The organism is Streptomyces showdoensis, from assembly GCF_039535475.1.
In the GTDB taxonomy this organism is placed as follows: Bacteria; Actinomycetota; Actinomycetes; order Streptomycetales; family Streptomycetaceae; genus Streptomyces; species Streptomyces showdoensis.
In genome coordinates this window covers 4,008,001-4,064,055 of sequence record NZ_BAAAXG010000026.1, presented here as the reverse complement: position 1 = coordinate 4,064,055, position 56,055 = coordinate 4,008,001, and the positions used below count along the sequence as shown (strand labels likewise).

Sequence of the window (56,055 nt, the reverse complement as noted above, 5' to 3'; positions counted from 1 at the left end):
CTCAGGGGGAAACGATGACCAGTGAACTCGAACCGTACGTCGACCCGTTGACCGTCCCGCCGGTGCTGCGGCCCGAACCGGGCGGCGACACGGCGGAGATCGAGATCTCCTTGCGCCCGGCCTGGGTGCGGATGCACCGTCAGCTGCCGCCCACGCCGATGTGGGGGTACGAGGGGAGCGTCCCGGGTCCGACGATCGAGGTGCGGCGGGGGCAGCGGCTGCGGGTGGCGTGGACCAACCGGATCCCGAAGGGCAGCGAGTATCCGGTGACCGTGGTCGAGGTGCCGCGCACCGAGGGGCGGCCCGATCCGCACAACCGGCCGGGCCGGGAGGGCGTGGAGCCGGTCCGCGAGGCGGCGGCGCTGCCGGCCTGGTCGGTGACGCACCTGCACGGGGCGCAGACCGGCGGCGGCAACGACGGGTGGACGGACAACGCGGTCGGCTTCGGGGGCGCGCAGCTGTCGGAGTACCCGAACGAGCACCAGGCGGTGCACTGGTGGTACCACGACCACGCCATGAACATCACCCGGTGGAACGTGTACGCGGGTCTGATGGGCACCTATCTGGTGCGGGACGACGAGGAGGACGCGCTGGGTCTGCCGTCCGGGGAGCGGGAGCTGCCGCTGGTCCTGGCGGACCGGAACCTGGACACCGACGCGGACGGGGAGCTGAACGGGCGGCTGCTGCACAAGACGACGCGGCTGGTGGCCAGCCACCCGGAGACGGGGAAGCCGGTCGGGCTGCCGTTCGTCGGCCCGTACACGACGGTCAACGGCACGATCTGGCCGTATCTGGACGTGCTGGACGGCTGGTACCGCTTCCGGCTGGTGAACGCGTCGAACGCGCGGACCTACGACCTGGTCCTCGTCGACGAGGACGACCGGCCGGTGCCGGGCGCGGTGCACCAGATCGGGAGCGACGGCGGGCTGCTGCCGCGCCCGGTGGCCTTCGACTTCGAGGAGGGCGACGGGGGCGCGGAGAGCGTGGCGCCGCTGACGATCGCCCCGGCCGAGCGCTTCGACCTGCTGGTCGACTTCCGGGGCCGGGCAGGGCAGCGCCTGCGGCTGGTGAACAAGGCCGTGGGGCGGGGGCCCGGGGTGCCGGACGCGACGCTGAACGTGCCGTATCCGCAGGTGATGGAGTTCCGCGTCGGTGAAGGAGCCGAGGACGGCGGCTGCGACGGTTTCGCGTTGCCGTCGGTGCTCTCGGGGTCCTTCCGGCGCTACGACCACGCGCACGTCGAGCACGGGCACCGGCTCGTGGTGCTCACGCCGCCGGGGACGGTCGGGGGCGGCGGGCATCCGGAGATGTGGGAGATGGAGGAGGTTCCGGAGAAGGAGGGCGCCCGGCTGCGGCTGCCGGCGAACGGGGTGATCCAGATCCAGTCGGCGGACGGCAAGGTGCGCACGTACCGCCGTACGGCCCGGACGTTCAACGACGGGCTCGGCTTCACGATCGGCGAGGGCTCGTACGAGCAGTGGTCGTTCCTGAACCTGGCCCCGGGGCCGCTGATGCACCCGATGCACATCCACCTGGCGGACTTCCAGGTGATGGGCCGGGAGGCGTACGCGACGGGCGGCTTCGACGGGGCGGTGGGCGGTTCGCGCTCGCCGGTGCGGTTCGACCCGGCGCGGCCGGTGCCGGTGCCGCCGAACGAGGCGGGCTGGAAGGACGTCTTCCGGGTGCCGGGCGGGGAGCTGGTGCGGGTGATGGGCCGCTTCGACGGGGCGTACGGCCGCTTCATGTACCACTGCCATCTGCTGGAGCACGAGGACATGGGGATGATGCGGCCGTTCGTGGTGGTGCCCCCCGAGGTGCTGCCCTTCGACCACGGTGCCGGGCACGGGCACGGGGGCCACTGAGGCGCCGGGTCGGCGAGGCACCCGGTCACCGGGGCGTCCGGCCGGTGACGGCGTACGAGGCCCCCGCGCGCGGTGTGCGCGCGGGGGCCTCCTCCCGTGGGGGGTCTCAGTCCCGGTTGCGGCCCTCGGTGGCGCGGACCCGGCCGCGGACCAGGAACCAGCCGCCGACCAGCGCGGCCGCGATGAGCGGCAGGCAGGCGACGGTGGTGCGGCCGACGCCGCCGTCCATCCACATGAGGACGAGGACGGAGGCCAGGAAGGCGAGGGTCACGATCTGGGTGTACGGGGCCCAGGGCAGGTTGTAGCCGGGGCGGGCGACCCTGCCCTGGCGGGCGGCGCGCCAGAACAGCAGCGAGCAGACCATGATCATCGCCCAGGTGCCGACGATGCCGATCGAGGCGAAGTTGAGGACCAGCTCGAAGGCCTCGCCGGGCATCACGTAGTTGAGGGCGACGCCGAGGACGCCGAAGCCCGCGGTGAGCAGGATGCCGCCGTAGGGCACGCCGCCCTTGTTCATGACGCCGGTGAACTTGGGCGCGGAGCCGGCCAGCGACATGGAGCGCAGGATGCGGCCGGTGGAGTAGAGGCCCGAGTTGAGGCTGGAGAGGGCGGCGGTGAGGACCACCAGGTTCATCACGCCGGCGGCGCCGGGGATGCCCAGCTTGTCGAAGACGGTGACGAAGGGGCTCTGGTCGCCGGTGTAGGCGGTGTACGGGAGGATCAGCGCGAGCAGGACGACGGAGCCGACGTAGAAGAGGCCCACCCGCCACATGATCGAGTTGATCGCCTTCGGCATGATCTTCTCGGGGTTCTCGGTCTCGCCGGCGGCGACGCCGCACAGTTCGACGGAGGCGTAGGCGAAGACGACGCCCTGGATGAGCAGCAGCATCGGCATCACGCCGTTGGGGAAGATGCCGCCGTTGTCGGTGATGTTGGCGAGGCCCGGGGTGTGGCCGCCGACCTCGTGCTGGGTGACGACGAGGAAGATGCCGACGAGCATGAAGGCGACCAGGGCGGCCACCTTGATGATCGCGAACCAGAACTCCATCTCGCCGAAGTACTTCACCGAGATGAGGTTGGCGGCGAGGACGACCGCGAGGGCGATCAGGGCGAGGATCCACTGCGGGACGTCGCTGAACATCGCCCAGAAGTGGGCGTAGGTGGCCGCGGCGGTGATGTCGGCGACGGCGGTGGTCGACCAGTTGAGGAAGTAGAGCCAGCCGGCCGTGTAGGCGCCCTTCTCGCCCATGAACTCCCGCGCGTAGGAGACGAAGGCGCCGGAGGAGGGGCGGTAGAGCACGAGCTCGCCGAGGGCCCGGACGACGAAGAAGGCGAAGACGCCGCAGACCGCGTACGCGATGAAGAGCGAGGGTCCGGCGTTGGCCATCCGGCCGCCGGCGCCGAGGAAGAGGCCCGTGCCGATGGCGCCGCCGATGGCGATCATGTTGATGTGCCGGGACTTGAGGTCCTTGCGGTATCCGGCGTCGCCGGCGTCGATGTGGGGGGGACGCCGTGGAGCCTGCGGCCGCCGGGGCGGCGGTCTGCGGCTCGGCCGCGGTGACGCGGTCGCTCATGGAGTTGTTCGCCTTCGTGAGGGGGTGGGTCGTGCGGTACCCGGCCGTGCCTCCCGGGGGTTCACCCCGGCACGGCCCGCGCACATCCTCACGGCAATGCGCGGCCCTGACTGTGGCGGATGTCACTGAACGCCCGGATTTGAGCTAGTTCAGAGGTTGGAGAGCGCCCGGCCCGGGGGCGCGAGGGGCCGCCTCAGGGCGCCAGGACGTCCAGCTCCTTGAGCGCGCCGACGGCGATCTCCCGGGTCAGCGCCTCGGCGCGGGCGGCGTCCCGCTCGCGTACGGCCTCGGCGACCTGGACGTGGAGGGTGACGGCGGCCGGGTCGGGGTCCTCGAACATCACCTGGTGGCGGGTGCGGCCGCTGAGGACCTCGGCGACCACGTCCCCGAGCCGGGCGAACATCTCGTTGCCGGAGGCGTTGAGGACGACCCGGTGGAAGGCGATGTCGTGCACCAGGTACTCCTCCAGCCGGCGCCCGCGCGAGGTGGCGACCATGCCGAGGGCCTGCTCGGTGAGCTCGCGGCACTGCTCGGGGGTGGCGTGCAGGGCGGCGAGTCCGGCGGCGACCGGTTCGACCGCGGAGCGCAGCACGGTGAGCGAGCGGAGCTGGCGGGGGCGGTCGGCGCCGGCCAGGCGCCAGCGGATGACCTGGGGGTCGTACACGTTCCACCGCTCGGTGGGCAGCACGATCACGCCGACCCGGCGCCGGGACTCGACCAGGTGCATGGACTCCAGGACGCGCACGACCTCGCGCACGACGGTCCGGGAGACCTCGAAGCGCTCGGCGAGCTCGTCGCTGCGCAGCACGGCACCGGGCGGGTACTCGCCGGCGGTGATCGCGAGGCCCAGGGCGTTGAGGACGTGCGGGTGGAGCCCCTGGGCCGTGGTCGTCATGGTGGCCAGCCTATGTCGGATCACACAGGTGATCACGCCGGGAAGAATAAGTACGACTTATTTGTCACAGCCTCTTGAATACGTCGTACCCAACGGGTTTCATGAGCGCGACGGATCGATGTCGAAGAAGACAGCGAGGCACCCCCCATGAGCTCCACCCCCCAGCCCGTCCCGGCCGGCCCTCCGCAGGTCGTCGTCGTGATGGGCGTCGCCGGAACCGGCAAGACCACGATCGGGCCCCTGGTGGCCGAGGCGCTCGGCCTGCCGTACGCGGAGGGCGACGACTTCCACCCGGCGGCCAACGTGGCCAAGATGTCGGCCGGGATCCCCCTGGACGACACGGACCGGGAGCCCTGGCTCGACGCCATCGGGCGCTGGGCGCACGGGCGGGCCGGGCTCGGCGGTGTGGTGAGCAGCTCCGCGCTGAAGCGGATCTACCGGGACCGGCTGCGTGCCGCCGCCCCCGGCGTGGTCTTCCTCCATCTGACCGGCGACCGGGAGCTCATCGAGCAGCGGATGGCCGCGCGCAAGGGCCACTTCATGCCGACCGCGCTCCTCGACTCGCAGTTCGCCACCCTGCAGCCGCTGCGGGAGGACGAGGCGGGCGTCGCCGTCGACGTCTCCGGCACCCCCGAGGACATCGCCACCCGGGCCGTCGCCGCGCTGCGCCGACTGGCGGCCTGACCCCGTCCCGCAGCCGCCCGGGCCCGCGCGCCCGCGCAGCCCCGTAGCCCCGTAGCCCTTCAAGGCCCCCCGTCCCCCTCTCCCCTACCCTCCCCTTCCAAGGACCCACCGTGACCAGTCTCAGCGTCGAGATCCTGGCAGCGGACGCCGCCGAACCGATCACCTCGGCAGGCAACGCCCAGCTCGGCATCGCCGTCCTCGCCGGCATCGCCGTCATCGTCCTGCTCATCACCAAGTTCAAAGTGCACGCGTTCCTCGCCCTGACCATCGGGTCGCTGGCGCTGGGCGCGTTCGCGGGCGCCCCGCTCGCGGACACCATCAAGTCCTTCACCACCGGGCTCGGCAGCACCGTGGCCGGCGTGGGCGTGCTCATCGCCCTCGGCGCGATCCTCGGCAAGCTGCTGGCCGACTCCGGCGGCGCCGACCAGATCGTCGACACGATCCTGGCGAAGACCGGCAAGAAGGCCATGCCCTGGGCGATGGTGCTCATCGCCTCCGTGATCGGACTGCCCCTCTTCTTCGAGGTCGGCATCGTGCTGCTGATCCCGGTGGTGCTGCTGGTCGCCAAGCGCGGCAACTACTCGCTGATGCGGATCGGCATCCCGGCCCTCGCCGGCCTCTCCGTCATGCACGGCCTCATCCCGCCGCACCCCGGCCCGCTCGTCGCGATCGACGCGGTCGGCGCCAACCTGGGCGTCACCCTCGCCCTCGGCCTGGTCGTCGCGATCCCGACCGTGATCATCGCCGGTCCGGTCTTCTCCCGCTACGCCGCCCGTTGGGTGGACATCCCGGCGCCGGAGAAGATGATCCCGGTCCGCCCCTCCGAGGACCTGGAGAAGCGTCCCGGCTTCGGTGCCACCGTGGCCACCGTGCTGCTGCCCGTCGTCCTCATGCTGGTGAAGGCGCTCGTCGACATCGTCGTCGACGACCCGGCCAACGGCGTGCAGAAGGTCACCGACGTCATCGGCTCCCCGCTGATCGCCCTGCTCGCCGCCGTCATAGTGGGCATGTTCACCCTGGGCCGGGCGGCCGGCTTCACCAAGGAGCGCCTCTCCTCCACCGTCGAGAAGTCACTCGCCCCCATCGCGGGCGTGCTGCTCATCGTCGGCGCCGGCGGCGGCTTCAAGCAGACCCTCATCGACATCGGCGTCGGCCAGATGATCCTGGACTTCTCCGAGAACTGGTCGATCCCCGCCCTGCTGCTCGCCTGGCTGATCGCGGTCGCGATCCGGCTGGCGACCGGCTCGGCCACGGTGGCGACGATCTCGGCGGCCGGCCTGGTGGCCCCGCTCGCCGAGGGCATGTCGACGGGCGAGGTCTCCCTCCTCGTCCTCGCGATCGGCGCCGGTTCGCTCTTCTTCAGCCACGTCAACGACGCGGGTTTCTGGCTGGTGAAGGAGTACTTCGGGATGAGCGTCGGCCAGACGGTCAGGACCTGGTCGGTGATGGAGACGATCATCTCGGTGGTCGGGATCGTGTGCGTGCTGCTGCTGTCGCTGCTGATGTAGCCGACGTGGCCGATGTGGCCGCTGCGGCCCCTGTGGCGCGGTCCCCGTGACGAGGCCCCGGTGTGCGGAGACCCGCACTCCGGGGCTTTGCCGTGGGCCCGGTCCGCCGACGGACCGTCCCGGCGTTCCGTCAGCCCACCGCCTCCGCCGCCGCCCGGCCCGCCGCACGGCCGGAGAAGAGGCAGCCGCCGAGGAAGGTGCCTTCGAGGGAGCGGTAGCCGTGCACCCCGCCGCCGCCGAAGCCGGCCGCCTCGCCCGCCGCGTACAGGCCGGGGAGCGGCTCGCCGGTGTCGGTCAGGACGCGGGAGGAGAGGTCGGTCTGCAGGCCGCCGAGGGACTTGCGGGTGAGGATGTTCAGGCGTACGGCGATCAGCGGGCCGGCCTTCGGGTCGAGCAGGCGGTGCGGGGCGGCCGTGCGGATCAGCCGGTCGCCCAGGTAGCGGCGGGCGCCCCGGATCGCCGTGACCTGGAGGTCCTTGGTGAAGGGGTTGGCGATCTCGCGGTCGCGGGCGGTGATCTCGCGGCGCAGGCCGTCCTCGTCGATCAGGTCCTTGCCGGTGATCCGGTTCATGCCGCGGACCAGGGCGGCGAGGTCGCGCTCGACGACGAAGTCGGCGCCCTTGTCCATGAAGGCCTTCACGGGGCCGGGCACGTCGGCGCGGGCGCGGCCGATGACGTCGCGGACCGACTTGCCGGTGAGGTCGGGGTTCTGCTCGGAGCCGGAGAGGGCGAACTCCTTGCCGATGATCCTCTGGTCGAGCACGAACCAGGTGTGGTCGTGGCCGGTCCGCATGATGTGTTCGAGGGTGCCGAGGGTGTCGAAGCCGGGGAAGAGCGGGACCGGCAGCCGCCTGCCGGTCGCGTCGAGCCAGAGCGAGGACGGGCCGGGCAGAATGCGGATGCCGTGCCGGGCCCAGATCGGGTCCCAGTTCTCGATGCCCTCGGTGTAGTGCCACATCCGGTCGCGGTTGACGTGGTGTGCGCCGGCCTTCTCCGCGATGCCGAGCATCAGGCCGTCGACGTGGGCCGGGACGCCGGACAGCAGCTTGGCGGGCGGGGTGCCGAGCCGTTCGGGCCACTGCGCGCGGACGAGGTCGTGGTTGCCGCCGATGCCGCCGGAGGTGACGATCACGGCCTGGGCGCGCAGGGTGAAGGAGCCGGTGGCCTCGCGGCCGCTGGCGGTGCCGCGCGGGGCGTCGGACGGGGCCAGGACCTCACCGGTGACGGTGTCGACGGCGCCCGCGGTGCGGGAGAGGCCGGTCACCCGGTGGCGGAAGCGGAAGCGGACCAGGCCGCGGGCCACGCCCTCGCGGACCCGGGCCTCGAAGGGGGCGACGAGGCCCGGCCCGGTGCCCCAGGTGATGTGGAAGCGCGGGACGGAGTTGCCGTGGCCGTTGGCGTCGTAGCCGCCGCGCTCGGCCCAGCCGACCACGGGGAAGAAGCGCACGCCGAGGGCGTGCAGCCAGGCGCGCTTCTCACCGGCCGCGAAGTCGACGTACGCCTCGGCCCAGCGGCGCGGCCATGCGTCCTCGGGGCGGTCGAAGCCGGCCGTGCCGAGCCAGTCCTGGAGGGCGAGGGCGTGGCTGTCGCGGATCCGCATCCGGCGCTGCTCGGGCGAGTCGACGAGGAAGAGGCCGCCGAAGGACCAGTGGGCCTGGCCGCCGATCGACTGCTCGGGTTCCTGGTCGAGCAGGATCACGGACCGGCCGGCGTCGACCAGCTCGGCGGTGGCGACGAGTCCGGCGAGGCCGGCTCCGATGACGATGACGTCGGCGTCGTAGGCGTGGGGCATGGACCGCATCTTGGATACACCGATGTATCGAGTCAACGGTTCGAGGCACTTTGCCCGCGACTTTCGCCGGACGACTGCCCCTCCCGCTTTCTAATGTCGAGCATTAATATGGACCCATGGCAAGGACGTCAGGGCCCGAGACCAGGGAGAAACTGATCCGTGCGGCGGAGGAGGTCTTCGCCGCCCAGGGCGTGGACGGCGCGCAGCTGCGGGACATCGTGGCGCGCGCCGGGCAGGGCAATCCGTCCGCCGTCCAGTACCACTTCGGCTCCCGCGCCGGGCTGCTCGACTCCGTGATGGCCGGCCGCCAGCTGCGGACCGAGCAGGTGCTCGACCCGCTCCTCGCCGCCGCCCCCGACGAGCCGCACGCGCTCGTCGCCGCGCTGGTCGCCGCCGAGTCGAGCGAACTGCGCACCGACCGGGGCCGGCGCTGCCTGCGGATCTCCGCGCAGCTCAGCCACGAGAGCGGGGTCCGCACCCGCACGCCCCACCCCACGCTCGCCGGCACCGGCTACTGGCGCCTGATCGAGCGCCTGGAGTCCTGCCTGGCCGCCGCCGGCCTGCCCGAGCCGCTGCGCCTGGAGCGCCTCGACCTGGCGCTCACCGTCGTGGGCGCGGCGATGGCCGACCGGGCCCGGCAGTACCTCGACGGCACCGAACCGCTCACCGGAGAGGCGCTCTTCCTCGCCGATCTGGTCGAGACCACCACGGCGCTCCTCCTGGCCGCACGGCCCCGGAGCGGCGCCCACCCCCCTAGGGCCCCGAAAGGACCTCACATGAGCGAGCTGACGACCGCGCACCACCCGCACGACCTGACCGGCCGGACCGTCCTCGTCACCGGCGGCGCCCGCGGCCTCGGCGCCGAGGCCGCCCGGCAGGCCGTGGCCGCCGGTGCGAACGTCGTGATCACCGACGTGCTCGACGAGGAGGGCAAGGCGACCGCCGCCGAGCTCGGCGAGCGGGCCCGGTTCCTCCACCACGACGTGACCTCGGAGGAGGAGTGGGCCGCGGCCGTCGCGTACGCCGTCGAGGAGTTCGGCGGGCTGCACGGCCTGGTGAACAACGCCGGCATATCGACCGGCGCCTTCCTGGAGACCGAGTCGGTCGAGCACTTCCGCAAGGTCCTCGACATCAATCTGACCGGCGTCTTCATCGGCATGAAGGCCGCGATCCCCGCGATGAGGGCGGCGGGCGGCGGCTCGATCGTCAACATCTCCTCGGCCGCCGGCCTGATGGGCCTCGCGCTGACCGCCGGGTACGGCGCCTCCAAGTGGGGCGTGCGCGGGCTGACCAAGATCGGCGCCGTGGAGCTCGGCACCTCGCGGATCCGCGTCAACTCGGTCCACCCGGGCATGACGTACACCCCGATGACCGCCTCGGTCGGCATCGAGAAGGGCGAGGGCAACTACCCCAACACCCCGATGGGCCGGGTCGGCGAGGCCCCCGAGATCGCGGGCGCGGTCGTCTTCCTGCTCTCGGACGCCGCCTCGTACGTGACCGGCGCGGAGCTGGCGGTGGACGGCGGCTGGACGACCGGTCCGACGGTGAAGTACGTCATGGGTCAGTGACCGCGGGGCGGCGGGCTCCGACGGCGGTGATTTCATGGGCCCATGAGCGCTGCCGATGAGGTACTCGACGTCGTCGACGAGAACGACCGGGTGATCGGGCGGGCCCCGCGCGGCGAGGTGTACGCGCGGGGCCTGATCCACCGCTGCACCTTCATCCGGGTGCGGGATGCCGAGGGACGGGTCTTCGTCCACCGCAGGACCCCGACGAAGCTGGTCTTCCCCTCGCTGTACGACATGTTCGTCGGCGGGGTGGTGGGCGCGGGCGAGTCCTACGACGACGCCGCCCTGCGGGAGGCCGAGGAGGAGCTGGGGGTGTCCGGGCTGCCCCGGCCCACGCCGCTGTTCCGCTTCCTGTACGACTCCGGGGGCATGGCCGGGAAGTGGTGGTCGGCCGTGTACGAGGTGCGCTGCGAGCTGCCGGTGCGCCCGCAGGCGGAGGAGGTGGCCTGGCACGCCTTCCTCCCGGAGGAGGAGCTGGCGGCGCGGCTCGCCGAGTGGGAGTGGGTGCCGGACGGCCTCGCCGCGTACGAGCGACTGCGGACGCTGCGGGCACCCTGAGCGGCTGCGGGCACGCTGAGCCGGTGCGGGCGTCGCGGGCGCGCTGAGCGGTGCGGGCCGCCCTCAGCGGCCGCGGGCGCCGTGGGCGATCTGAGCCGGTGCGGGCGTCGCGGGCGCCTTCGCCCGCCGGGCGGTGTGATCATCAGACGGATAGGGTGCCCGCGTGAGCGACTTCATACAGAGCCTGCGGCTGTGGTTCGCGCCGCGGCGCCTCCGGGAGGAGGGCGAGACCCCCGACTACCGCTTCTCCCTGGCGAACGAGCGGACCTTCCTCGCCTGGATCCGGACCGCGCTCGCACTGATCGGCGGCGGCTTCGCCGTGGACCAGTTCCTGCCGGACCTGCGCTGGGGCGTCCGGGTCGGGCTCGCGCTCGCGCTGCTCGCGGCGGGCGTGCTGTGCGCGCTGCGCGCGGTGAACCACTGGGTGCGCTGCGAGCGGGCCATGCGGCGCGGCGAGGACCTGCCGGTCTCCCGCTTCCCGGCCGTGCTCAGCCTGGCGGTGGCGGTGGTCGCCGTCGCGATGGTGGTGGTCGTCGTCTTCGGCTGGGCCGGGCGGTGACCCGGGCGGGCGACGGGGGCGGGCCGGCCCTCCGGGACCCGGGGCTCCAGCCCGAGCGCACGCGGCTGGCCTGGCGGCGCACCACGCTGTCCTGCACCGTGGTCGCGGTGCTCGCGGGCAAGCAGGCGATCCACGACGGGGTGACGGCGACCGGGCTGCTCGCGGCGGGGCTCTCGGCGCTGGTGTGGATCGGCTTCCTCGCGGTGGCGCACCGCCGGATCCAGTCGCTGGGCGCGGCGCGGCCGCGCCCGCTGTCGCTGCGGAGCGCCTGGCTCGCGGCGCTGTGCACGGTCGCGTTCGCCGGTTTCGCGGTGGCGATCGTGCTGTGAGGCGCGGCGTACGCCCCCGCGGCGGGCGGAGTGCGCGGATCTGAAGAAACGGGCATTCCGGACTAGCCTGAGGTGGTCAGCCGACCCCTCGCAGAGGCGGAGTCATGACCGTCACCCACCACGAGCACGCCACCCACGCGCACAGCCACGGCCCGGCCTGCGGGCACACCGCCGTCCCCCACCGGGACCACGTGGACTACGCGCACGACGGGCACCTGCACCGCGAGCACGCCGGACACTGGGACGAGTGCGAGTCCTCCGCGCACGTGGCGCACACCCACCCGGACCACACCCACGGACCGGACTGCGGACACACCGCCGTCCCGCACGGCGACCACGTCGACTACGCCCACGACGGGCACCGGCACGCCGAGCACGGCAACCACTGGGACGACCACTGACGTTCCCGTCCGCCGATCTCGGCCCCGGTTTCCCCCGGACCCCGCGCGCCTGGCACCCTTCCCCTGTCCAGTCGGGCTCTCATCCGGGGGAACTCCTGTGCCTGCCACCGATCCGTACGTGGTCACGCTCGCGCCGCACGTCCACGCCTTCGTCCAGCCCGACGGGGGCTGGTGCCTGAACAACGCCGGGTTCCTCGGCGACGGGGACGAGACGCTGCTCGTCGACACGGCCGCCACCGAGCGGCGGGCCCTGCTGCTGCGCGACGCGGTCCGCGAGGCGGGGCTTCCGGCGCCGCGCACGATCGTCTCCACGCACCACCACGGCGACCACACCTATGGCAACGGGGTGTTCCTGCCCGGGGCGCGGATCGTCGGCCACGAGAACTGCCGGGCCGAACAGCTCGCCGCCGGGCACCAGCTCCACCTGCTGTGGCCGCAGACCGACTTCGGCCGGATCGAGATCCGGCCGCCGCACCTCACGTACCGGGACTCCCTCACGCTGTACGTCGGCGAGGTCGAGGTGCGGGTGATCCACCCCGGTCCGGCGCACACCACCGGCGACTCGATCGTCCATCTCCCCGATCAGGGCGTCGTCTTCACCGGCGACCTGGTCTTCCACGGCGGCACGCCCTTCCTGCCGATGGGCTCGCTCGCCGGTTCGCTGCGCGCGCTCGCGCTGCTGCGCTCGCTCGACGCGCCGACGGTGGTGCCCGGGCACGGCCGGGTCACCGACCCCTCGGCGTACGACGCGACCGAGCGCTACCTGCTCTGGGTGCGGGAGCTGGCGCGCGAGGGCCACGCGAAGGGGGATCCGCCGCTGGAGACGGCCCGGGCCGCGGAGCTCGGCGAGTTCGCCGCGTGGCGGGAGAGCGAGCGGCTGGTGGCGAACCTGCACCGGGCGTACGCCGAACTGGACGGCCTGCCGGACGGTCACCCGCTGGACCCGGTGGCGGTCTTCGGGGACATGGCGGCGATGAACGGCGGGGTGCCGGTGGCCTGCCACGCCTGACGGGCCTCGCGGGCGCTCACTCCGGCCGTGCCCTGCGCAGGGCCGCCGCGTCGTCGCGGTCCCGCAGCGTCCCGTCGTCGTCGAGCCACCGGCGGTGGAGGTCCGCCAGCCGGTCGCGGTCGAGGTCGACGCCGAGGCCGGGCGCGTCGGAGACGGCGAGGCGTCCGGCCCGGAAGCGGGGCGGGACGGTGACGACGTCGTCGGTCTGCCACGGGTAGTGGGTGTCGCAGGCGTGGGCGAGCTGCGGCAGGGTCGCGGCGACCTGGGTCATGGCGGCGAGGCTGATGCCCAGGTGCGTGTTGGAGTGCATGGAGAGCCCGACGCCGTACGTGCGGCAGAGCGCGGCGAGTTCGCGCGTGCGGTGCAGCCCGCCCCAGTAGTGGTGGTCGCAGAGCACGATCCGCACCGCCCCGCGCGCGAAGGCCTCGGGCGCCTCCGCGAAGGTGGTCACGCACATGTTGGTGGCCAGCGGCACGTCCGTGCGGGCGGCGACCTCGGCCATCGCCGGGGTGCCGGTGACCGGGTCCTCCAGGTATTCGAGGAGGTCGCCGAGTTCGGCGGCGACGGCGAGGGCGGTCGCCACGGACCAGGCCCCGTTGGGGTCGAGGCGCAGCGGCCGGCCGGGGAACTCCCCGGCCAGGGCGCGGATCGCCGCGGCCTCGCGCTCCGGCGCCAGGACGCCGCCCTTGAGCTTGAACGAGCCGAAGCCGTGGGCCGCCTCGAAGCGGCGGGCCTGCTCGACGACGCCGGCCGGGTCGAGGGCCTCGCCCCAGGCGTCGGGGGCCGCGCCCGGGTGGGCGGCCCATTTGAAGAAGAGGTAGGCGCTGTACTCGACCTCCTCGCGGACCCGCCCGCCGAGCAGCGCGTGGACCGGGACGCCGAGGCTCCGGCCGAGGGCGTCCAGGCAGGCGGTCTCGAAGGCGGAGACGACCGAGAGGCGCAGCTTCTCGGCGGTCCGGACGCCGCGCAGCCCGCCCGCGTCGACCCGCCCGTCCACGACTCCGGCGGGCGCCGCGCCGCACACGTCCGCCGCCAGCCGGAACAGGCCGTTCACGTCCGTGACCGACCGGCCGGGCAGCGCCGCGGCCAGCGGGCGCGCCAGGGCGAGGTAGGCGGTGTCGCCGTAGGTCTCGCCGAGGCCGGTGATCCCGCCCCGGGTCTCCACCTCCACCACCAGGCGGGGGGTAAGGGGCTGGTGGACGCCCTGGGTGTTGAGGAGGGGCGGGTCCTTGATCAGGATCGGGGTCAGCCGGACGTCCTCGATGCGCAGCGCTGAATCCATATGTGAACCCTATTCAGATTCAGGTACGCACGACCAGAGGCGTGCAGGACTCTCCTCCCGACCCCGCCGCCCGCCCCCGCCGTCCCCCTGGACGACATACCGACTGGTCGGTCATCATGAACGCCGACGCCGATCCCGGAGGTACGCCCCCATGAGCTCCACCCCGCCGCCCGGTTCCCCGCCCCCCGGCCTCGACCCCGAGCGGCTGCGCGGCTTCCTCGACCGCGAGCGGCCCGGCCTCGTCGCCGGCCCGCTCACCGCCCGGCTGATCGAGGGCGGCCGGTCGAACCTCACCTACGGCGTGACCGACGGCACCGGCCGCTGGGTCGTGCGCCGCCCGCCGCTCGGCCACGTCCTCGCCACCGCGCACGACATGAGGCGCGAGCACCGGGTCATCAGCGCCCTGCGCGGCACCGCCGTGCCCGTGCCGGAGACCGTCGCGCTCTGCGAGGACGAGTCGGTGCTCGGGGCGCCGTTCTACGTCATGGAGTTCGTGCCCGGCACCCCGTACCGCTCGGCCGCCGAGCTCGCCCCGCTCGGGCCCGCCCGCACCCGCGAGGCCGTACTCGGGCTCGTCGACACCCTCGTCGACCTGCACGCCGTGGACCCCGCCGCCGTCGGGCTCGACGACTTCGGGCGCCCCGAGGGCTTCCTCGACCGGCAGCTGCGCCGCTGGGGCAAGCAGCTCGCCGCCTCCCGGGGCCGGGACCTGCCGGGGATCGACGAGCTGCACGCCGCGCTCGGCCGCGGTCTGCCGGCCTCGCCCGCGCCGGCCGTCGTGCACGGCGACTACCGGCTCGACAACGTCCTCGTCGGCGAGGACGACCGCATCAAGGCGGTCCTCGACTGGGAGATGTCGACCCTCGGCGACCCGCTCACCGACCTCGGGCTGCTCGTCATGTACAGCGCGCCGCTGGAGCTGCCGGACTCCCCCGTCTCCACCACCGCCTCGGCCGCCGGCCACCCCACGCCCGGCGAGCTGATCGAGCGCTACGCCGCCCGCTCCGGCCGGGACACCGGCGCCGTCTCCTGGTACACCGCCTTCGCCTGGTTCAAGCTGGCCGTGATCCTGGAGGGCATCCACTACCGCTACACCCTCGGGCAGACCGTCGGAGCCGGCTTCGACCGCATCGGCGAGCTCGTCCCCGTCTTCATCGAGCACGGCCTCACCACCCTCCAGGAAGGCTGATCCGTCATGGACTTCGCGTACGACGCCCGCACCGAGGAACTGCGGGCGAGGCTCCTCGCCTTCATGGACGAGCACGTGTACCCCGCCGAGGCCGTCGCCCACGAGCAGCGCGCCGGGCTCGCCTCCCCGTGGGACACCCCGGCGGTCGTCGAGGAGCTGAAGGCCGAGGCCAGGCGGCAGGGGCTGTGGAACCTCTTCCTGCCGGACCGGGAGTACGGGGCCGGGCTCACCAACCTCCAGTACGCGCCGCTCGCCGAGATCACCGGCCGCAGCCCCCAGCTCGCCCCCACCGCCCTCAACTGCGCCGCCCCCGACACCGGGAACATGGAGGTGCTCGCCCAGTTCGGCGACGAGGCGCAGAAGAAGCAGTGGCTGGAGCCGCTGCTCGCGGGCGAGATCCGCTCGGCGTTCGCCATGACCGAGCCCGAGGTGGCCTCCTCCGACGCGACCAACATCGAGACCCGGATCCGGCGGGACGGCGACTCGTACGTGATCGACGGGCGCAAGTGGTACATCTCCGGGGCGATGAACCCCGACTGCCGCATCCTCATCGTCATGGGCAAGACCGACCCCGACGGCGCCGACCCGCGCCGCCAGCAGTCCATGATCCTGGTCCCCCGCGACACCCCCGGGGTCGAGGTGCGCCGCGCGATGCAGGTGTACGGCTACGAGGACCACTCCCACGGCGGCCACGCCGAGGTGGTCTTCCACGGCGCCCGGGTCCCGGCCGCCCACCTGATCGGCGAGGAGGGCGGCGGCTTCGCCATCGCCCAGGCCCGGCTCGGCCCCGGCCGCATCCACCACTGCATGCGGCTGATCGGCATGGCCGAGCGGGCCATCGAGCTGATGTGCCGCCGCGCGGTCTCCCGTACCGCCTTCGGCAAGGCGATCGCCGGGCAGGGGGTCGTGCAGAACTGGATCGCGGACGCCCGGGTGACGGTCGAACAGCTGCGGCTGCTCGTCCTGAAGACGGCCTGGCTGATGGACACCGTCGGCAACCGGGGCGCCCACACCGAGATCCAGGCGATCAAGATCGCCACGCCCCGTGCGGTGGTCGACATCATCGACAAGGCGGTCCAGGTGCACGGCGCCGGCGGCGTCTCGCAGGACTTCCCGCTCGCCGAGCTGTGGGCCGCGGCGCGCACCCTGAAGCTGGCGGACGGACCCGACGAGGTCCACCAGCGCTCGCTGGCCCGGCGGGAGCTGAAGAGGTACCTCTGAACCCCGCCGGACCCGCGGTTACGGGCGCAGGGCCCGCAGCAGGAGGTCGGCCAGGTGGTCGGCCACCTGCTGGGGGCTGAGCGGGCCGTCCGGGCGGTACCAGGTGGACAGGTGGTGGACCGAGCCGAAGTGGTAGTCGACGACCAGGTCGGCGGGGGTCGCCGCGGAGAAGACCCCGGCCTGCTGGCCCTCCTCGATCAGGGCGCGGAAGCGCTCGTGGTAGCGCCGCCGCTCGGCCCGCACCTGCTTGTTCTTCTCCGGGCTGAGGTGGTGCATGGAGCGGAAGAAGATCGCGGCGTCGTCCAGGTTGTCGATCGTGGTGACGACGACGTCGGCGGCGGCGTCCCGCAGCCGCCGCTCCACCGGGGCGTCGGCGCCCGCGTAGGCGTCGAGGCGCTCCTGCTGGAGCCGGAGCACCCGGGAGTAGACCTCCTGGAGCAGGTCCTCCTTGGAGCCGAAGTAGTGGTAGAGCGCGCCCTTGGTGACGCCGGCCGCCTCCACGATCTCCTGGACGGAGGTCCGGTCGTAGCCCTGCTCCGCGAAGAGCCGGGTGGCGGCGGCGAGGAGCCTCTGGGGGACGGGGACCCCGTTGCCGTCCGTCGTCCTGGCCATGCTCCGCCTTCTTTCGTCCATGCCGGCGCTCGTGCCGGTGCTCACTTCGGGGACCGCAGGTCCCGCCTGAGGATCTTCCCACTTGTCGTCTTGGGGAGCTCCGCCAGGATCTCGACCTCGCGCGGGTACTTGTACGCGGCGAGCCGCTGCTCACAGTAGGCGGAGAGCTCGGCGGGGTCCGCATCGGCGCCGGGCCGCAGGCTCACGTAGGCCTTCACCGTCTCGCCGCGGTAGGCGTCGGGGACGCCGACGACGGCGGCCTCGCGGACGGCCGGGTGGGTGTAGAGGACGTCCTCGACCTCGCGCGGCCAGACCTTGAAGCCGGAGGCGTTGATCATGTCCTTCTTGCGGTCGACGACGTACAGCCAGCCGTCCGCGTCCATGAAGCCGATGTCGCCGGTGCGCAGCTCCCCGTCGGGGAAGGCGGCCGCGGTGGCCTCGGGCAGCCGCCAGTAGCCGGGGACGACCTGGGGGCCGCGGACGGCGATCTCGCCCTGCTCGCCGAACGGGACCTCGGCGCCGGACTCGTCGAGGATGCGGACGACGGTGTCGGGGCCGGGGACGCCCACCGAGAGCGTGCCGGAGGCGGGGTCGACGGGCGCCTCGGACTGCGGCGGCACGGAGGCGCAGGGGGCGGTGCACTCGGTGAGCCCGTAGCCGTTGCGCAGGTAGGGGCCGAAGCCGGCGCGGAACTTCTCCACCAGGGCGGGCGGCACGGGCGCGCCGCCCGAGGACAGCACGAGGAACGAGGAGAAGTGGTCCGGGGTGGCGCCCGGGTGGGCGGCGAGCGCCATGTAGGCGGTCGAGGGTCCGACGGTGTAGGCGGGCCGGTGCTCCAGGAACGCGTCGAGGACGACCCCGGCGTCGAAGCGGTACGCGAGGGCGAGGGTGCCGCCGTTGGCGAAGCAGGCGCCGAGCTCGCAGACCAGCCCGGTGATGTGGAAGAGCGGGGCGAGGGCGAAGTAGACGGCGCCCTCGGGGACGGGGTGGCCGGTGCGCTGGCGTTCGGCGTTGTGGACGATGCCCCGGTGCAGGTTGAGGGCGCCCTTGGGGGTGCCGCTGGTGCCGGAGGTGTAGCTGATCAGGGCGATGTCGTCGGTGCCGGGCTCGCGCCCCTCGGGGGCCGGGTGGCCCGCGCGGGCGACGGCGAGGAGGTCGTCCGCGCCGTGGAGGCGGTCGGCCGGCACCCTCTCGAAGCCGAGGACGCGGGGGTCGTCGCGGGTCTGGAGTCCGCGCTCGAAGGCGGTGAGGGCGATCCGGACCCCGGCCTCGGCGACGGTGTCGCGGAGGTAGCCGTCCCAGGCGCGGTCGGAGCAGACCAGGGCGGTGGCGCCGGAGTCCCGCAGGGCGTGGCCGACCTCGCCCGCCTTGTACATCGGGTTGAGCGGGACGACGGTGGCGCCCGCCTTCCAGGCGCCGAGGAGGGCGAGGACGAAGTGCGGGCTGTTCTGGAGCATGACCGCGACCCGGTCGCCGCGCCCGACGCCCCGGGCGGCCAGGTGTCCGGCGACGGAGTCGGAGAGGGCGTCGGCCTCGCGGTAGGGGATCCGGCCGTCGAAGTAGGCGAGTGCCGGGTGGTCGGGGGTGCGCGCGGCGGCGGCGCGGAAGGCGTGCAGCACGGTGGGCGGCGGGTCGACGGGCGCCCGCTGGGCCGCGCTGAGCCGCCCGAGCCAGGGCTTGGCGGCGTAGATCGATCCCGTACCGCCTGCCTCGGTGCCGCCCGTGGCGTCCCGCTCCCGGCCCGTCACGCGCCCGCCCCTTCCCAGGTCCGCTGGACGCGGTTCATGCCGCGCAGCCACCGTTCGGGTTCGGCGGCCCTGGCCCCGTAGAAGCGGGCCACCTCGGGGTGGGGCAGGACGAGGAAGCGGTCGGCCTCCATGGCGTCGAAGAGGGCGTCGGCGACGTCCTCGGGCTCGATGGCGGTGGGGGCGAGGACCAGCTCGCCGGCCGTCCCGGAGGCGGTGAGCATGTCCGTGCGCACGCCCTGCGGGCAGATGGCGTGCACCGTGAGGCCGCGGTGGCGGTAGGTGAGGGAGAGCCATTCGGCGAAGGCGTACGCGCCGTGCTTGGAGACGCTGTACGGGGCGGCGCCGATCATCGTGAGCAGTCCGGCGGCGGAGACGGTGGAGACGAAGCGGCCGGTGCCGCGCTCCAGCCAGTCGGGCAGCAGCGCGCGGGCGGCGCGGACGTGGGCCATGACGTTGACGTCCCAGGCGGCGGCCCAGACCTCCTCGTCGGCGAAGGCGTCGCCGGGAGAGGCGAGTCCGGCGTTGGCGCACCAGACGTCCACGGTGCCGCCGAGCGCGGCGCGGGCCTCGTCGACGACCTCGGAGGCGTCCCCGGGGACGGCGAGGGCACCGATCTCGTCGGCGACGGCCTTGGTGCGGCCGGGGTCGAGGTCGTTGACGACGACCCGGGCCCCCTCGGCGGCGAACCGGCGGGCGAGTGCGGCGCCGATGCCGCCGCCCGCGCCCGTGACGACCACTCCCGCGCCCTCGACGCCCTGCACCGTGCTCATCGGCGGCCCACCTCTCCGTAGCGGCTGTGCGGGCAGACTAACCGGTCGGTATGGAACCGGGGAAGACTCCGGCGGTACGCCTCGTTCCGCGCGGCCCGGTGGAGCGCTAGCGTGCGTGCCCATGTCAGGGAAGGCGATCAAGGAGGTTTCCGCATGAGCCTGTCCAGACGTGGTCTGCTGGCCGCGGGCGGCGCGTTCGGCGCCGCGGCGGCGGCCGGTACGGGGCCGGCGGCGGCACACCCGGCCCCGGGCGGCGCGGGCGGTGCCCCGGCCCGCCGGGTCCGCACGGGGTTCGAGCGGCTCGCCGCCGACGGCTACGCGCGGCTCGCCGGGCAGCGGGTCGGCGTGGTCACCAACCCGACCGGCATCACCGCCGAGGCGCGCCACATCGTGGACGTGATGCACGCCGACGAACGCGTCGACCTGGTCGCCGTCTTCGGGCCCGAGCACGGCTTCCGCGGCACGGCCCAGGCCGGCGGCTCGGAGGGGCGCTACGACGACCCGGCGACCGGGCTGCCCGTCTACGACACGTACCTGAAGAGCGGCCGGCCGCTGGCCGACGTGTTCACCGCCTCGGGCGTGGACACGGTCGTCTTCGACATCCAGGACGTGGGCGCCCGCTTCTACACGTACATCTGGACGCTCTACGACTGCATGGAGGCCGCCGCGCTCGCCGGGAAGCGCTTCGTGGTCCTGGACCGGCCCAATCCGGTGACCGGCCGGGCCGCGCTCGGCCCCGTCCTGGACCGGGCGTACGCGACCTTCGTCGGGCGGGAGCCCATCGCGCAGGCCCACGGGATGACGGTGGCGGAGCTGGCCCGCCTCTTCAACGGGGAGTTCCTGGCGCGGCCGGCGGAGCTGGAGACGGTGACGGTCTCCGGCTGGCGGCGCGGGGAGTTCTTCGACGCCACGGGGCTGCCGTGGGTGCCGCCGAGCCCCAACATGCCGACGCCCGACACCGCGCTCGTCTACTCCGGCACCTGCCTGTTCGAGGGCACCAACCTCTCCGAGGGGCGCGGCACCACCCGCCCGTTCGAGCTGCTCGGCGCGGAGGGGATCGACGGACGGTGGGCGGAGGCGGCGAACGCGCTGGAGCTGCCCGGGGTGCGCTTCCGCGAGGCGTACTTCGCGCCGACCTTCTCCAAGTTCCAGGGCAGGACGGTGGGCGGGCTCCAGCTGATGGTCCACGACCGGGCGGCCTTCGACCCGGTGCGCACCGGGATCGCGCTGCTGGTCACCGCGCGGCGGACCTGGAGCGGCTTCGCCTGGCGCGCGGACGGCTGGATCGACAAGCTGACCGGTTCGGCCCGGGTGCGCACGCTCGTCGACGCCGGTGCGACGGCGGACGAGGTCGCCGCGGCCTGGGAGGCGGACCTGGCGGCCTTCCGGGCGGTCCGCCGGGAGTACCTGCTCTACCGCTGACCGGGGGCTGACCCCCGGACGGTCACGGGGGCGGGCCGGATTCCGGGCCCGCCCTCCCGCGGGTTGGCTGAGGTCATGAACGTTTCCTTACGACGCCGCCGCCCCCTGACCGTCCTGCTCGCCGCCCTCTGCGTGGGCCTGCTCGCCCCCGCCGCTCCGGCCGCCGCCGCGGACCGCGGGCCCGGGCACCCGGACCCCGCCCGCGAACTCGCCTCCACCGCACGCCCGTTGACCGACACCCGCACCCTGGAGCGGATCGTCGGCGACGCGAAGGTGGTCGGCGTCGGCGAGGCCACGCACAGCTCGGGCGAGTTCCTGCGCGCCAAGCACCGGATCTTCGAACAGCTCGTGGAGCGGCAGGGGTTCACCACCTTCGCGCTGGAGGCCAACTGGAGCACCGGCCTGCTCGTCGACGCCTACGTGCGCGAGGGCGCGGGCGACATCCGGAAGATCATGCGGGACGAGTTCCAGAACGCCTACGGCTTCTGGAACACCGAGGAGTACCTGGACCTGTTCACCTGGATGCGGCGGCACAACCAGCGCCACCCGGACCACCCGGTGCGGTTCATGGGCAACGACCTCGGCTACGCGGGCACCAACCTCTTCGACGAGGTCACCGGCTACGTGGCCCGGACCCGGCCGCAGCTGCTCCCCCGCTTCCGGGAGCTCTACCGGAGCTCCCGGCCGACCGGCACCGTGGACTCCTGGATGAACGCCTACCTGACCCGGCCGCTGGCCGAGCGCCGGGCCATGGCGGCGGACGTCGGCCGCGCCCTCGCCCTCCTGGAGCGGCAGAGGCCGGCGGGGACGGGACGGGCGGCCCGCGAGGCGCACGCCTGGGCCGTGCAGCACGCCCGGGTGATCGCCCAGGTCGGCACGGAGTACGCGTACGACATGACCGGCCAGGCCGGCGAGGCCGAGGTCGCGCAGGCAATGCTCTACCGCGACCGCGTGATGGCCGAGAACACGGTGTGGTGGCAGCGCCGCACCGGCGACCGGATGGTGCTGTCCGCGCACGACGGGCACGTCGGCTACGAGACCACGCGGCCGGAGCAGTACCCGCGCATCCAGGGCGCCTTCCTGCGCGACGCGCTCGGCGAGGACTACGTGACCATCGGGGCCACCTTCGGACGGGGCTCGTTCAACGCGCACGACACGGGGGCTCCGGGCGAGCCGGTACGGGAGTTCGGCGTCGGCCCGCTGGGGGCCGACAGCAACACGCACGTCCTGGACCGGGTCTCGGCCCGCCCCTTCCTGCTCGACCTGCGGACCGCGACCCCGGCCGCCCGGGAGTGGCTGGGCGTCGCCCGGCCGACCCGGTCCGTCGGCACGGCGTTCCCGTGGGAGGGCGACGTGGTGAACGTACGGCTCGCGACCGCGTACGACGCCGTCGTCCACTTCCCCGAGGTCTCGGCGGCCCGGCTCCTCCCCTGACGACTGCCCGTCCCTCCGCGGGGGAAGGATCCCGGTGCCGACGGCACACCTCGACGCGGAGGGACGGGGCCATGACCGGGATGAGTGTCGGGCCGTACCGCGAGATCACGTTCGACAAGGACGGTGACGGTCCCGGCGGCCCTGCCGGCCAGGCGGCCGGGCTCGCCGGACTCGACCGGCAGGGCTGCACGGACCTGCTGGTCTTCGCCCACGGGTGGAACAACTCCCCTTCGGTGGCGGCCCGGTTCTACTCGGCGTTCCTCGCCCCCTTCCCGGACCTCGCCGGGCCCGGGGTGCGGCTGGGGTACGCGGGGGTGGTCTGGCCCTCGATGATGTTCTCCGACGAGCCGGTCCCCGACTTCGCCTCGCTCGCGGCCACCGTGCCCGGGAAGACGGCGGTGGTGGCGCGGATCGCGGAGCTCGTCGGCGCGGAGCCCGCGCGGGAGTCGGCGTTCGCCGAGTTCGGCGCGCTGCTGCGGGAGCTGACGGACACGGACCGGGCGGGACTGGCCGGCGACCCGGAGGTGCCGGACTTCCTCGTCGCCGATCCGCTCACGACGTACGCGGCGTTCGCCGACGCGGGCGCCTACGCGGACACGGACGGAGACCCGGGCGGCGACGGCAGCGGCGGCGACGGCAGCGGCGGCGGCGACGGCGAGGCGCTGTTCGGGGGCGACCGGATGAAGCGGCTGTGGAAGGGCGCCAAGGAGGCGCTGCGCCAGGCCACGTACTACACGATGAAGCGCCGCGCGGGCGTGGTCGGCGCCCGGGGCCTCGGCCCCCTGCTCGGCGAACTCGGCCGGACGGCCCCGGAGCTGCGCGTCCACCTCGCCGGGCACAGCTTCGGCGGCCGGCTGGTCGCCCACGCGCTGCTCGGGCTGCCCGACGACGTCCGCACCGTGAAGTCGGTGACCCTGCTCCAGGGCGCCTTCTCCCACTACGCGTTCGCCGCCCGGCTCCCCCACGCGCCGGGCCGCCGGGGCTCCCTCCCGGACCTCCAGCACCGGATCGACGGGCCCCTGGTCGCCTGCCACTCCCGCCACGACACCGCCCTGCGGGTGTTCTATCCGCTGGCCTCGCGGCTCTCCCGCGACGACGACGCGATCCTCGGGGAGGACGGGCGCCGTTGGGGGGCGATCGGCTACGACGGCATTCAGGCCGTTCCCGGGACGACGGCCCGCACCCTGGGGACGGTGCTGCGGGACGGGCTGCCCGGGTCGGGGTGCGTGAGCGTGGACGCGGCGGAGGTGGTCTCGGAACACAGCGACGTCTGCCACCCGGAGCTGGCCCGGGTGGTCGCGAGGGCGGGGCGGTTCGGCGGATGAGCGGCGGATCCGCGGCATCGCGGGAGGGGTGAGTTCCGGCCGTCGGGGGGCCGCTGATGGATCCCATCCGATTTTCGATGGAACACGAAGCGGCTCCCGTTCGTCCCTCTCATATCGCCGAAGTGCCAGCGACGGAGGTGGGCAGACGATGGCCGGGTTCCGGAGTCTCGCGAGACAGGTCCGTGATCCAGGGAGCGACACGGCCTTGCGACGGTATTCGCTGCGCAAGTGCCTTGAGCGGTTCGCGCCCTACGGTCACCGGGCGACCTGGGACCATCTGTGCCGGAGCCACGGCTTCGGCCCGGAGGACCGGGAGGCCGATCCGGGGCGGCTGGTGGCCGCCCTGGACGAGTTGGAGGAGGCGCGGGCCGTGTGGCTCGCGTACGAGGAGGAGTTCGCCGAGCGCAGGCGGCGGGAGAAACACGGTGGCCTGCGCCGCCCGGGCGCCCTCGACGAGTGGCACCGCCGGATCTGGGGCGGCAACGGGGTGGCCCGCTGCGACGATCCCGCCCGCCATCCGCAGGAGCCGCTGCCCGAGGTGCTGGAGCGGCTGGTGGCCGCGCTGAAGCGGGGGCCGGGCGAGCACTGCCCGGTCTGCGCCGGGCCGCGCATCGAATGGCGGGCGGAGCTGCGGGACGAGCCGTGGTTCGGTCCGGTGTGCGAGGACTGCGGGGTGCTGATACCCCGCGCCGTCCTCACGCCCCGGGCGCTCGCCCGGACCCGTGGGGACGCGCAGCCGCGACTGGCGTCGGTGGCGTGATGCTCCAGGTCTGCCTCAACGGGGGCCACGGGCCCGGGGATTCGGCCGCGGTGCCGATGTCCCCGGACGCGATGGCCGAGGCCGCGGCGGCCGCCGTCGCCGCGGGTGCCGACGACGTGCACGTGCACCCCAAGACGCCCTGCGGGAGCGACACCCTCTCGCCGCGGGTGCTCGCCGACACGCTGGCCGCGATCCGCGCGGCCGTGGACGTGCCGGTGGGCGTGACGACCGGGGTCCGCTCGGAGCCCGACCCGGTGCGCCGGCTCGCCCGGGTCCGCGCCTGGACGGTGCTGCCCGACCACGCCTGCGTCAACTGGCACGAACCGGGGGCCGAGGCCCTCGCCGGAGCCCTGCTGGGACGGGGCGTCGCCGTCGAGGCCTGCCTGCGCTCCGGCACGGACGGCCCGGCCCGCTTCCTGCGCTCCTCGCTGGCCCCGCGCGTGCTGCGCGTCCACGCCGAGGTGACGGACCCCTCCCCCGCGACGGCCGGGGCCACGGCCCGGGCCCTGCTCGCGGCCCTGTCGCGCTCCCCGCACGCCCGGCCGGTCCTGCTCCACGGCAGCGGGGCCACCGCCTGGCCGCTGCTGCACCTGGCCCGGCAGCTGGGGCTCGCCGCCCGCATCGGCCTGGAGGACACGCTGCTGCTGCCCGACGGCAGCCCGGCCCGCTCCAACGCCCAGCTGGTGTCGGCGGCGCTGTCGGCGCCGATCTCGGCCTGATCCGAAAGACACGGCCCAGGCGGGCGGGACCTCGTCGCGGGGGACGGGGAGTCCGTCGCGCGGCAGGGCACGGGCGCGCGCCAAGTGGCGTGCACGGGACGGAAAAGAGCGACGCTAGCAGGCGGTAATCCGGTCGCCCAGCGGAATTCCCGCGGGGCACAGTGTGCGGCGATGACCACGCCACCGAGACACACCGAGCGACCGGAGCACTGACATGTCGACCCTGCGCGTCACCGCCGAGACCCTGACCGTGCACGAGCACCCGAACGCCGACGCGTTGGAGCTCGCGCAGATCGGCCTGTACCGGGCCGTCGTCGCCAAGGGCAGCTACCGGACCGGTGACGTGGCGCTCTACATCCCGGAGCAGGCGGTGCTGCCCCTCGCGCTCGTCGACGAGCTGGGGCTGACCGGGCGGCTGGCCGGGAAGGCGAGCGACCGGGTCAAGGCGGTGCGGCTGCGCGGGGAGCTGTCCCAGGGGCTGGTGTGCCGGCCGAAGGCGCTCGACGGGGTGGACCTGGTCCGCGCCGCGGCCGAGGGGACCGACTTCGCCGAGGCGCTCGGGATCGTCAAGTGGGCGCCGCCGGTGCCTCCGACGATGAGCGGGGACGTGGAGTCCGCGCCGGACCTGCTGCCGTGGGTGGACATCGAGAACCTGCACCGCTTCCCGGAGGTCTTCGCGCCGGGCGAGCCGGTGGTCCTGACGGAGAAGCTGCACGGCACGGCCTGCCTGGTGACCTATCTCGCCGAGGAGGACCGGGTGCTCGTCTCGTCCAAGGGCTTCGGCGCGAAGGGGCTGGCCCTCCGGGAGGACCCGCGCAACCTGTACTGGCGCGCCGTCCTCGGGCACGGCCTCCCGGCCGTCGCGGCCCGGCTCGCCGAGCGGCTGGGGGCGCGCCGGGTCGGGCTGTTCGGCGAGGTGTACGGGGCGGGGGTGCAGGACCTGGCGTACGGGGCGGACGCCCGCGTCGAGGACGGCCTCGGGTTCGCGCTCTTCGACCTGTCGGCCGAGATCGACGGCCGGGTCCGGTGGCTGGACCCCGCGGAGGTGCTGGAGCCGGGCGAGCTCCCCCTCGTACCGCGGCTGTACTCCGGCCCGTACGACCTCGACACCGTCCTCGCGCTGGCGAGCGGGCGGGAGACCGTCTCCGGGCGGCGGCTGCACCTGCGCGAGGGGGTCGTGATCCGCGCGGCGGCCGAGCGGCACAGCCCGGTGGTCGGCGGGCGGGCGATCGCCAAGGCGGTCAGCCCGGCGTACCTGACCCGCAAGGGCGGCACCGAGTACGAGTGATCCGCCCCCTGAGCCGAGCGGGGGCCCGCCCACGGGGGTGGCGGGTCCCCGCTCGTTCCTTTGCGGCGCCCTGGAGCGCCTCCGGACTCCGCCGGGCGCTTCCGGGCGGTACCGGTGGCCTTCGGGGGCCGTTCAGGCGTCCTTGCCCTCGGGCATCAGGCGCGAGCCGCTCAGCCGCTCGCCGAAGACGTCGTCGGGGTTGGACAGGACGCAGTTCTCCAGCGACAGGCAGCCGCAGCCGATGCAGTCGCTCAGGTGGTCCCGCAACCGCCCGAGCTGCTTGATCCGCTCGTCGAGTTCGGTCCGCCAGGCCGCCGAGAGCAGGGCCCAGTCCTCGTGGGTGGGGGTGCGTTCCTCGGGCAGCCGGGCGAGGGCGTCGCGGACGGTCGCGAGCGGGATGCCGACCCGCTGGGCGGCCCGGATGAAGGCGACGCGGCGGAGTATGTCGCGGCCGTAGCGGCGCTGGTTGCCGCTGGTGCGGCGGCTGCTGATCAGGCCTTTGGCCTCGTAGAAGTGGAGGGCCGAGACGGCGGCTCCGCTGCGCGCGGACAGCTGACCGACGGTGAGTTCGTGGATCTTCTCGGGAATCTGCGGCACCCGGTGGAGCCTACGCGAGCCCCGTTCCGCTCCGTTGACAGGAGACCGCCCGTCCCCACATGCTGAGCAAGCGCTTAGACATCACGGGGTATCACCGGAGCACCACCGGACACCGCCGGGACATCACCGGGACGAGAGGGAGCGGGAACATGGCCGAGCCGAGGATCTTCACCTCCGCCGAGGAGCTGCGCGCCGGGGTCGGCGAACAGCTGGGCCACAGCGACTGGCTGGAGATCGAGCAGAAGCGGATCGACCAGTTCGCCGACGCCACGGGCGACCACCAGTGGATCCACGTCGACCCGGAGCGCGCCGCCGACGGCCCGTTCGGGCGGACGATCGCGCACGGCTACCTCACGCTCTCGCTGCTGCCGACCCTGGTGCCGCAGATCATGCGCGTCGAGGGCATGCGGATGGGCCTCAACTACGGCACGAACAAGGTGCGTTTCCCGGCCCCCGTACCGGTGGGCTCGCGACTGCGCGCCACCGCCGTGCTCACCGAGGTCACGGAGGCCGGCGGCGGGGTGCAGGTGACGGCGACGGTGACCGTGGAGCGCGAGGGCGGCGACAAGCCGGTGTGCGTCGCCGAGTCGGTCTCCCGCTACTACTTCTGAACCCCCACCATGCGCAGCACGAGGTCGGCGTAGAGCGCGCCGACCTCGTCGGCCGTGTGGCGGCCCTGGGTGTTGAACCAGCGCGAGACGTCGATGCAGAGGGAGAGCACCGCGACGGTGGTGCCGGCCACGTCGGGGGCGTCGAACTCCCCGGCCGCCACGCCCTCGTTGATGATCCGCCGCACCGTGGCCTCCGATTCGCGGCGCAGGCCGACGATCTCGGTGCGGTGCTCGGAGCCGAGGGCGTCGAGCTCGTACTGCACGACCCGGGCGGTGGTGTGCCGCTCGGCGTGCCAGCGGACGAAGGAGCGCACCGCGTCGGCGAGCCGGTCCGCGGCGGAGCCCGGGCCGTCGGCCGCGGACCGGAGGATCTCCAGGGCCTTGTCGTGCCCGATCCGGCTGATCCGGTGGAGCAGCTCTTCCTTGGTCTTGTAGTGGATGTAGAGCGCGGCCGGACTCATGCCGGCCCGGCCCGCGATGTCACGGGTCGTGGTGGCGTGGTAGCCGCGCTCGGCGAACGCCTCGACCGCCGCGACCAGCAGCCGCCGGGCCGCCTCGGGCGTGACCTCGCCCCACGGCATGTCCTCGCCGCCGGGCGTCTCCTCCGTCACGCTCATCGCACTCTCCTCGTCGGGCCTTCGGGAACGAACACCATACAACGAAGCTGAGCAAGCGCTTAGAGAGTGGGGGCTCAGGTTTCCTGGCGGTCGCGGACGACCTTCGCGAGGGTGAAGGCGGAGGTGGTGAGGTAGAGGACCGCGACGGCGAGGAAGCCGCGGACCCAGGCGCTGGCCTCCAGCCGGTAGATCCCGACGGTCACGGCCAGGAGCGCGAGACCGAAGGAGAGGATCGCCTGCACGTAGTAGGCGGAGGTGTTCTGCTGCTGCTTGACCGGGTAGTCGCTCATACCGCACAGCATCGGGCGGACGCGGCCGGTGCCGCATCCGCCCGGATACTCAGGGAGCGCGGGGGTACTCAGGCGGCGGCACGGGCGGTCAGAACGCCGAGACCCCGGTCAGCGCCCGCCCGATGATCAGCTTCTGGATCTGGCTGGTGCCCTCGTACAGGGTCATCACGCGCGCGTCCCGCAGCAGCTTGCCGACCGGGTACTCGTCGATGTAGCCGTAGCCGCCGAAGACCTGGAGGGCGTTGTTCGCCGCGCGGACGGCGGCCTCCGAGGCGAACAGCTTGGCCTTCGAGGCGGCCGTGGCGAACTCCTCGCCGCGGTCGATCAGGTCGGCGACCCGCCAGGTGAGCAGCCGGGCCGCGTCCACGTCGACCGCGATGTCGCTGATCAGCTCCTGCACCAGCTGGTACGAGGCGATGGGCTTGCCGAACTGCTCGCGCTCCCCCGCGTACCGCACCGCCGCGTCGAGCGCCGCCTGGGCGATGCCGACGCAGCCGGCGGCGACCGACATGCGGCCCTTGGCGAGGGCGGACATGGCGACCGAAAAGCCCTTGCCCTCGGGGCCGAGCATCGCGCCCGCCGGGACCCGGACGCCGTCGAGGACCAGTTCGGCGGTGGCCTGGCCGCGCAGGCCCAGCTTGCCGTGGATGGCGCGGCGGGTGAGGCCGGGGGTGTCGGTGGGGACGAGGAAGGCGGAGACGCCCTTGTGGCCGGGGGCGTCTCCGGTGCGGGCGAAGAGCAGCACCACATCGGCCCAGGTGCCGTTGGTGATGAACATCTTGCTGCCGTCGATCACGTACCCGTCGCCGTCGCGCACCGCCCGGGTGGCCAGGTTCCCCGCGTCGGAGCCGGTGCCCGGTTCGGTCAGGCCGAAGCAGCCGATGGCGTCGCCGGACGCGAGCCGCGGCAGCCAGGCGCGCTTCTGCTCCTCGTCACCCCAGGAGGCGATCGTCTTGGCGACCAGGCCGAGCGAGACGGAGACGATGCCGCGCACCGAGGAGTCGCCGCGGCCCAGCTCCTCCGTCACCAGGCAGTAGGCCAGGTGGTCGCCGCCGGAACCGCCGTACTCCTCCGGGATCGTCAGCCCGAGGAAGCCGACCGCGCCCAGCTTCTTCACGATCGACCTGTCGACGTCCTCGGCCCGGTCCCACGCGACGACGTGCGGGGTGACCTCGCGGGCGACGAAGTCCTCGGCGAGCCGTCGCACGGCCTCCTGTTCCTCGCTCAGCTCCAGATTCACCGCGCCACCCCATCCACGTTTAATTACCACTGCTAGTTTTTATGGCCAGGCCTACTATGTGCGCCATGGCCCGACCGCGCAAGCCCCTCCTCAGCCGAGACCGCATCGTCGAGACGGCGGGAGCGCTCGTGGACGCCGAGGGGCTCGCCGCCCTCTCCACCAGGCGGCTCGCGGCCGAGCTCGGCGTGAGCGGCCCCTCGCTCTACAACCACTTCCGGACCAAGGACGAGATCCTGGACGCGGTCGCGGACGCGGTCAGCGCCAAGATCGACCTGTCGATGTTCGCGCCCGGCGACCCCCGCGACTGGCGCACCGCCCTCCACGACTGGGCGGTCTCCTACCGGGCCGCCCTCGCCGACCACCCGCACATCGTCCCGGTCCTCGCCCAGGGCCCCGGCCGCCGTCCGGCCGGGCTGAAGGTCGCCGACGCGGTCTTCGGCGCGATGGTCCGCGCGGGCTGGCCGCCGGCCCAGGCCACCTACATCGGCGCCCTCATGCGCTACTTCGTCACCGGCTCCGCCCTCGGCTCCTTCGCCCGCGGCTTCGTCGACGACGAGACCGCCTACGACCCGGCCGACTACCCGCACCTGGGCCAGGCCCACCTCCTCGCGGAGCGGCGCGAGAAGGTCGACGAGGGCGCCTTCGAGACGGGGCTGCGGGCGCTGCTCGACGGGCTGGGGACGCAGTTCGCGCAGTGCGCGCAGTTCGGACGGGAGGGGGCGGGCGGCCCGAACGGGCCGACGGCCTGACCGCCTGACGGCCTGACTGGCTGGCTGACTGCCTGACTGCCTGACTGCCCGGGAGCCTTGCGTCGCCCTGACGGCCTGACCGTCCGGGATCCCGACGCCGTCCTGACGGCCTGACCGTCCGGGATCCCGACGCCGTCCTGACGGCCTGACCGCCCCGCGTCCCGACGCGCCGTCCTGACGTCGGGACGTCCCGGCCGCCCCTGCCTCGATGTTTCGGCCGCCGCCGAAGCGTGCCTGCGCCATGCTGGTGCCATGGCCCCCAAAGACCTCGCCTCGCTCGCCGCCCTCTTCGCCGACGAGACCCGTGCCGCCTTCCTGCTCGCCCTGCTCGACGGACGGGCCTGGACCGCCGGTGAGCTGGCCCGCCACGCGCGGGTGGCGCCCTCGACCGCCAGCGAGCACCTGGGCAAGCTGGTCGCCGGCGGCGTGCTCGCCGAGGAGCGGCAGGGCCGGCACCGGTACGTGCGGCTCGCCGACCCCGGCATCGCGCACCTCGTCGAGGACCTGGCGGCCCGCTCCGAACCGGACGTGCCCGAGGCGCCGCGCGGTCTGCGGGCGGCGAGCGCGGGGCAGGCGATGGCCCGGGGCCGGACCTGCTACGACCACCTCGCCGGGCGGCTCGGCATCACGGTCACCGACGCCCTGACGGCGCGCGGGCTGCTGCGCCAGGACACCGGGTTCGCGCTCACCGACCCGGGCCTGGCCTGGTTCGAGGGGCTCGGCATCACGCTCGTGCCGAAGGGGCGGCGGCCCGTCGCGCGCGGCTGCCTCGACTGGACCGAGCGCCGGCAGCACCTCGCCGGGCTCGCGGGGGCGGCGCTGTGCCGGCACGCGCTGGACGCCGGGTGGTGCGTACGGATCGGATCGGAGCGGGCGGTGAAGGTGACGGCCGCGGGGGAACGGGAGCTCCACGCGCGCCTCGGCATCGACCCGGCCGCGCTGCGCTGAGCCGCGGACGCCCCGCCGCGGACACCCCGCCCATCGGGCCCGCCCGGCCGCGCCCGATATTGCGGTGAGCGCCGAACGGTCCGCGCCGTACGGTCGGTCCATGCCGAACCGAACCTCACGTCTCGCGCTCGCCGCCGCCGGTGTCACCGTCGTCCTGTGGGCCTCCGCCTTCGTCTCCATCCGCAGCGCGGGCGCCGCCTACTCCCCCGGCGCGCTCGCCCTCGGCCGCCTCCTGGCCGGTTCCCTGGTCCTCGTCGCGGTCCTGCTGATCCGCCGCGAGGGGCTGCCGCCGCGGGCCGCCTGGCGGGGCATCGCGGTGTCCGGGCTGCTGTGGTTCGGGGTGTACATGGTGGTGCTCAACTGGGGCGAGCAGGAGGTCGACGCGGGCACCGCGGCGATGGTCGTGAACATCGGCCCGATCCTGATCGCCCTGCTCGGCGCGCGCTTCCTCAAGGAGTCGCTGCCGCCCCGCCTGCTGGCCGGCATGGCGGTGTCCTTCGCGGGCGCGGTGGCCGTCGGGCTCTCGATGTCCGGGGAGGGCCACGCCTCGGTGCTGGGCGTGGTGCTGTGCCTGCTCGCGGCGGTCGCGTACGCCGGTGGGGTCGTCGCCCAGAAGCCCGCGCTGGCGCACGGCAGCGCGCTCCAGGTGACGACCTTCGGCTGCCTGGTGGGCGCGGTGGCCTGCCTGCCGTTCGCCGGGCGGCTGGTCGAGGAGGCGGGCCGGGCCCCGCTGTCGGCGACCCTCAACATGGTCTACCTCGGCGTGTTCCCGACCGCCCTCGCCTTCACGACCTGGGCCTACGCCCTGGCCCGTACGACCGCCGGCCGGATGGGCGCGACCACCTACGCCGTGCCCGCGCTGGTGGTGCTGCTGGCCTGGGTGTTCCTGGGCGAGCTGCCGGGGCTGCTCACCCTGGCCGGCGGCGCGCTGTGCCTGGCGGGCGTGGCGGTATCCCGTTCGCGGCCGAAGCCGGCGGCGGCCCCGGCCGGGTCGGCGGACGGCCCGGCCGGGTCCGTGCGCTCCTAGGACCTGGGAGCGGCTGGATCTAGAAGACGACCAGCGCCCGGCCGCCCTTGCCCGCGAGCATGTTGTCGAAGGCGCCCGGGATGCCCTCCAGGGTGATGCGCTCGGTGACCAGGGTGCTCAGGTCGAGGCGGCCGGCGCGGATGTGCTCGGCGAGGACCGGGAGGTCCTCGGCCGGGTTGGAGTTGCCGTAGACGCAGCCGGACAGGGTGCGGCCCCAGTGGAAGAGCTCCAGGGCGTTGAAGGTGACCTGCTGATCCTTGCCGCCGATGCCGACGACGGTGGTGCGACCGCCGCGCCGGGTGGCGTCCCAGGCGGTACGGATGGTGGTGGCGCGGCCGACGCACTCGACGGACACGTCGGCGCCCTGGCCGCCGGTGAGCTTCCGGATCTCCCGGGCGGTGGTGTCGGAGGCGACGAGGTACTCGGTGGCCCCGGCGGCCCGGGCCAGCGCCTCCTTCTCGGGGGACACGTCCACCGCGACGATCGTCGAGGCGCCGGCGATCCGGGCGGCCTGGAGGGTGGCCAGGCCGACGCCGCCGACGCCGAAGACCGCAACGGACTCGCCCCGCCGGACCCGCGCGGAGTGGTGGACCGCGCCCCAGCCGGTGAGGACCGCGCAGCCGAGCAGGGCGGCGTCGGTGAGCGGCACGCCGTCCGGGACGGGCAGCACGCAGTTCGCGGCGACGACGGTCTCCTCGGCGAACGCCGCCACGTTGAGCCCGGGGTGGAGCTCGGTGCCGTCCGTGGTGCGGGCGTACACGTCGGCGGCGCCGGTCAGCGCGTTCGCGCAGAGCCAGACCTCGCCGATCGAGCAGTGGTGGCAGCCGCCGCAGGACGGGGCCCAGTTGAGGACGACACCGTCGCCGGGGGCGACGTGGGTGACGCCCTCGCCGACGGAGACGACCGTGCCGGCGCCCTCGTGTCCGAGGACGGCGGGCACGGGCACCCGCATCGTCCCGTTGGTCAGGGACAGGTCGGAGTGGCAGACCCCGGCGGCGGCGAGGCGGACCCGGACCTGGCCGGGGCCGGGCTCGGGCAGTTCGATGCCGGTGATCTCCAGGGGAGAGCCGACGGCGGGCAGGACTGCGGCGCGGATCACGGGTGGGCTCCTCGGGTGTGTACGGCGCTCAGAACTGCAGGGACTTGGTCTGGAGGTACTCGGCGAGGCCGTGCGCGCCGAGCTCGCGGCCGACGCCCGACTGCTTCCAGCCGCCGAAGGGGGCCAGCGGGTTGAAGCGGCCGCCGTTGATGTCGACCTGGCCGGTCTCCATGCGGCGGGCGAAGGCGACGGCCTCCTCCGGCTCGCCCCAGACGGCGCCGCCGAGCCCGTACACGGTGCCGTTGGCGATGGCGAGCGCGTCGGCCTCGTCCTCGTACCGGATGATCGAGACGACCGGGCCGAAGATCTCCTCCTGCGCGATGGTCATCTCGGGGGTGACGTCGGCGAAGACGGTCGGGGCGACGTAGTAGCCGGTCTCGCGCGGGGCCTCGGGTCCGCCCGCGACGAGCCGGGCGCCCTCCGCGACGCCCTTCTCGATGTAGCCGCGCACCCGGTCGCGCTGCCGGGCGCTGACGAGCGGGCCGAGCCGCTCGCCGGGGACGTACTTGGCGACGGCCTCGACGGCGAGGGCGACCGCCTCCTCGTACCGCTCGGCGGGGACCAGCATCCGGGTCCAGGCGCTGCAGGTCTGGCCGGAGTTGGACATGACGTTGGCGACGCCGACGGCGACGGCCTTGGCGAGGTCGGCACCGGGCAGGATCACGTTGGCGGACTTGCCGCCGAGTTCGAGGGCGACCCGCTTGACCGCGCCGCCCGCGAGGGCGCCGATCCGCCGGCCGACGGCGGTGGAGCCGGTGAAGGAGACGAGGTCCACGCCGGGGTGCTCGGCGAGCGCCTGGCCGGCGACCGTTCCGAGCCCCGTGACCAGGTTGAACACACCGGCCGGGACCCCGGCGGCGTGGACGGCCTCGGCGAAGAGCTGGGCGGTCAGCGGGGTGTCCTCGGCGGGCTTGAGGACGACGGTGCAGCCCGCGGCGAGGGCCGGGGCGACCTTGGCGACTATCTGGTGGAGCGGATAGTTCCAGGGGGTGATCGCGGCGACGACGCCGACCGGCTCGGAGTAGACGGTGGAGTTGCCGACCTTCTCCTCGAAGGGGTGGGTGGCGGCGAGTTCGGCGTACGAACCGGCCACGGCGATCGGCAGCCCGGCGTGCACGGCGGCGGCGAGCTGCGGCGGGGCGCCGAGCTCGGCGGTGACCGTGGCGGCGATCTCCTCGGCGCGGGCGGCGAGCGCGTCGCGCAGCGCGCCGATCCGGGCGGCCCGCTCGGCGGGCTGGGTGGCGGCCCATCCGGGGAAGGCGGCGCGGGCGGCCCGGACGGCGGCGTCGACGTCCTCGGCGGTGCCGGCCGGCACGTGGGCGATGACCCGCTCGTCGGCGGGGTCGATCACGGCGATCGTCTCCGCGGACGCGGCGGGGCGCCACTCCCCGCCGATGTACATCGCGTCGTGGGCCTTCATCCGCTGTCTCCTCACACCTCGGGGCGCGCGCTTGCTCGCGTGACCGGCACCCAAACTAGCGCTGTTAGTTTTCGGGCGCCAGGTCCCTTCCCGCCGGTGCCGGTGTTCCGGTACGCACCGATCCTCGCGTTCCGCTTCCCACCCTGTCCACGGGCGCCCCGGACAGGCCTGCCGCCCGCGAACTGGGGGGTTCCGCCTTGCCCGGTCCGCGCAGGGCGGTGCGGGGCGCGACGGTGCGGTGCTGTGGGGCGCGACGGTGCGGGGCGCGACGGTGCGGTGCTGCGGGGCGCGGCGGTGCGGCACTGTGGGGATCGGCGACGCGGTGATGTGGGGATCGGCGACGCGCGGCGACGCCGTGACGTGGGGCGCGGGCCGCAGCGCGGAGGGCACACGGCGCGCGGCCCCTTGGCCGAGGCCCTGGACGGCTGGTCGGCGGACCGGCCGACCGCGGAGCGGGCCCGCGCGGGAGCGGAGCATCCCGAACCGGCTTCTCTGCTGCCGTCCTTGGGCCTGGTCCACCCGGAGGCGGGGCACGGCCCCGAGGAGGAGCGGGACCGGCTGTTCCGGGCGAGGGCGGGGCCGCTCGGCGAGTCGGCTGAGGAGCGGCCCGTGATGCTGGTGCCGGACGATCTCCACGCGGCGGACGCGGGCTCCTTCCGGCTCCACGACCATCTTCCGCGCCGGGCCCGTGAGGACGGAAGGGGGTTGGCGATTTCTCGCCACGCCACGCGGACGCGGCGGAACAGCCGTATCCGGCGGGCGCGCGCCGGGTGGCGAGGGCCCGCCGGGGCGGGTCGGGGCGGGTCGGGGGCCGCGGCGGGCGGCCCCGATGGGGTCAGATCTCCCGGTCCACGCCCGTGAGGTGGGCGAAGACCACGATGTTCGACTCGTAGCCCGCCTTGCGGTCGAAGGCCCCGCCGCAGGTGAGCAGACGCAGCTCGGGGCGGCCCGTACTGCCGTACACCTCCTTGTCGGGGAAGGCGGACTTGGCGTACGTACGGACCCGGTCGACCGTGAAGACGGCGACGCGGCCGTCGGCGCGGGCGATCCGGACGGTGTTGCCGGGGGCGAGCACGTGGAGGTTGAGGAAGATCGCCGGTCCGGTGCGGGTGTCGCGGTGGCCGACGACGACGGCGGTGCCGCGTTCGCCGGGGGGCCGGGCCCTCGGCGTACCACCCGACGACCTTGGGGTTGTCGACCGGCGGGGTGCCGAGGGCGCCTGCGGCATCGAGGCCGAGCTTCATGACGGGGGCCTCGATGGTGATGGCGGGGACGGCGAGGGTCGTGGGCGCGGATCGCCCGAGGGGTGCGGGTGGGGGCTGCGGCTTCGCCGTGGCGCGGGCCACGGGGCGGGGGGCGGGGCGCGGGGCGCTCTTGGGCTTGGGGTCCCCCGGTGCCGCGGCCGGCGCCGCCACGCCGTGCGCGGCGGGGCCGGCCGCGAGGGCCGGGCCCTCCGGCTCGCCGTCCTGGGCCCACCAGACGCCGCCGATCACCAGGGTGAGGGTCACGGCGACGGTCCTCGCGAGCCTGCGGAGCCGGCGCTGACGGCGGGTGGTGGGTCTGCGCGAGGCAGGCCCGCGCGGGTGGGTCCGGCGCGGGCTCCGCTCGTTCGGTGAGGCGGAGGGAGCCCGGCCGGTGGGTACCGTCCTGCGCGGGGAGGGAGACCTACGCGGCGCCATCGTTGCGGCGGCGCGCACGACGGATGAGGATCAGGCCCGCGGTGCCGGCGAGACCGGCGGCGACGGCCGCTCCGACGCCGAAGGCGGAGCCGTCATCGGAGGCGGTGGTGTCGACCGCCCCGCCGCCGCCCGCTCCGACCGGTCCGTGCGGCGGCTTGTGGTGGCCGTTGCCGTACCCGCCGTTGCCGCCGCCGTCGCTGTACCCGCCGTTGCCGCCGCCGTTGCTGTACCCGCCGTTGGTCGGAGGCGGCGTGGTGGGCGGCGTGGTGGTGGGCGGCGGCGTGGTCGGCGGGCTGGTGGGGTTCTCGCAGTCGACCCGGAAGACCTTGCTCTTCTTGGCGCCCGACTGGCCCACCCACGTCACCTCGACCTTGTACATGCCGTCGGGGAGCGTCATGTCGGGGCTGTAGCCGTTGAAGGAGGAGTCGAGGGCGATGTCGCCCGACCGCACGGCCGGTGGGGTGCCGGGGGGGCTGGTTGTAGATGTCCCAGTGGATCGTGGTGAGGTCGTTGAAGTTGAAGGCGGCGAAGTGGAACTCGCAGACCTGGGGGTGGGTGCTCTGGTCGGGTTCGACCGTGCCGGCACGGTGGACCTTGATGTCGCCGTCGTCGCCGGGGGCCGCGAACGCGGCGGGAGCACCGGCCAGGGTGACGGCACCCACGGCGAGGCCGGCCACGGCGGCGGAGAGCAGAGGGCGGAGAGCCGGAACGGTCATGCGAGTGTCCTCCAGTCGTACGGATCTCGGATTCGGTGAACCGATAATCCGACTATTAGTGATCGCACGACTACGGAGGGTGGCACCGTGCCGTGCCACCCTCCGAGTTCCACCCGTCCGGGCCTAGATGATCCCGAAGAGGATCCCGGCCGCGAGGACCACCAGCGAGGTCAGCGCCGCCCACTTCACCGTGAACCTGGTGTGGTCGCCGAACTCCACCTTCGCCATGCCCACCAGCACGTACACCGCCGGGACCAGGGGGCTCGACATGTGCAGCGCCTGGCCGACCAGCGAGGCGCGGGCGATCTCCAGCGGGGACACGCCGTGGGCGGCGCCGGCCTCGGCGAGCACCGGCAGGACGCCGAAGTAGAAGCCGTCGTTCGACATGAAGTACGTCAGCGGGAGGCTCAGCACGCCGGTGACCAGCGCCATGTGCGGCCCCATGCCCTCGGGGATGGCGCCGACCAGCCAGTCGGCCATGTGCTTGACCATGCCGGTGCCGGTGAGCACACCGGTGAAGACGGCGGCGGCGAAGACCATGCCGGAGACGTTGAGGACGTTGTCGGCGTGGGCGGCGATACGGGCCTTCTGCTCGGCCATCTTCGGGTAGTTCACGGTGAGCGCGAGCGCGGCGCCGAGCAGGAAGAGCACCGGGATCGGGAGCAGCTCCATGATCATCGCGGCGAGCAGGACGACGGTGAGCCCGGCGTTGAACCAGTACAGCTTGGGTCGCAGGGTCGCGCGGTTCGGGTCGAGCCCCTGGAAGCCGCCGTCGGCCTCGGCGGCGCCACCCTCGCCGCCATCCGCCCCGGCACCCTCGACGAGGCCGCCACCGGAACCGGCCCCCTGGACACCCTTGCCGGCCTTGCCGGACTGGCCGGACTCGCCGCCCCCGCCGGCCTTGGCGCCCTCGCCGGACGCGGTGCCGCCGCCACCGGCGCCGACCAGGACGGTCTCGGCCTCCGGGACCAGCACCGCGTCGAGGCTGAGGTAGCCGACGCGCTTGCGCTCGCGGAGACCCAGCACATAGGAGAGGCCGAAGACGAAGAGCAGACCCACCGCGAGCGCCGGGATCATCGGGACGAAGATGTCGGCCGCGTCCAGCTTGAGCGCGGTGGCCGCACGGGCCGTCGGACCGCCCCACGGGAGGGTGTTCATGACGCCGTTGGCGGTGGCGGCGACACCGGTCATGACGACCAGGCTCATGCCGAGCCGCTTGTAGAGCGGGTACATCGCCGAGACGGTGATCATGAAGGTGGTGGAGCCGTCGCCGTCCAGCGAGACGATCGCGGCGAGCACCGCCGTACCGACCACGACGCGCATCGGGTCGGCCTTGCAGAAGCGCAGGATGCCGCGGACGATCGGATCGAACAGGCCGACGTCGATCATGACGCCGAAGTAGACGATCGCGAACATCAGCATCGCGGCCGTCGGGGCCAGCTTGCCGACGCCTTCGATGACGTAGTCGCCCAGCTGGGCCCCTTGTCCGACGGCGACGCAGAACAGCGCGGGAATCAGCACGAGCGCCGCGATCGGCGACATCTTCTTCGTCATGATCAGGACCAGGAAGGTCGCGATCATGGCGAAGCCGAGGATGGTCAGCATGGGAGGACACCTCACGTTCACCCTTGAACTCCCGCCAGAGCGGCGGTGCGGATGACGGTAGGTGGCGCGTTCCGGCGTTAACAAGATGTTGACGCGTGAGCAATACGAGCAAAACCCCAGGTCACAGCGTGGGCGATCCGTCCGGGCCGACCGGAGGCACCCCACTCCCCCTCGGCGGCCTCAGCCGAGGGAAGGCGCCAGGTAGGCGTGGAGGAGCTCGCGGGTCTCGTCGATCAGCGCCGGGTCGCCGGACGGGTCGGCGCGGAAGGCGAGTTGGAGCAGGGCGTCGGTGGCTTCGACGCCGACGAGCACCTTGCGGCGCAGCACCTCGTCCACGGGACGGCCGAGGGGGCCGGCCAGCAGCCCGCAGATGCGGTCGGCGACGAGGTGGTTGGGGGGCTCGTCGCCCGCCTCGCCGGGGGCCGGGACGCCGAAGTCGACGCGCGCGAAGCCGGGCACGGTCCGCTTCATCGCGATGTACTCGTCGAGGACCGCGTCGACGACCGCGACGGCGTCGCGGGGGCCACCGGACTCGCCCCGGTCGGGCAGCACGTCGAGCCGCACGGCGATGCGCGCCGCGTAACGGTCGAGGTTGCGGTGGGCGAGGGCGGTGGCCAGGGCCCGCTTGTTGGGGAAGAAGCGGTAGACGGAGCCGATGGGGACGCCCGCCCGGGCCGCGACGGCGCGGGTGCTCAGGTGCTCGTAGCCGGTCTCGTCGAGGAGTTCGGCGCAGGCGTCGAGGATGCGGGCGAGGCGTTCGGCGCTGCGCTGCTGGACGGGGGCGCGGCGCAGCGCCGGGGCCGTCGCCGGCGCGGACGGCGGCCCGGCCGGCCGGGTGGACGGCCGGGTGGACGGCCGGGCGGCCGACGGCTCGGACTGCTGTGGCGGCGGGGACTGCGGGTCGGGCTGGGGCACGGGGACCATCATGCCGTTCCGTTCGCGGTCAGGCGATCAGCAGGCCGATGCCGCCGAGGGTGTACGCGATCATCAGCGCGAACAGCGGGAGTTGGCCGGCCACGGCCCGGTCGGGCGGGAAGAGGCGGACGGAGCGGTCGTGGGCGGCGACGACGCCGAGCACGTGGCCGATGACGATCGAGGCGACCTGGAGGACGGCGAGGCCGCCGGGACCCAGGGGCGGAGCGGGCGAGGGGGCGTTGTCAGTGCCCGCTGCCATGATGACGGTACGTGGGCCTTCGGTGACGAAGAGCGAGAAGTAGTGGGCGACGAGGTAGCCGAGGGCGATGGGCAGGAGCGAGTGGGCGAAGGAGGTGAGCGGGGTGGTGAGCTCGCGGTTCAGCAGGCGCAGGGCGCCGGCGCAGAGTCCGTAGAGGGCGGCGACGAGGGCGACGGCGGCGAGCAGTCCGAGGGTGGCGGTGGGGGTGCGCCCGAGGGCTGAGGTCTGGAGGGCGGTGATCCAGCGGGGGGTGTCGGAGAGGCCGTCGTAGGCGGTGGAGCCGAGGAGGACGCAGACGGAGGCGACGAGACCGGGGACCGGCGGGGTGGCGTCGAGGCCGTTGAAGGGGGAGCGCAGGACGAGGAGGCCGTCGGCGCGGCGGCCGAGCGGGGACAGCCGGGCGAGGAGGGAGGAGTAGACCTCGAAGGGGTCGGCGTGGGCGAACCAGTCGGGGCCGTGGCGGACGGCGCCGAGGAGCTGGACGGCGACGTGCGCGCCGAGCGCGGTCAGGAGGACGGCCGCGGTGGTGTTGTCGGGGGCGACGAGTTCGAGCCAGGTGAAGAGGAGGAGTCCGGCGGCGGCGGGCCGGATGCCGAGCCGGGCGGGAAGGGGGTGGGGCGGGCGCCTGGCGGGGCGCAGGCGCCGGAGCAGGGCGTGGAGGGTGCGGAGCGGGTTGACCAGGCGCCAGACGGGGCCGAGGAGGAGGGAGGCGGGGACGAGTCCGACCCAGAGCAGGACGTAGACGGCGCCGGGCGCGGGGTTGCGGTCCGGGTCGTCGGGGCCGAGGAGGAGGTGGAGGACGAGGAGGAGTGCGGCGGCGGCGCCGAGTGCCCGCAGCGCGGTGCGGGTGGCGGGGGCGTCGGCGAGGCGCTGGACGGCGGCGGGCAGGGGGCGGCCGGCCCGGTCGCCGCGGAAGCGGGAGGAGGACCAGAGCAGGCCGAGCGAGAGGAAGGAGACGAACAGCGCGGCGAAGGCGCCCGCGTAGGCGTAGAAGGGCGAGAGGGGCAGGTCGTGCTGGGCGCCCACGCCGTGGGCGAGCGGCAGGCCGGCCGGGCCGGGGACCGGGAGGCCGGCGGCGCGGAGCCCGGCGGCCGCCAGGCCGGGCGCGGGGGCGCCGGCCTGGACGAGCCCCGTCATCGGACGACGAGTTGGGTCAGCACGAGTCCGGACTCGTGGGTCTCCACCTCGAAGAGACCGGTGCGGTCGGCGGTCAGGGTGAGGGTGGCCGGCGTTCCGGCGGGAAGGGGGAGTTCGCGGTCGTAGCCGTGCACGTGGAGGGTGTCGGCGCGGTCGCTGGTCACACGGAGGGTGAGCCGTTCGCCCTTCTTCAGTTCGACCCGGGAAGGGGGTGGTTGTACGGAGTCGCCGCTGACGGTGATGGTGAGGGTACGGCCGGCCGGCGTGGCGGGCGGCGCGGTCGGGGTGACCGGGGACGCGGAGCCGGCGGTGTCGGCGAGGCGGACGGTGGCCTCGACCGGGCGGCCCGCCACGGCCCAGACGGTGTGGTCGTCGGCGTGCAGCCGGACGGTGAGGGTGCGGGCGCCGGCCGGGACGTGGGCCCAGGGGCCATAGGCGCGGGCGGCCTCGCGGCCGTCGAGGAGGAGCCGGGCGTGGCCCCGGCCGAGCAGGGCGCCGCCGCCGGTGCTCTCGGGGGTGAAGCGGAACCTCTCCACCAGCAGGTGGACGTTCCAGCCGCCCTCGCTGTCGGGCCGGACCTCGACGCGCACGCCCGGCGCCCCGGCGGCGGGCACCTCGCGGAGGCGGTGCCCGGAGGCGTCCTCGGCGGCGAGGAGGGTGCCGTTGCCGCCGGTGGCCTCCTGGTGGCTGGTGCCCGGCTTGTGGTGGGTGGTGGGGCGCCCGCCGCATCCGGCGAGCAGGGCCGCGCCCACGGCGAGGGCGAGCAGGGCGCGGGCGGAGCGGGTGACGCGGGCGGTCATGCGGCGCCGCCCGCGGTGGCCGTGGCGGCGGGCGCGGCCGGGGTGGAGGGCGGGGTCGGGGCGGGCGTGCGGGCGCCGGCCACGATCACGGCCCACAGGACCCAGACCACGGCGAGCAGTCCGCGCACCCAGGCGGGGCCGACGGGGATCCAGGGGATCATCAGGACCGCCTTGTCGAAGGCGTCGAGGAGGGTGAGGGCGCCCAGGACCACGGTGGTCCAGGCGAAGACGGGGCGGGTGCCGCCGGCGCGCAGGGCGAGGCCGATGCCGGTCCACCAGAGGCCGGTGAGCAGCAGGGCCAGTGCGGGGACGGCGGTGGGCGTGAGGGCGAGGGTCGAGCCGGCGACGTCGAGGGCGAGTCCGGCCAGGCCCAGGCCGGTGGCCACGGCGGCGAGCCGGCTGCCGCGCAGGCGGCGCCACCAGAGCAGGGTGCCGACCAGGGCGAGGACGGCGGCGACGCCGAGGGTCAGCTGGGTCTCGACGCGCTGGATGCCGCGGGCGCCGTACCAGTCGCAGCCCGCGGGCAGGCGGCGGGCCTGGACGTTGTAGTCGGCGCAGACGAGGAGTTGGGCGAGCTTGACGGGCTCGCCGACGAGGCGGCGGGTGTCGCCGGAGACCTCGCCGCGGGCGGCGCCGCAGGCGGGGAGGGCGGAGGGGGAGGCGGCGCCGGAGTCGGACTGCCAGCAGTTGCCACTGCCCTGGCCGTCCCACCAGACGTCGGTGCGGTTGGGGCGGGAGGCGCCGGAGCGGTCGACGCCGAGGTGGTTCCCGGCGTAGCGGTTGTGGTGGGAGGTGTCGGTCTGCTTGCCCCAGGCGGACTCGCCTCGGATGAAGGCGGGGACGGCGTTGAGGTAGAAGGCGGCGCGCTGGTGCCCGTACACCCAGTTGTTCTCGTAGAGGTTCCAGTTGCCGCCCGCGGTGATGATGCCGGTGCCGGGCGGCATGGAGATCTGCGGGCAGACGACGCCCTGTTCGTAGCCGCGCTCGACGGGCGGCTTGGCGCAGGTGCCGTCGGCGACGTGGCGGTAGTAGTTCTGGTTGTTGTCGTGGATCAGGTTCCGCTCGAAGCGGGCGTGGTTCTGCGGGAGTCCGGGGTGGCCGGGGAAGGCGGAGTCCATGGAGGCGCCGCCCATGTTGTGGTCGAACTCGTTGTCGTGGACGTAGACCGAGTCCCCGGCGGTGCCGCTGTAGCCGACCATGTTGTGGTGGCTGCGGCAGCCGGTGATCTCGATGGAGTAGCGGGGGACGTCGTAGCCGCGGCCGTCGTTGATGTTGGAGGCCGAGCCGGGGTAGATGCCGGAGTCGCCGTTGCCGTAGGACTCGCAGTTCTTGTAGAGGCCGTGGTCGGAGGCGAAGGTGAGGAAGCCGTACTCGTCGTTCCAGCGGGTGAGGACGTCGTCGATGACGAAGCCGTCGCCCGCGAGGATGTAGAGCGAGTTGAAGGTGGTGCGCTGGGCGGTGAAGTTGCGGAAGTAGATCCCGTCGGAGCCGTCGGCCCGGATCGCGTTGAGCTTGGTGTACTTGGCGTCGACGACGACGTCCAGGCGGGAGGCTCCGGTGCCTTCGACCTGGAGGTTCTTCTTGCCGAGGATGGCGACCAGGTTCTGGTTGTGCGGGCACTGCTTCTGCTGCTCGTAGCTGAGGATCTGGTAGCCGAGGGACGAGCGGGGCGCCTTGAGGGCGGCGCAGGCGCCGGTGGGCGCGGGCAGCGAGGGCTCCTCCTCGTAGAGCCCGGGCAGGATCGCGATGGTCATGCCGGGCCGGTCCACCGCGTCGACGGCCTGCTGGAGGTGGCGGAAGCCCTGGCGGGAGCCGGGGGCGGCGCAGCGCGCGAACAGGGCGCGGTTGCGGGCCTTGAGCTCGGCCGGGAAGGCCGCGATCCGGCGTTCGAAGTCCGCCCGGTCGGCCTTGCAGACCAGTAGGTCCGGCTCGCCGGTGCGCAGCACGGGCACGCTTCCGGAACCGTCGGGCAGGGTGACGGGCCGTTCCTCGTGCGCCTGGGCGGCGGGAGCGGCGACGAGGGCGGCGGCGAGCGCCGCGAGTACGGCGGAGAGCGCGAGAACGAGCCTTCTGGTCCACGACATGCGCGAGAGAGTAGAGCAATGTTCATCTTTTGGAACCCCCCGTGCACGCACCTCGTCCAAGAGCTCCGGAAAAGCACCGTTGACGCGAGCGGGAGCGGAATCCTACGGTCATGCATAGGATTGTTGTGAGCGTCAGGACAGGAGCACGCGATGAACGCGGAACAGGCCGGCAAGACGGCCGCAGCGCTGAGCTACAGCACGGGATTCGGCAACGAGCACGGATCCGAGGCCGTCCCCGGCGCCCTGCCGGAGGGCCGGAACTCGCCGCAGCGGGCCCCGCTCGGCCTGTACGCGGAGCAGCTGAGCGGCTCCGCGTTCACGGAGCCGCGGGCGCACAACCGGCGCTCCTGGCTCTACCGGATCCGCCCCTCGGCCGCCCATCCGCCGTTCACCCGGATCGACAACGGCGCCGTGCGCACCGCGCCCTTCACCGAGACCGTGCCGGACCCCAACCGGCTGCGCTGGAACCCGCTGCCGGAGCCCCCGGCCGGCACCGACTGGCTGGCCGGACTGTGGACGCTCGGCGGCAACGGCGACGCCGCCCAGCGCAGCGGCATGGCCGTGCACCTCTACCACGCGAACGCGCCGATGGAGCGGGTCTTCAGCGACGCCGACGGCGAGCTGCTGATCGTCCCCGAGCACGGCGGGCTGCTGCTGCGCACCGAGCTCGGCCTGCTCGCGGTCTCCCCCGGCGAGGTCGCGCTGGTCCCGCGCGGGGTCAGATTCCGGGTCGAGCTGCTGGACGCGACCGCCCGCGGCTACGTCTGCGAGAACTACGGGGCGCCCTTCCAGCTCCCCGACCTCGGCCCGATCGGCGCCAACGGCCTGGCCAACGCCCGCGACTTCCGCGCCCCCCGTCGCCGCCTACGAGGACGTCGAGGGACCGGTCGAGGTGGTCAACAAGTACTGCGGCAACCTCTGGTCGGCGACCTACGGCCACTCCCCGCTGGACGTCGTCGCCTGGCACGGCAACCACACGCCGTACGTCTACGACCTGCGCCGTTTCAACGTGATCGGGACGATCTCCTACGACCACCCGGACCCGTCGATCTTCACGGTGCTCACCTCCCCCTCCGACACCCCGGGCCTCGCGGGCGTCGACTTCGTGGTGTTCGCCCCGCGCTGGCTGGTCGGCGAGGACACCTTCCGCCCGCCGTACTTCCACCGCAACGTGATGAGCGAGTACATGGGCCTGATCGAGGGGGCCTACGACGCGAAGGCGGAGGGCTTCGTCCCGGGCGGCGGCTCGCTGCACAACATGATGTCCGCGCACGGGCCGGACCGGGAGACCTTCGACCGGGCCAGCGCCGCCGAGCTCAAGCCGCACAAGGTCGACGACGGCCTCGCCTTCATGTTCGAGACCCGCTGGCCGATCACCGCCACCCCGCAGGCGGCCGGGGCCGACCACCTGCAGCAGCGCTACGACGACGTATGGCAGGGTCTTCAGCGCCACTTCCGGCCGTAACATCCCGGCCGGAAGTCTCGTAGTCGTCGTACGGAGAACGCCGTGACCGCCTTCGCCCCCGACTCGCTGGTCCTGAACCGGAAGCTGCCGCTCTGGTACCAGGTCTCGCAGTCGCTGCGCGCCTCCATACTGGGCCGCACCCCTGACGCCTCGCTGCGGCTGCCCACCGAGGAGCAGCTCGCCGCGCACTACGGCGTCAGCGTGCTGACCATGCGCCAGGCCCTCAAGGAGCTGGAGGAGGAGGGCCTGATCAGCAGGCACCGGCGGCGCGGCACCTTCATCGAGCCGGGCGCCCGGCGCTCCACCCCGCGCCGGCTGCTCGGCTCGATCGACGCGATCGTGGCCCAGCAGTCCGGCGAGCGGACCACGGTCCTCGGGCACGGCGTCGAGCCGGTCCCCGGGGAGCTGGCGGAGTACTTCCCCGGCGCCGAGGAGGTCGCGGTCTACCGGCGGCTGCGCGCCGACGGCGAGAGCGGCGAGCCCACCAACTGGGCGGAGAACGCGGTGCTCCCGGAGATCGCGGCCGGCATCGACCCGGCGGACCTGGAGCGCTGGCCGATGACCAAGGTGCTGCGGGACCTGGTGGGCGTCCGGATCAGCCGGATCACCGACACCGTCGAGGCCCGGCTGGCCGACCCCGAGACCGCCGGACTGCTCCAGGTGCCGCTGCTCTCCCCGATCCTGCACTACACGGGCGTGACCTACGACGACGAGGGCCGGGTCGTCGACGTGGCCCGCATCCGCTACCGGGGCGACCGCTTCTCCTTCACCGTGACGGTGGAGGCGCACTGACCGGCGCAGGGCCTGTCCGGCGGGTCGCGGCCCCGGCCCCGATCCCCCGGACAGGCCCTAGCATGCGGGGCGTGACGGAGGACCTGCCGCTGCTCGACGCGCCCCTGCTCGACGACCTCATGCCGTGGTCCACGGCTCCGCTGCGGCTCGGCCGCGCCTGGATCGTCGCCCCGGACCCGCGCACCCTCAGGGCCCGCTGGGACCGGCTCGTGGCCGCGCGGGGCGCGGAGCGCGAGGAGCTGTTCCGCCCCAGCCGGGCCCGGACGCCGGCGAGTTCGGTGGCCGCGCTGCCCGGGCAGCGGACCGGCACGGTCCGGTTCGCCCGGGAGGAGGGCCGCTGCCCTGAGCCGGTGCGGCTGGCGCACGGGCCGTTCGACGAGCAGTGGCTGCTCCCCGACCACCGGCTGATCGACACCGCCCGCCCCGAGCTGTGGCGGGTCGCCGACGCGCACCAGTTGTTCGCCGTCGAGCAGGGGTACGTGCCGGGCGCGGCCGGCCCCGCGCTGCTCGTGACGGCCGTGCTGCCCGACGGGCGCTCCCCCGCCGGCCGCCCGGGCCGCATCCGCCCGCTCTTCCGCCGCCCCGGCGGCACGGAGCCCAACCTGGCGCCGGGCCTGCTGCCGCTGCTGAGCGAGCGCTACGGGTCCGGGGTGGGCCCGCCGGACCTGCTGGCCTGGGCCGTGGCGGCGGGCCTGCCCTCACCCGCGGGCTGCCGGGTGCCGCTGCCGGCGGACCCGGAGGTGTGGGCGGCGGGCGTGGCACTGGGCCGGGAGCTCACCGAGGTACAGCTGCGCGGCGCCCGGGGCGGGACGCGGCCGCGGCTGCCGGGCGGCCGCAGGCCCTACGTACGGGCGGCGGTTCCGGCCCGGCCGACGGAGCTCGGGTACGACCCCGAGGAGGAGGTGCTGCGCCTGGGCGAAGGGCGGATCTCCCCCGTTCCGGCCGGTGCCTGGGAGTTCGAGGTGGGGGGCGTGCGGATGCTGGAGCAGTGGTTCGCGCACCGGACCGCGCCGGCCGAGCCGGGCAGTCTGGAGGCGATCGGCCCGGCGGCCTGGCCGCAGGAGTGGACCTCGGAGCTGCTCGAACTGATCACGGTCCTCGCCCTGCTCGCCGGGCGCGCCCCGGAGCGCGCGGCGCTCACGGCGCGGGCTCTGTCGGCCGGAGTGACCCGGGGCGCCCTGCGGGCGGCCGGGGTGCTCCCCGTGCCGGAGGGGGCGCGCCGCCCCGCGTCCGTGCTCGACCATCAGGAGGAGGGTCCGGAGGGGCAGTTCATGCTCCTGTGAGCGCTCCCGCGGGGCCCGCGGGAAGGGGTGTCAGGCGCCCCGCGGCGCGAAGGAGTCGAGGAGCCGGGCGATGGTCTGCTCGAAGACCTCCTCGGCGTCGACGGGTCCGGCGGACGTGGCGAGCAGCGCGGCCAGGTGCGGGTAGGCACCCGTCGACACCTGGCCCATCAGATAGGCGCCGCGGACCGCCTGTTCCTCCGCCTCGGACCAGGGCAGTCCGCGGGAGCGCTCGGCGATGGCCTGCTCGTTGCGGACGGTGGCCATGACCGTGCCGTTGACCATCGCGATCAGCTGCATCTTGAGCCCGGGGTCCACGTCGAGGGGCTCCAGGCAGCCCAGGCACCACTCCAGGTAGCGCAGGGCCTGCGGACTGAAGCCGTAGGCGGTGGTCATCACGCGGGACAGCCAGGGGTGCCGGTACATGATCGCGCGGGTCTGCCGGGCGAGGCCGGTCATGTCCGCCCGCCAGTCGCCGCTGGGCGCGTCGGGCAGCTCGTACTCCGCGCTCGCCGCGTCGACCATCAGCTCGTACAGGTCCTCCTTGCGCGGCACGTAGTTGTACAGCGACATGGTGCCGCAGCCGAGTTCGGCGGCGACCCGGCGCATGGAGACGGCGTCGATGCCGTCGGCGTCGGCGATGCGGACGGCCGCGGCCGCGATGTCGCCCCGGCTGTAGGCCGGTCTCGGGCCTCGGCCCGTGCGCTCGGGGCGCGCCCAGATCACTTCGGGTTCGGCCGCTCGGCCCGCCATCGCTCATCACCTCGTCGCCCCATCGTAGTGACGCGTCCGCGCCCACCCTGTTACGTACACCGTACGTAGTGCGCTAGGGTCGGCCACATGACAACTACGTACGCTGTACTTAGTGAGGGTCTGCAGAAGCGGTACGGCGAGGTCCACGCCCTGCGCGGGCTCGACCTGGCCGTCCCCGAGGGCACCGTCTGCGGGGTCCTCGGCCCCAACGGGGCGGGCAAGACCACGGCGGTGCGGGTGCTCACCACCCTGACCGCCCCCGACGCCGGCAGCGCCCGGGTGGCCGGGCGCGACGTGGTCCGGGACGCCGCCGGGGTGCGCGAGCGGATCGCCGTCGCCGGCCAGCACACCTCCGTCGACGGCGACCTCACCGGGGCCGAGAACCTGCGCCTCTTCGCCCGGCTGCTGCGCGCCCCGCGCTCCCGCGCCGACGAGCTCCTGGAACGCTTCGGGCTCGCCGAGGCGGCCGGGCGGCCCGCCCGCACCTACTCGGGCGGCATGCGCCGGCGCCTCGACCTGGCGGCGAGCCTGATCGTCCGGCCGCGCGTGCTCTTCCTGGACGAGCCGACGACCGGGCTCGATCCGCACAGCCGGGGCGAGATCTGGGACGCCGTACGGGGGTTGGCGTCCCGGGGCACGACGGTGCTGCTGACCACCCAGTACCTGGAGGAGGCCGACCAGCTCGCCGACGAGGTCGTCCTGGTCGACGAGGGCCGGGCCGCCCACCGCGGCACCCCGGCCGAACTCAAGGCGCTCATCGGCAGTCACGCCGAGCTCGTGGTGGCCCACGCATCGGCCCTGGAGGCCGCCGCCGGAGTGCTCGACCGGCTCACCGGCTCCGCGCCGGTCCTGGACGCCGGGCGCAACGCCGTCGGGGCGGTCACCACGGACCGCACGCTCACCCTGCCCCGGCTCGTGCGCGAGGCCGACGCGGCCGGGATCCCCCTGGTCGACGCCTCGCTGCGGCCGCCCACCCTCGACGAGGTGTTCCTGCGCCTCACCGGTCGCGCACCCCGCCCCGCGCCCCAGGAGGCCGCCGCATGAGCTCCCTCGTCCACGACGGCACCGCGCTGCTCGGCCGCCATCTCCTGCGGATCCGGCACGCCCCCGCGATCACGGTCATGACGCAGACCATGCCGATCGTCTTCCTGTTGTTCTTCGGGTACGTCTTCGGCGGCGCGCTCGCCATGCCGGGTGCCGACTACCGGGCCTACCTGGTCCCGGGGCTGCTGGTGGCGACGGCGGCGAACGGCGTGATGACCGGCATGTTCCAGGCGGCCCAGGACACCCACCGGGGCGTGACGGACCGGCTGCGCACCCTGCCGGTCGACCGGGCCGCCGTGCCGCTCGGGCAGGTGCTCGCCGACCTGGTCACGAGCGCGGTGGGCATGGTCCCGCTGCTCCTGGTGGGCCTCGCGATGGGCTGGCGGATCGAGGGCACCGCCCTGGAGGCGCTGGGCGCCGTGGGCCTGTTGCTGCTCTTCCGCTCCGCCGCGACCTGGGTGGGCATCCTGCTCGGGCTCGTCTCGCGCAGCGAGGAGGCGGCCGGTCAGCTGGGCAGCGCCGCCTTCATGCTGCCGCTGCTGTCCAACGCGTACATCCCGACGGACGGCATGCCGGACTGGCTGCGCACGGTCGCCGAGTGGAACCCCGTCTCGGCGGTGACGACGGCGGTCCGGGAGCTGTTCGGGAACGCGTCCGCGCCGACGGAAGCGGCCTGGCCGGTGGCGCACCCGGTGGCCGGGGCGCTGCTCTGGTCACTGGCGCTGATCGCGCTCGCCGCACCGGCGGCGGTCAGGCGCCACGCCCGCGGCTGAGGCCCGACGGGCCGGACGCGGACGGGGTGAAGCGCCGGACGGGCGGGGACACGTCCGGCGGGGTGTCGGGAACGAGCGGTCGGGGGTGAGCCGTCGGCCGAGCGGAGCGGGCGGGAGCGATGCGTCGGGGTACGCGGGAGCCCGGCCCGAACGGTCCGGAGGGCGCGAACGGTCCGGGGGTCCGGACGGTCCGTCAGCTGTGGTTGCCGAAGAGGGATCGGCGCAGCCGGCGCAGCGGGGCGAAGAGCGAGACCCGCGAGCTCCTGCTGCGATGACCGTGCACCGGCACCTCACGTGCCGTCAGCTCCCGCATCAGCAGCGTCGCCTCGGCCGCTTCGCGCTGGGGCACGGCGGGACCGCCGAGCACCGCGAGATGGCGGTCGAGTCGCGAGCTGGTCGCACTGCTCCCGCAGGTGATGGCAGGCACACGCGGCCTGCTGCGCATTGCTATCTGTTCCATGTCACTCCCCACCCGTACGAGGGCACCCGGCCCGGGCAGGTTAACCCTATCGCCCCGCTACGACACCCGTGTATTCCGGCCGCAGGATTCACCGCTTGTGTACGGGGGTTGACGATCACTGTCCGAATCCGTCTGATTCCAGGGTGAGTTGGACAGCGGTCGAACGCCTGTCGAACCGTCACGAACCATCCTGCACGCCGGGTCCCCGCGAGGGCCCGCTCGGCCGGGTGTGATCTCCACCACCACAAGGCGCCGGGGCTCGGCTACCGTGGGGGGATGACGGTGATCGCGGGTCGGTACCGGCTCCTGGACGTGCTCGGCGAGGGCGGGATGGGCACCGTCTGGCGGGCCCGGGACGAGGTCCTGGGCCGCGAGGTGGCGGTCAAGGAGGTGCGCGCCCCGGCCGGCCTGCCGGCCGAGGACCGGGAGCGGCTCTACGCCCGCCTGGAGCGCGAGGCGTGGGCCGCCGCGCGGGTGTCGCACCGGAGCGCGGTCACGGTGTACGACGTGGTCACCGAGGACGGCCGCCCCTGGATCGTGATGGAGCTGGTCCGCGGCCTCACCCTCGCCGAGACCCTGGAGGCCGAGGGGCCGCTGCCGCCCCGGCGGGCCGCGCTGATCGGCGCCGACGTGCTCGCCGCGCTGCGCGCCGCGCACGGGGCCGGGGTGCTGCACCGGGACGTCAAGCCGGCCAACGTGCTGCTCGCCAACGACGGCCGGGTGGTGCTCACCGACTTCGGCATCGCGGCGGTCGCGGGCACCTCCCCGCTCACCATGACCGGCGAGCTCATCGGCTCCCCCGAATACCTCGCGCCGGAACGCGCGATGGGGCGCACGCCGGGGCTCGCGGCGGACCTGTGGTCGCTCGGAGTGCTTCTGTACGCCGCCGTCGAGGGGGCCTCGCCGTTCCGGCGGGGCACCGCGCTCGACACCCTGCGCGCGGTCGTGGACGAGGAGCCCGCCCCGCCGGAGCGGGCGGGGGCGCTCGCTCCGGTGATCGAGGGGCTGCTGCGCAAGGACCCGGAGCGGCGGATGTCCGCCGAGGAAGCCGAGGAGCGGCTGCGCGTGATCGGCGCGGGCGGCACCCCGAGCGCCGGACCGACGCGGGCGGAGACGTACGGCCCCTTCCCGGCCCCGCTCCCGGAGGGCCCGGGCGGTCCCGGCGGCGGGTCGGGCGGCTCCGGCGGCCCGCACGGACCGTCGGGTCCCGCGACCACCCCGCTGCCCGCGCCCGACGGTCCGCGGCCCGGCTCCGGGGAGCGGCGGCGCGGGCGCGCGGCGCTCGTCGCGGGGATCGCCGCGCTGCTCCTGGTGGGCGGCGGGCTGACGTACGCGCTGCTGCGCGACGACGGCCCCGCTCCCCCGCCCGCCCCGCCCGGCACGACGAGCGCCCCCACCACGGAGGCCCCGACGACCACGCCGCCGACCACCCCCGCCACCACGCCGCCGACCAGCTCGTCGAGCACGCCCGCGACCTCGGTGGTGGTGTCCGTGCGGGCGGACCGGGCGAGTTACGAGGGCGCCTGTCCGCCGCCGCGGGAGCAGGCGCCGGCCTTCACGGCGACGTTCACGGTGGGCGGGACGCCCGCCACCGTGTCGTACCGCTGGATCACCGAGAGCGGCGAGGGCCAGGACGCGGCCTGGCGGACGCTGGAGTTCGCGGCGGGCGGCCCGGCCGAGCGGCAGGTCACCCGGGTCCAGGCGGGGTACCGGCCGGACGGGACGCTGGAGGACCGGATCGGGGTGGAGGTGCGCTCGCCGGTGGAGGCGCGGTCGGAGCTGGTGGCCTTCTCGGTGACGTGCGAGAAGGTGACCCCGACGGGCGGGGCCACCACTCCCACGGGTCCGCCGGCCACGACCTCGGCCGGTACTCCCGCGCCGGGTCCTACACCGCGTTCCTGAAGCTGGGCAGGTATCCGCCGGACTGGCCGGCCGCGGTCGGGTGGTACGACTCGCCGATGTTCAGCCAGTTGACGCTGTGCAGCCAGGCCGTGCCCGAGGAGCAGATCTCGTGCCCGGTGAAGGCGGGGACGACGCTCGCGAAGGTGAAGCCGTGGTTCGCGGCTCTCTTGGCGGTGGCCGCGTTGAGGTAGTCCGAGGCGTCGTTGATGGCGCGCCGCTCGTTCTCGCTCAGGCCGGCCACGCAGGTGCCGTTGAGCTGGTAGAAGCGCGGGTAGCCGAGCACCACGACGCGGGCGTTGGGGGCCTTGTTGCGGATCGCCGAGTACACCGAGTCGAGGTTCCCGGGCAGCGTGGAGTCGACGTAGCCCTTGGCCTGATTCACGCGGTTGATACAGGTCGCCTCGGACTGGAGGACGCAGGTGGTCATGACGTCGGCGAAACCGGCGTCATTGCCTCCGATCGTGACGGAGACCAGGTCGGTGGCGGTGGAGAGCGGTCCGAGCTGATTGGCCGTGACATCACCCGTTCGAGCGCCCGAGCAAGCGGTGAACGCGAAGGAGGAAGGGGCGTTCGCGTTCTTCCAGAGGACCGGGTAGGCCTTGGTGGAGCGCTTGCAGTCGCCGCTCGCGCTGTCGTAGCTCCCGGAGCCGACGCCCGAGGAGTACGAGTCGCCCAGCGCCACGTAGTCGAGGGCGGCGGACTCGGCGGCCTGCGCGGCTCCCGCCCCGGTGAGGGCGAGGACGGCACCGAGCAGGAGCGAAGAGGTGAAAGCCGTAAAACGGGACAGTTTCATGGGACCTCCTGTAGCAGGATCTCTGCGTTACCAGGTAGTAGCAGCGGATCCGGCGCGCTGGAAGTGTCCATGCCAAAAGTCGTGGCCGATTACCCATGACTTACCTTCAGAAACCATCGAGATCAGGCCAGGTGACGCGAGGTCACTGGGCCCACCGGGCGACCCCGCGGAACGTCCCGTTCAAAACCCCGTGCACGGAATGCCCGGTTGCCGGATCATGGGCGCCATGTCTGCCAACCAAGGCCAGGGCGCGGGGGAATCGGCCGTGGAACCGTCCGGGACGCCGCCCGAGCGCTCGCTGCCGATCCGGCTGAACGTCGACGACAGCGACTCGCCGTCGGACGTCGTCGACGCGCTGTTCCTGGGACGCTTCGCGACCGGGGAGCAGCCGCACGCCCTGAGCACCACCCTGGACCGGGTGAAGCCCGCCGCCACCCTGCTGCCCGGCGGCGCGCGACTGCTCCGGGCGGCGAAGGACGACGACCGCAGCGCGCTCCTCGCCGAGGGCGAGGGCTGGACGCTGCTCGTCTCCCGCTGGAGCCGGGGCGCGGACGTCACCGTCACCGCGACCGACGCCGAACTCGCCGAGCGGGTGCTCAAAGAGGCGACGGACGGGGCCGCGGACGAGCCCGAACCGCAGCCCGAGAACGTGACCATGGGCTTCTGGTACGTGTCGCCCCGGCGCGGCCCGCATCGGACCACGCGGCAGATCGGCGCGGGCACCTGGGACGAGATCCGCCCCAACTACACGGCGCCCGTCGCCGGGGCGATGGACCGGCTGATGGCCGTCACCCCCGAGGACATCACCGGCCGGCTGCTGCTGCTCCACGGCCCGCCCGGCACCGGCAAGACCTCCGCGCTGCGGACCCTCGCCCGGTCCTGGCGCGACTGGTGCCAGGTCGACTGCGTCCTCGATCCGGAGCGCCTGTTCAGCGACGTCGGCTATCTGATGGACATCGCGATCGGCGAGGACGAGGGCACCGCGAAGGGCCGCTGGCGGCTGCTGCTCCTGGAGGACTGCGACGAGCTGATCCGCGGCGAGGCCAAGCACACGGCCGGCCAGGCCCTCTCCCGGCTCCTCAACCTGACGGACGGTCTGCTCGGCCAGGGCCGCAACGTCCTCGTCGGCGTCACCACCAACGAGGACCTGGAGCGCCTCCACCCCGCCGTGGTCCGCCCCGGCCGCTGCCTGGCCCGGATCGAGGTGGGCCCGCTGACCCGCGCCGAGTCGGTGGCCTGGCTGGGGCGCGAGGAGGGCGTCGGCCAGGACGGCTCGACGCTCGCGGAGCTGTTCGCGCTGCGGCGCGGCATCTCGGCGGTGGGCATGCCGGAGCAGCGCGCCGCCGAGGCGGGGTTGTACCTCTAGGCCGTGTCCTTCGGGCCCGGCCCGATCCGAAGGACACGGCCTCGGGGCGCCGCCCTCCCGTGAACCGCGGCGGCGGACGGATCAGTCGTCGTACGTCGCCCGGATCGCCTCGGCGACCGCCGCCTCCGCCCCCTCCCTCGTCAGCCCCAGCCGGAGCGCCTCCGTCGCGTAGGCCGCCGCGGCGGTGGCGGCGAGGCGGGAGGCCGCGTCGGAGGCCGCCGCGACGAAGGTGCCGTTGCGGCCGCGGGTCTCGATCACCCCGTCCGCCTCCAGCGCCTTGTACGCCTTGGCGACCGTGTTCGCCGCGAGCCCGAGATCCTCCGCGAGGCCCCGTACCGTCGGAAGCTTGTACCCCACGGGCAGCTCCCCGGAGCGGGCGCTCTCCGAGATCTGGGCGCGGAGCTGTTCGTACGGGGCGGTGGTGGAGTGCTGGTCCACGCTGATTCGAAGCGTCACCCGCCCGATTGTGCACCCGGCCGACGGGAAAATGGGAGGCGGCCGGACGCGGCCGCCGCATAGCGTGCGGCAGCATGACTGTGATCGTCCGCGATGTACGGCCCGAGCTCCCCGAGGACGCCGAGGGCTTCGCCCGGGTCCGGCGCGCCGCCCTCCCCTTCATGCTCGCCACCGGCGCCCAGGTGGCCTTCGACTGGGCGCACGCCCATCCCGACGCGCACCAGCGGCCGCTGGTCGCCGAGGCCGACGGGGAGATCGTCGGCACGGCCCAGGTGTCGCTCGCGCACGAGTCCCCCGAGCCGGGCATCGGCAACGTCAACGTCTACGTCCACCCCGCGCACCGCGGGCGCGGCGCCGGCGCGCTGCTGCTGCGGGCCGCCGAGGAGCACCTGGCCTCGGCGGGGGCGAGCACGTTCTACAGCTGGGTCCTGGACGAGCCGGCGAACCGCGCCTTCGCCGGGCGGCACGGCTACGCGGCCAGCCGCTCCGCCTACTTCCTGCGCCTCGACCTGACCACCGCCGAACTGCCGCCGCTGCGGGAGCTCCCCGCCGGGGTCGAGCTGCGCCAGGCGACGGCCTTCGCCGCCGATCCGCGCCCGCTGTTCGAGCTGGACGCGCTGACCACGGCCGACGAGCCGGGCGACGTCGCCGCCGAGCTGACCGACTACG

49 protein-coding genes and 5 pseudogenes (1 of these 54 only partly in view) are annotated in these 56,055 nt (G+C 74.0%); 30 read left to right on the top strand and 24 right to left on the bottom strand.

Features of this window, described 5'->3' with window-relative positions; all coding sequences use genetic code 11:
* Window positions 1-14 precede the first annotated feature (14 nt).
* Entirely contained in the window at window positions 15-1,862 is a 1,848-nt protein-coding gene (gene phsA, locus ABD981_RS31640; RefSeq protein ID WP_240495452.1) for an O-aminophenol oxidase PhsA, read from the top strand.
* Between the two features lie 106 nt (window positions 1,863-1,968).
* On the opposite strand, the pseudogene ABD981_RS31635 reads toward phsA, so the two are convergent.
* Window positions 1,969-3,436 (bottom strand): annotated as a pseudogene (locus ABD981_RS31635) (amino acid permease).
* Window positions 3,437-3,629: 193 nt separating this feature from the next.
* Window positions 3,630-4,331, bottom strand: a complete 702-nt coding sequence (locus ABD981_RS31630) for a FadR/GntR family transcriptional regulator (RefSeq protein ID WP_046911426.1) — start codon at window positions 4,329-4,331, stop codon at window positions 3,630-3,632.
* A 147-nt stretch (window positions 4,332-4,478) separates the two neighbouring features.
* Between ABD981_RS31630 and ABD981_RS31625 the strand changes: the two genes are divergently transcribed.
* Together ABD981_RS31625 and ABD981_RS31620 are read left to right on the top strand one after the other, a co-directional pair.
* Window positions 4,479-5,015 (top strand): gluconokinase, encoded by a 537-nt coding sequence (locus ABD981_RS31625; protein ID WP_046911425.1) that lies wholly within the window; start codon window positions 4,479-4,481, stop codon window positions 5,013-5,015.
* Between the two features lie 110 nt (window positions 5,016-5,125).
* The gene (locus ABD981_RS31620) at window positions 5,126-6,523 is read left to right on the top strand and encodes a GntP family permease (protein ID WP_046911424.1); all 1,398 of its coding nucleotides are present in this window, start codon (window positions 5,126-5,128) and stop codon (window positions 6,521-6,523) included.
* A 130-nt stretch (window positions 6,524-6,653) separates the two neighbouring features.
* Here ABD981_RS31620 and ABD981_RS31615 read toward each other — a convergent pair whose 3' ends face one another.
* Entirely contained in the window at window positions 6,654-8,315 is a 1,662-nt protein-coding gene (locus ABD981_RS31615; protein WP_046911423.1) for an FAD-binding dehydrogenase, read from the bottom strand.
* A 116-nt stretch (window positions 8,316-8,431) separates the two neighbouring features.
* Here ABD981_RS31615 and ABD981_RS31610 point away from each other — a divergent pair.
* The 7 genes and pseudogenes from ABD981_RS31610 to ABD981_RS31580 all read left to right on the top strand — a co-directional run.
* Window positions 8,432-9,070, top strand: a pseudogene (locus ABD981_RS31610) (TetR/AcrR family transcriptional regulator); the annotation flags it as partial.
* Between the two features lie 21 nt (window positions 9,071-9,091).
* Window positions 9,092-9,883, top strand: coding sequence for a glucose 1-dehydrogenase (locus ABD981_RS31605; RefSeq protein WP_046911434.1), 792 nt, complete (start codon window positions 9,092-9,094; stop codon window positions 9,881-9,883).
* A gap of 42 nt (window positions 9,884-9,925) precedes the next feature.
* Window positions 9,926-10,441, top strand: coding sequence for an NUDIX hydrolase (locus tag ABD981_RS31600; protein WP_046911422.1), 516 nt, complete (start codon window positions 9,926-9,928; stop codon window positions 10,439-10,441).
* A gap of 163 nt (window positions 10,442-10,604) precedes the next feature.
* Window positions 10,605-11,000, top strand: coding sequence for a YidH family protein (locus tag ABD981_RS31595; RefSeq protein ID WP_046911421.1), 396 nt, complete (start codon window positions 10,605-10,607; stop codon window positions 10,998-11,000).
* On the top strand, window positions 10,997-11,329 hold the full coding sequence (locus tag ABD981_RS31590; RefSeq protein WP_046911420.1) for a DUF202 domain-containing protein: 333 nt from the start codon (window positions 10,997-10,999) through the stop codon (window positions 11,327-11,329). Before ABD981_RS31595 ends, ABD981_RS31590 begins: the two co-directional genes overlap by 4 nt.
* Window positions 11,330-11,433: 104 nt before the next feature.
* Window positions 11,434-11,730, top strand: coding sequence for a hypothetical protein (locus ABD981_RS31585; protein WP_046911419.1), 297 nt, complete (start codon window positions 11,434-11,436; stop codon window positions 11,728-11,730).
* A 97-nt stretch (window positions 11,731-11,827) separates the two neighbouring features.
* The gene (locus tag ABD981_RS31580) at window positions 11,828-12,739 is read left to right on the top strand and encodes an MBL fold metallo-hydrolase (protein ID WP_046911418.1); all 912 of its coding nucleotides are present in this window, start codon (window positions 11,828-11,830) and stop codon (window positions 12,737-12,739) included.
* Window positions 12,740-12,755: 16 nt separating this feature from the next.
* Here ABD981_RS31580 and ABD981_RS31575 read toward each other — a convergent pair whose 3' ends face one another.
* The gene (locus ABD981_RS31575; protein ID WP_046911417.1) at window positions 12,756-14,021 is read right to left on the bottom strand and encodes an enolase C-terminal domain-like protein; all 1,266 of its coding nucleotides are present in this window, start codon (window positions 14,019-14,021) and stop codon (window positions 12,756-12,758) included.
* Window positions 14,022-14,172: 151 nt separating this feature from the next.
* Between ABD981_RS31575 and ABD981_RS31570 the strand changes: the two genes are divergently transcribed.
* Entirely contained in the window at window positions 14,173-15,210 is a 1,038-nt protein-coding gene (locus tag ABD981_RS31570) for a phosphotransferase family protein (protein WP_046911416.1), read from the top strand.
* Window positions 15,211-15,216: 6 nt separating this feature from the next.
* Window positions 15,217-16,431 (top strand): acyl-CoA dehydrogenase family protein, encoded by a 1,215-nt coding sequence (locus ABD981_RS31565; RefSeq protein ID WP_046911415.1) that lies wholly within the window; start codon window positions 15,217-15,219, stop codon window positions 16,429-16,431.
* 18 nt (window positions 16,432-16,449) lie between these two features.
* Here the strand turns inward: ABD981_RS31565 and ABD981_RS31560 are convergent, their stop codons facing one another.
* The 3 genes from ABD981_RS31560 to ABD981_RS31550 are packed head-to-tail and all read right to left on the bottom strand — an operon-like array spanning window position 16,450 to window position 19,561.
* On the bottom strand, window positions 16,450-17,043 hold the full coding sequence (locus ABD981_RS31560; protein WP_046911414.1) for a TetR/AcrR family transcriptional regulator: 594 nt from the start codon (window positions 17,041-17,043) through the stop codon (window positions 16,450-16,452).
* A 41-nt stretch (window positions 17,044-17,084) separates the two neighbouring features.
* Window positions 17,085-18,791: a class I adenylate-forming enzyme family protein gene (locus ABD981_RS31555; protein ID WP_046911413.1), complete on the bottom strand. Its 1,707-nt coding sequence runs from the start codon at window positions 18,789-18,791 to the stop codon at window positions 17,085-17,087.
* On the bottom strand, window positions 18,788-19,561 hold the full coding sequence (locus ABD981_RS31550) for an SDR family oxidoreductase (protein WP_046911412.1): 774 nt from the start codon (window positions 19,559-19,561) through the stop codon (window positions 18,788-18,790). Before ABD981_RS31550 ends, ABD981_RS31555 begins: the two co-directional genes overlap by 4 nt.
* A gap of 153 nt (window positions 19,562-19,714) precedes the next feature.
* On the opposite strand from ABD981_RS31550, the gene ABD981_RS31545 reads away from it, so the two are divergent.
* The 6 genes from ABD981_RS31545 (at window position 19,715) to ABD981_RS31520 (ending at window position 26,509) form a co-directional block, all read left to right on the top strand.
* Entirely contained in the window at window positions 19,715-20,983 is a 1,269-nt protein-coding gene (locus ABD981_RS31545; RefSeq protein ID WP_046911411.1) for an exo-beta-N-acetylmuramidase NamZ family protein, read from the top strand.
* Window positions 20,984-21,058: 75 nt separating this feature from the next.
* Window positions 21,059-22,417, top strand: a complete 1,359-nt coding sequence (locus ABD981_RS31540; RefSeq protein ID WP_046911410.1) for an erythromycin esterase family protein — start codon at window positions 21,059-21,061, stop codon at window positions 22,415-22,417.
* A gap of 71 nt (window positions 22,418-22,488) precedes the next feature.
* Window positions 22,489-23,742 (top strand): alpha/beta fold hydrolase, encoded by a 1,254-nt coding sequence (locus ABD981_RS31535; protein WP_205628306.1) that lies wholly within the window; start codon window positions 22,489-22,491, stop codon window positions 23,740-23,742.
* A gap of 148 nt (window positions 23,743-23,890) precedes the next feature.
* Window positions 23,891-24,502, top strand: a complete 612-nt coding sequence (locus tag ABD981_RS31530; protein ID WP_046911409.1) for a hypothetical protein — start codon at window positions 23,891-23,893, stop codon at window positions 24,500-24,502.
* On the top strand, window positions 24,502-25,221 hold the full coding sequence (locus ABD981_RS31525) for a 3-keto-5-aminohexanoate cleavage protein (protein ID WP_046911408.1): 720 nt from the start codon (window positions 24,502-24,504) through the stop codon (window positions 25,219-25,221). Before ABD981_RS31530 ends, ABD981_RS31525 begins: the two co-directional genes overlap by 1 nt.
* A gap of 214 nt (window positions 25,222-25,435) precedes the next feature.
* Window positions 25,436-26,509, top strand: a complete 1,074-nt coding sequence (locus ABD981_RS31520; protein WP_046911407.1) for an RNA ligase (ATP) — start codon at window positions 25,436-25,438, stop codon at window positions 26,507-26,509.
* 132 nt (window positions 26,510-26,641) lie between these two features.
* On the opposite strand, the gene soxR is transcribed toward ABD981_RS31520, so the two are convergent.
* Window positions 26,642-27,106: a redox-sensitive transcriptional activator SoxR gene (gene soxR, locus ABD981_RS31515; RefSeq protein ID WP_046911406.1), complete on the bottom strand. Its 465-nt coding sequence runs from the start codon at window positions 27,104-27,106 to the stop codon at window positions 26,642-26,644.
* 149 nt (window positions 27,107-27,255) lie between these two features.
* Here soxR and ABD981_RS31510 point away from each other — a divergent pair, with 149 nt between their 5' ends.
* Entirely contained in the window at window positions 27,256-27,717 is a 462-nt protein-coding gene (locus ABD981_RS31510; protein WP_046911405.1) for a MaoC family dehydratase, read from the top strand.
* On the opposite strand, the gene ABD981_RS31505 is transcribed toward ABD981_RS31510, so the two are convergent.
* From ABD981_RS31505 to ABD981_RS31495, 3 genes and pseudogenes are all read right to left on the bottom strand, one after another.
* Window positions 27,708-28,334 (bottom strand): TetR/AcrR family transcriptional regulator, encoded by a 627-nt coding sequence (locus ABD981_RS31505; protein ID WP_046911404.1) that lies wholly within the window; start codon window positions 28,332-28,334, stop codon window positions 27,708-27,710. The genes ABD981_RS31510 and ABD981_RS31505 overlap by 10 nt on opposite strands.
* Window positions 28,335-28,414: 80 nt before the next feature.
* A pseudogene (locus ABD981_RS31500) lies at window positions 28,415-28,624 on the bottom strand (YiaA/YiaB family inner membrane protein); the annotation flags it as partial.
* Window positions 28,625-28,712: 88 nt separating this feature from the next.
* Complete coding sequence (locus ABD981_RS31495) at window positions 28,713-29,864, bottom strand: acyl-CoA dehydrogenase family protein (protein WP_046911403.1); 1,152 nt, start codon at window positions 29,862-29,864, stop codon at window positions 28,713-28,715.
* A gap of 65 nt (window positions 29,865-29,929) precedes the next feature.
* Between ABD981_RS31495 and ABD981_RS31490 the strand changes: the two genes are divergently transcribed.
* The 3 genes from ABD981_RS31490 (at window position 29,930) to ABD981_RS31480 (ending at window position 32,588) form a co-directional block, all read left to right on the top strand.
* Window positions 29,930-30,613: a TetR/AcrR family transcriptional regulator gene (locus tag ABD981_RS31490; RefSeq protein ID WP_046911402.1), complete on the top strand. Its 684-nt coding sequence runs from the start codon at window positions 29,930-29,932 to the stop codon at window positions 30,611-30,613.
* A gap of 252 nt (window positions 30,614-30,865) precedes the next feature.
* A complete protein-coding gene (locus tag ABD981_RS31485; RefSeq protein WP_046911401.1) occupies window positions 30,866-31,561 on the top strand; it encodes an ArsR/SmtB family transcription factor in 696 nt (231 codons plus the stop codon).
* 100 nt (window positions 31,562-31,661) lie between these two features.
* Window positions 31,662-32,588 (top strand): DMT family transporter, encoded by a 927-nt coding sequence (locus ABD981_RS31480; RefSeq protein ID WP_046911400.1) that lies wholly within the window; start codon window positions 31,662-31,664, stop codon window positions 32,586-32,588.
* Between the two features lie 19 nt (window positions 32,589-32,607).
* Here ABD981_RS31480 and ABD981_RS31475 read toward each other — a convergent pair whose 3' ends face one another.
* The 9 genes and pseudogenes from ABD981_RS31475 to ABD981_RS31435 all read right to left on the bottom strand — a co-directional run bounded on the left by ABD981_RS31475 (window position 32,608) and on the right by ABD981_RS31435 (window position 44,302).
* On the bottom strand, window positions 32,608-33,687 hold the full coding sequence (locus ABD981_RS31475; protein ID WP_046911399.1) for a Zn-dependent alcohol dehydrogenase: 1,080 nt from the start codon (window positions 33,685-33,687) through the stop codon (window positions 32,608-32,610).
* Window positions 33,688-33,715: 28 nt separating this feature from the next.
* Complete coding sequence (locus tag ABD981_RS31470) at window positions 33,716-35,107, bottom strand: aldehyde dehydrogenase family protein (protein ID WP_046911398.1); 1,392 nt, start codon at window positions 35,105-35,107, stop codon at window positions 33,716-33,718.
* Between the two features lie 835 nt (window positions 35,108-35,942).
* Window positions 35,943-36,600 (bottom strand): annotated as a pseudogene (locus ABD981_RS31465) (class F sortase).
* 172 nt (window positions 36,601-36,772) lie between these two features.
* Window positions 36,773-37,237, bottom strand: a complete 465-nt coding sequence (locus tag ABD981_RS31460) for a hypothetical protein (RefSeq protein WP_345530434.1) — start codon at window positions 37,235-37,237, stop codon at window positions 36,773-36,775.
* Between the two features lie 388 nt (window positions 37,238-37,625).
* Complete coding sequence (locus ABD981_RS31455; protein WP_046912323.1) at window positions 37,626-39,107, bottom strand: CitMHS family transporter; 1,482 nt, start codon at window positions 39,105-39,107, stop codon at window positions 37,626-37,628.
* A 180-nt stretch (window positions 39,108-39,287) separates the two neighbouring features.
* Window positions 39,288-39,899, bottom strand: a complete 612-nt coding sequence (locus ABD981_RS31450) for a TetR/AcrR family transcriptional regulator (protein ID WP_046912333.1) — start codon at window positions 39,897-39,899, stop codon at window positions 39,288-39,290.
* A gap of 151 nt (window positions 39,900-40,050) precedes the next feature.
* Window positions 40,051-41,325 (bottom strand): hypothetical protein, encoded by a 1,275-nt coding sequence (locus ABD981_RS31445; protein ID WP_046912334.1) that lies wholly within the window; start codon window positions 41,323-41,325, stop codon window positions 40,051-40,053.
* 89 nt (window positions 41,326-41,414) lie between these two features.
* Window positions 41,415-42,218, bottom strand: coding sequence for a cupredoxin domain-containing protein (locus tag ABD981_RS31440; RefSeq protein WP_046912335.1), 804 nt, complete (start codon window positions 42,216-42,218; stop codon window positions 41,415-41,417).
* Complete coding sequence (locus tag ABD981_RS31435; protein ID WP_046912324.1) at window positions 42,215-44,302, bottom strand: right-handed parallel beta-helix repeat-containing protein; 2,088 nt, start codon at window positions 44,300-44,302, stop codon at window positions 42,215-42,217. The genes ABD981_RS31440 and ABD981_RS31435 overlap by 4 nt, the downstream gene beginning before the upstream one ends.
* A 150-nt stretch (window positions 44,303-44,452) precedes the next feature.
* On the opposite strand from ABD981_RS31435, the pseudogene hmgA reads away from it, so the two are divergent.
* The 3 genes and pseudogenes from hmgA (at window position 44,453) to ABD981_RS31420 (ending at window position 47,842) form a co-directional block, all read left to right on the top strand.
* Window positions 44,453-45,767 (top strand): annotated as a pseudogene (gene hmgA, locus ABD981_RS31430) (homogentisate 1,2-dioxygenase).
* 42 nt (window positions 45,768-45,809) lie between these two features.
* Window positions 45,810-46,559, top strand: coding sequence for a GntR family transcriptional regulator (locus tag ABD981_RS31425; protein ID WP_046912326.1), 750 nt, complete (start codon window positions 45,810-45,812; stop codon window positions 46,557-46,559).
* Window positions 46,560-46,621: 62 nt separating this feature from the next.
* The gene (locus tag ABD981_RS31420) at window positions 46,622-47,842 is read left to right on the top strand and encodes a type ISP restriction/modification enzyme (protein WP_046912327.1); all 1,221 of its coding nucleotides are present in this window, start codon (window positions 46,622-46,624) and stop codon (window positions 47,840-47,842) included.
* 30 nt (window positions 47,843-47,872) lie between these two features.
* Here the strand turns inward: ABD981_RS31420 and ABD981_RS31415 are convergent, their stop codons facing one another.
* Entirely contained in the window at window positions 47,873-48,592 is a 720-nt protein-coding gene (locus ABD981_RS31415; RefSeq protein ID WP_046912328.1) for a TetR/AcrR family transcriptional regulator C-terminal domain-containing protein, read from the bottom strand.
* Window positions 48,593-48,679: 87 nt separating this feature from the next.
* Between ABD981_RS31415 and ABD981_RS31410 the strand changes: the two genes are divergently transcribed.
* Both ABD981_RS31410 and ABD981_RS31405 read left to right on the top strand, forming a co-directional pair.
* Window positions 48,680-49,636, top strand: coding sequence for an ATP-binding cassette domain-containing protein (locus ABD981_RS31410; RefSeq protein WP_046912329.1), 957 nt, complete (start codon window positions 48,680-48,682; stop codon window positions 49,634-49,636).
* Entirely contained in the window at window positions 49,633-50,409 is a 777-nt protein-coding gene (locus ABD981_RS31405; protein WP_046912330.1) for an ABC transporter permease, read from the top strand. The genes ABD981_RS31410 and ABD981_RS31405 overlap by 4 nt, the downstream gene beginning before the upstream one ends.
* Window positions 50,410-50,602: 193 nt before the next feature.
* Here the strand turns inward: ABD981_RS31405 and ABD981_RS31400 are convergent, their stop codons facing one another.
* Complete coding sequence (locus ABD981_RS31400) at window positions 50,603-50,869, bottom strand: hypothetical protein (protein ID WP_123955266.1); 267 nt, start codon at window positions 50,867-50,869, stop codon at window positions 50,603-50,605.
* Between the two features lie 276 nt (window positions 50,870-51,145).
* On the opposite strand from ABD981_RS31400, the gene ABD981_RS31395 reads away from it, so the two are divergent.
* Window positions 51,146-52,771, top strand: a complete 1,626-nt coding sequence (locus ABD981_RS31395) for a serine/threonine-protein kinase (RefSeq protein ID WP_345530433.1) — start codon at window positions 51,146-51,148, stop codon at window positions 52,769-52,771.
* On the opposite strand, the gene ABD981_RS31390 is transcribed toward ABD981_RS31395, so the two are convergent.
* On the bottom strand, window positions 52,755-53,564 hold the full coding sequence (locus ABD981_RS31390; RefSeq protein WP_046909476.1) for an SGNH/GDSL hydrolase family protein: 810 nt from the start codon (window positions 53,562-53,564) through the stop codon (window positions 52,755-52,757). The genes ABD981_RS31395 and ABD981_RS31390 overlap by 17 nt on opposite strands.
* A 226-nt stretch (window positions 53,565-53,790) precedes the next feature.
* On the opposite strand from ABD981_RS31390, the gene ABD981_RS31385 reads away from it, so the two are divergent.
* The gene (locus ABD981_RS31385) at window positions 53,791-54,930 is read left to right on the top strand and encodes a DUF5925 domain-containing protein (protein WP_046909477.1); all 1,140 of its coding nucleotides are present in this window, start codon (window positions 53,791-53,793) and stop codon (window positions 54,928-54,930) included.
* Window positions 54,931-55,011: 81 nt separating this feature from the next.
* On the opposite strand, the gene ABD981_RS31380 is transcribed toward ABD981_RS31385, so the two are convergent.
* Complete coding sequence (locus ABD981_RS31380; protein WP_046909478.1) at window positions 55,012-55,386, bottom strand: GntR family transcriptional regulator; 375 nt, start codon at window positions 55,384-55,386, stop codon at window positions 55,012-55,014.
* Window positions 55,387-55,460: 74 nt separating this feature from the next.
* Here ABD981_RS31380 and ABD981_RS31375 point away from each other — a divergent pair, with 74 nt between their 5' ends.
* On the top strand, window positions 55,461-56,055 hold the 5' portion of the coding sequence (locus tag ABD981_RS31375; RefSeq protein ID WP_046909479.1) for a GNAT family N-acetyltransferase. The gene runs 335 nt beyond the window's last position; the window shows 595 of its 930 coding nt (coding positions 1-595); its start codon is at window positions 55,461-55,463; the stop codon falls past the right edge of the window.

Coding starts and splice junctions, on each gene's coding strand:
- ABD981_RS31540 (WP_046911410.1), top strand. CDS start 21,059: ATGAACGTTTCCTTACGACGCCGCCGCCCCCTGACCGTCCTGCTCGCC.
- ABD981_RS31485 (WP_046911401.1), top strand. CDS start 30,866: ATGGCCCCCAAAGACCTCGCCTCGCTCGCCGCCCTCTTCGCCGACGAG.
- ABD981_RS31415 (WP_046912328.1), bottom strand. CDS start 48,592: ATGGCGGGCCGAGCGGCCGAACCCGAAGTGATCTGGGCGCGCCCCGAG.
- ABD981_RS31490 (WP_046911402.1), top strand. CDS start 29,930: ATGGCCCGACCGCGCAAGCCCCTCCTCAGCCGAGACCGCATCGTCGAG.
- ABD981_RS31390 (WP_046909476.1), bottom strand. CDS start 53,564: ATGAAACTGTCCCGTTTTACGGCTTTCACCTCTTCGCTCCTGCTCGGT.
- ABD981_RS31435 (WP_046912324.1), bottom strand. CDS start 44,302: ATGTCGTGGACCAGAAGGCTCGTTCTCGCGCTCTCCGCCGTACTCGCG.
- ABD981_RS31565 (WP_046911415.1), top strand. CDS start 15,217: ATGGACTTCGCGTACGACGCCCGCACCGAGGAACTGCGGGCGAGGCTC.
- ABD981_RS31560 (WP_046911414.1), bottom strand. CDS start 17,043: ATGGCCAGGACGACGGACGGCAACGGGGTCCCCGTCCCCCAGAGGCTC.
- ABD981_RS31585 (WP_046911419.1), top strand. CDS start 11,434: ATGACCGTCACCCACCACGAGCACGCCACCCACGCGCACAGCCACGGC.
- ABD981_RS31520 (WP_046911407.1), top strand. CDS start 25,436: ATGTCGACCCTGCGCGTCACCGCCGAGACCCTGACCGTGCACGAGCAC.
- phsA (WP_240495452.1), top strand. CDS start 15: ATGACCAGTGAACTCGAACCGTACGTCGACCCGTTGACCGTCCCGCCG.
- ABD981_RS31395 (WP_345530433.1), top strand. CDS start 51,146: ATGACGGTGATCGCGGGTCGGTACCGGCTCCTGGACGTGCTCGGCGAG.
- ABD981_RS31470 (WP_046911398.1), bottom strand. CDS start 35,107: ATGAAGGCCCACGACGCGATGTACATCGGCGGGGAGTGGCGCCCCGCC.
- ABD981_RS31605 (WP_046911434.1), top strand. CDS start 9,092: ATGAGCGAGCTGACGACCGCGCACCACCCGCACGACCTGACCGGCCGG.
- ABD981_RS31615 (WP_046911423.1), bottom strand. CDS start 8,315: ATGCCCCACGCCTACGACGCCGACGTCATCGTCATCGGAGCCGGCCTC.
- ABD981_RS31480 (WP_046911400.1), top strand. CDS start 31,662: ATGCCGAACCGAACCTCACGTCTCGCGCTCGCCGCCGCCGGTGTCACC.
- ABD981_RS31545 (WP_046911411.1), top strand. CDS start 19,715: ATGAGCCTGTCCAGACGTGGTCTGCTGGCCGCGGGCGGCGCGTTCGGC.
- ABD981_RS31455 (WP_046912323.1), bottom strand. CDS start 39,107: ATGCTGACCATCCTCGGCTTCGCCATGATCGCGACCTTCCTGGTCCTG.
- ABD981_RS31440 (WP_046912335.1), bottom strand. CDS start 42,218: ATGACCGCCCGCGTCACCCGCTCCGCCCGCGCCCTGCTCGCCCTCGCC.
- ABD981_RS31600 (WP_046911422.1), top strand. CDS start 9,926: ATGAGCGCTGCCGATGAGGTACTCGACGTCGTCGACGAGAACGACCGG.
- ABD981_RS31385 (WP_046909477.1), top strand. CDS start 53,791: ATGTCTGCCAACCAAGGCCAGGGCGCGGGGGAATCGGCCGTGGAACCG.
- ABD981_RS31400 (WP_123955266.1), bottom strand. CDS start 50,869: ATGGAACAGATAGCAATGCGCAGCAGGCCGCGTGTGCCTGCCATCACC.
- ABD981_RS31410 (WP_046912329.1), top strand. CDS start 48,680: ATGACAACTACGTACGCTGTACTTAGTGAGGGTCTGCAGAAGCGGTAC.
- ABD981_RS31420 (WP_046912327.1), top strand. CDS start 46,622: ATGCGGGGCGTGACGGAGGACCTGCCGCTGCTCGACGCGCCCCTGCTC.
- ABD981_RS31570 (WP_046911416.1), top strand. CDS start 14,173: ATGAGCTCCACCCCGCCGCCCGGTTCCCCGCCCCCCGGCCTCGACCCC.
- ABD981_RS31535 (WP_205628306.1), top strand. CDS start 22,489: ATGACCGGGATGAGTGTCGGGCCGTACCGCGAGATCACGTTCGACAAG.
- ABD981_RS31525 (WP_046911408.1), top strand. CDS start 24,502: ATGCTCCAGGTCTGCCTCAACGGGGGCCACGGGCCCGGGGATTCGGCC.
- ABD981_RS31405 (WP_046912330.1), top strand. CDS start 49,633: ATGAGCTCCCTCGTCCACGACGGCACCGCGCTGCTCGGCCGCCATCTC.
- ABD981_RS31505 (WP_046911404.1), bottom strand. CDS start 28,334: ATGAGCGTGACGGAGGAGACGCCCGGCGGCGAGGACATGCCGTGGGGC.
- ABD981_RS31575 (WP_046911417.1), bottom strand. CDS start 14,021: ATGGATTCAGCGCTGCGCATCGAGGACGTCCGGCTGACCCCGATCCTG.
- ABD981_RS31510 (WP_046911405.1), top strand. CDS start 27,256: ATGGCCGAGCCGAGGATCTTCACCTCCGCCGAGGAGCTGCGCGCCGGG.
- ABD981_RS31625 (WP_046911425.1), top strand. CDS start 4,479: ATGAGCTCCACCCCCCAGCCCGTCCCGGCCGGCCCTCCGCAGGTCGTC.
- ABD981_RS31630 (WP_046911426.1), bottom strand. CDS start 4,331: ATGACGACCACGGCCCAGGGGCTCCACCCGCACGTCCTCAACGCCCTG.
- ABD981_RS31550 (WP_046911412.1), bottom strand. CDS start 19,561: ATGAGCACGGTGCAGGGCGTCGAGGGCGCGGGAGTGGTCGTCACGGGC.
- ABD981_RS31530 (WP_046911409.1), top strand. CDS start 23,891: ATGGCCGGGTTCCGGAGTCTCGCGAGACAGGTCCGTGATCCAGGGAGC.